This window comes from Stenotrophomonas sp. STEN087, assembly GCF_056759115.1.
The window spans coordinates 57,070-111,307 of sequence record NZ_JBRRCR010000001.1 but is presented as its reverse complement, the minus strand read 5'-3'; the positions used below and the strand labels follow the sequence as shown (position 1 = coordinate 111,307).

Annotated in this window: 58 protein-coding genes (2 of these 58 running past the window's edge); 28 read left to right on the top strand and 30 right to left on the bottom strand. The window is 67.2% G+C overall.

Annotated features, from left to right (window positions below; all coding sequences use genetic code 11):
- The 13 genes from ACVOK1_RS00530 to ACVOK1_RS00470 all read right to left on the bottom strand — a co-directional run.
- Positions 1-706, bottom strand: the 5' end (the start) of a protein-coding gene (locus ACVOK1_RS00530) for a PAS domain-containing hybrid sensor histidine kinase/response regulator (protein WP_481560703.1). It extends 2,090 nt beyond the left edge of the window; the window shows 706 of its 2,796 coding nt (coding positions 1-706); the start codon lies at positions 704-706; the stop codon falls past the left edge of the window.
- A 102-nt stretch (positions 707-808) separates the two neighbouring features.
- Entirely contained in the window at positions 809-1,069 is a 261-nt protein-coding gene (locus tag ACVOK1_RS00525; protein WP_481560702.1) for a hypothetical protein, read from the bottom strand.
- Positions 1,066-2,418 (bottom strand): TFIIB-type zinc ribbon-containing protein, encoded by a 1,353-nt coding sequence (locus ACVOK1_RS00520; RefSeq protein ID WP_481560701.1) that lies wholly within the window; start codon positions 2,416-2,418, stop codon positions 1,066-1,068. Before ACVOK1_RS00520 ends, ACVOK1_RS00525 begins: the two co-directional genes overlap by 4 nt.
- A 20-nt stretch (positions 2,419-2,438) precedes the next feature.
- Complete coding sequence (locus ACVOK1_RS00515) at positions 2,439-3,578, bottom strand: SPFH domain-containing protein (RefSeq protein WP_481560700.1); 1,140 nt, start codon at positions 3,576-3,578, stop codon at positions 2,439-2,441.
- Positions 3,579-3,693: 115 nt separating this feature from the next.
- Positions 3,694-4,203, bottom strand: coding sequence for a lipocalin family protein (locus ACVOK1_RS00510; RefSeq protein ID WP_481560742.1), 510 nt, complete (start codon positions 4,201-4,203; stop codon positions 3,694-3,696).
- A 37-nt stretch (positions 4,204-4,240) separates the two neighbouring features.
- Entirely contained in the window at positions 4,241-5,314 is a 1,074-nt protein-coding gene (locus ACVOK1_RS00505; RefSeq protein ID WP_481560699.1) for an SAM-dependent methyltransferase, read from the bottom strand.
- The gene (locus ACVOK1_RS00500) at positions 5,311-6,102 is read right to left on the bottom strand and encodes a DUF1295 domain-containing protein (protein ID WP_108768963.1); all 792 of its coding nucleotides are present in this window, start codon (positions 6,100-6,102) and stop codon (positions 5,311-5,313) included. The genes ACVOK1_RS00505 and ACVOK1_RS00500 overlap by 4 nt, the downstream gene beginning before the upstream one ends.
- A complete protein-coding gene (locus ACVOK1_RS00495; protein WP_481560698.1) occupies positions 6,099-6,647 on the bottom strand; it encodes a DUF2878 domain-containing protein in 549 nt (182 codons plus the stop codon). Before ACVOK1_RS00495 ends, ACVOK1_RS00500 begins: the two co-directional genes overlap by 4 nt.
- 15 nt (positions 6,648-6,662) lie before the next feature.
- Positions 6,663-7,922, bottom strand: a complete 1,260-nt coding sequence (locus tag ACVOK1_RS00490) for a class I SAM-dependent methyltransferase (RefSeq protein ID WP_481560697.1) — start codon at positions 7,920-7,922, stop codon at positions 6,663-6,665.
- Complete coding sequence (locus ACVOK1_RS00485) at positions 7,919-8,686, bottom strand: DUF1365 domain-containing protein (RefSeq protein WP_108768960.1); 768 nt, start codon at positions 8,684-8,686, stop codon at positions 7,919-7,921. The genes ACVOK1_RS00490 and ACVOK1_RS00485 overlap by 4 nt, the downstream gene beginning before the upstream one ends.
- Positions 8,683-9,960, bottom strand: a complete 1,278-nt coding sequence (locus tag ACVOK1_RS00480; RefSeq protein ID WP_481560696.1) for an NAD(P)/FAD-dependent oxidoreductase — start codon at positions 9,958-9,960, stop codon at positions 8,683-8,685. Before ACVOK1_RS00480 ends, ACVOK1_RS00485 begins: the two co-directional genes overlap by 4 nt.
- A 2-nt stretch (positions 9,961-9,962) precedes the next feature.
- Positions 9,963-10,916, bottom strand: coding sequence for an acyl-CoA desaturase (locus ACVOK1_RS00475; protein ID WP_406236244.1), 954 nt, complete (start codon positions 10,914-10,916; stop codon positions 9,963-9,965).
- Positions 10,917-11,000: 84 nt separating this feature from the next.
- Positions 11,001-11,768, bottom strand: a complete 768-nt coding sequence (locus ACVOK1_RS00470; protein ID WP_481560694.1) for a hypothetical protein — start codon at positions 11,766-11,768, stop codon at positions 11,001-11,003.
- A 135-nt stretch (positions 11,769-11,903) separates the two neighbouring features.
- On the opposite strand from ACVOK1_RS00470, the gene ACVOK1_RS00465 reads away from it, so the two are divergent.
- The 3 genes from ACVOK1_RS00465 to ACVOK1_RS00455 are packed head-to-tail and all read left to right on the top strand — an operon-like array spanning position 11,904 to position 13,913.
- Complete coding sequence (locus ACVOK1_RS00465; protein WP_481560693.1) at positions 11,904-12,527, top strand: sigma-70 family RNA polymerase sigma factor; 624 nt, start codon at positions 11,904-11,906, stop codon at positions 12,525-12,527.
- A complete protein-coding gene (locus ACVOK1_RS00460) occupies positions 12,524-13,207 on the top strand; it encodes a ChrR family anti-sigma-E factor (protein ID WP_481560692.1) in 684 nt (227 codons plus the stop codon). Before ACVOK1_RS00465 ends, ACVOK1_RS00460 begins: the two co-directional genes overlap by 4 nt.
- 19 nt (positions 13,208-13,226) lie before the next feature.
- Entirely contained in the window at positions 13,227-13,913 is a 687-nt protein-coding gene (locus ACVOK1_RS00455; protein WP_481560691.1) for an NAD(P)H-binding protein, read from the top strand.
- Here the strand turns inward: ACVOK1_RS00455 and ACVOK1_RS00450 are convergent.
- From ACVOK1_RS00450 to ACVOK1_RS00440, 3 genes are read right to left on the bottom strand one after another with little or no spacing between them, the layout of a single operon-like run.
- The gene (locus tag ACVOK1_RS00450) at positions 13,879-16,284 is read right to left on the bottom strand and encodes a response regulator (RefSeq protein ID WP_481560690.1); all 2,406 of its coding nucleotides are present in this window, start codon (positions 16,282-16,284) and stop codon (positions 13,879-13,881) included. The genes ACVOK1_RS00455 and ACVOK1_RS00450 overlap by 35 nt on opposite strands.
- Positions 16,277-16,744, bottom strand: coding sequence for a response regulator (locus tag ACVOK1_RS00445; protein WP_481560689.1), 468 nt, complete (start codon positions 16,742-16,744; stop codon positions 16,277-16,279). Before ACVOK1_RS00445 ends, ACVOK1_RS00450 begins: the two co-directional genes overlap by 8 nt.
- On the bottom strand, positions 16,741-18,978 hold the full coding sequence (locus tag ACVOK1_RS00440; protein WP_481560688.1) for an ATP-binding protein: 2,238 nt from the start codon (positions 18,976-18,978) through the stop codon (positions 16,741-16,743). The genes ACVOK1_RS00445 and ACVOK1_RS00440 overlap by 4 nt, the downstream gene beginning before the upstream one ends.
- Before the next feature lie 338 nt (positions 18,979-19,316).
- Between ACVOK1_RS00440 and ACVOK1_RS00435 the strand changes: the two genes are divergently transcribed.
- A complete protein-coding gene (locus ACVOK1_RS00435; RefSeq protein WP_481560687.1) occupies positions 19,317-19,571 on the top strand; it encodes a hypothetical protein in 255 nt (84 codons plus the stop codon).
- Positions 19,572-19,578: 7 nt separating this feature from the next.
- Here ACVOK1_RS00435 and ACVOK1_RS00430 read toward each other — a convergent pair whose 3' ends face one another.
- Together ACVOK1_RS00430 and ACVOK1_RS00425 are read right to left on the bottom strand one after the other, a co-directional pair.
- Positions 19,579-20,064 carry a TspO/MBR family protein gene (locus ACVOK1_RS00430; RefSeq protein ID WP_481560686.1) on the bottom strand — a complete coding sequence of 162 codons (486 nt, stop codon included), beginning with the start codon at positions 20,062-20,064 and terminating at the stop codon, positions 19,579-19,581.
- A 77-nt stretch (positions 20,065-20,141) separates the two neighbouring features.
- Entirely contained in the window at positions 20,142-22,328 is a 2,187-nt protein-coding gene (locus tag ACVOK1_RS00425; RefSeq protein ID WP_481560685.1) for a translocation/assembly module TamB domain-containing protein, read from the bottom strand.
- 117 nt (positions 22,329-22,445) lie between these two features.
- On the opposite strand from ACVOK1_RS00425, the gene ACVOK1_RS00420 reads away from it, so the two are divergent.
- The 7 genes from ACVOK1_RS00420 to ACVOK1_RS00390 all read left to right on the top strand — a co-directional run bounded on the left by ACVOK1_RS00420 (position 22,446) and on the right by ACVOK1_RS00390 (position 29,822).
- A complete protein-coding gene (locus ACVOK1_RS00420; protein ID WP_481560684.1) occupies positions 22,446-24,275 on the top strand; it encodes an XVIPCD domain-containing protein in 1,830 nt (609 codons plus the stop codon).
- A 135-nt stretch (positions 24,276-24,410) separates the two neighbouring features.
- Positions 24,411-25,271: an STAS domain-containing protein gene (locus tag ACVOK1_RS00415; protein WP_481560683.1), complete on the top strand. Its 861-nt coding sequence runs from the start codon at positions 24,411-24,413 to the stop codon at positions 25,269-25,271.
- Entirely contained in the window at positions 25,271-25,633 is a 363-nt protein-coding gene (locus tag ACVOK1_RS00410; RefSeq protein WP_481560682.1) for an STAS domain-containing protein, read from the top strand. Before ACVOK1_RS00415 ends, ACVOK1_RS00410 begins: the two co-directional genes overlap by 1 nt.
- The gene (locus ACVOK1_RS00405; protein WP_108768945.1) at positions 25,630-26,031 is read left to right on the top strand and encodes an anti-sigma regulatory factor; all 402 of its coding nucleotides are present in this window, start codon (positions 25,630-25,632) and stop codon (positions 26,029-26,031) included. The genes ACVOK1_RS00410 and ACVOK1_RS00405 overlap by 4 nt, the downstream gene beginning before the upstream one ends.
- Positions 26,022-27,035, top strand: a complete 1,014-nt coding sequence (locus tag ACVOK1_RS00400; RefSeq protein WP_481560681.1) for an ATP-binding protein — start codon at positions 26,022-26,024, stop codon at positions 27,033-27,035. The genes ACVOK1_RS00405 and ACVOK1_RS00400 overlap by 10 nt, the downstream gene beginning before the upstream one ends.
- Complete coding sequence (locus ACVOK1_RS00395) at positions 27,035-27,904, top strand: sensor histidine kinase (RefSeq protein ID WP_481560679.1); 870 nt, start codon at positions 27,035-27,037, stop codon at positions 27,902-27,904. Before ACVOK1_RS00400 ends, ACVOK1_RS00395 begins: the two co-directional genes overlap by 1 nt.
- Positions 27,891-29,822, top strand: coding sequence for a response regulator (locus tag ACVOK1_RS00390; protein WP_481560678.1), 1,932 nt, complete (start codon positions 27,891-27,893; stop codon positions 29,820-29,822). The genes ACVOK1_RS00395 and ACVOK1_RS00390 overlap by 14 nt, the downstream gene beginning before the upstream one ends.
- Before the next feature lie 447 nt (positions 29,823-30,269).
- Here ACVOK1_RS00390 and ACVOK1_RS00385 read toward each other — a convergent pair whose 3' ends face one another.
- Positions 30,270-30,548 carry a hypothetical protein gene (locus tag ACVOK1_RS00385; protein ID WP_313049776.1) on the bottom strand — a complete coding sequence of 93 codons (279 nt, stop codon included), beginning with the start codon at positions 30,546-30,548 and terminating at the stop codon, positions 30,270-30,272.
- 227 nt (positions 30,549-30,775) lie between these two features.
- On the opposite strand from ACVOK1_RS00385, the gene ACVOK1_RS00380 reads away from it, so the two are divergent.
- Positions 30,776-33,010 carry a TonB-dependent siderophore receptor gene (locus tag ACVOK1_RS00380; RefSeq protein WP_481560677.1) on the top strand — a complete coding sequence of 745 codons (2,235 nt, stop codon included), beginning with the start codon at positions 30,776-30,778 and terminating at the stop codon, positions 33,008-33,010.
- Positions 33,011-33,068: 58 nt separating this feature from the next.
- On the opposite strand, the gene ACVOK1_RS00375 is transcribed toward ACVOK1_RS00380, so the two are convergent.
- Both ACVOK1_RS00375 and ACVOK1_RS00370 read right to left on the bottom strand, forming a co-directional pair.
- Positions 33,069-33,764: an HAD family hydrolase gene (locus tag ACVOK1_RS00375; protein ID WP_481560676.1), complete on the bottom strand. Its 696-nt coding sequence runs from the start codon at positions 33,762-33,764 to the stop codon at positions 33,069-33,071.
- 39 nt (positions 33,765-33,803) lie between these two features.
- Positions 33,804-34,646 (bottom strand): helix-turn-helix transcriptional regulator, encoded by an 843-nt coding sequence (locus ACVOK1_RS00370; RefSeq protein ID WP_481560675.1) that lies wholly within the window; start codon positions 34,644-34,646, stop codon positions 33,804-33,806.
- Positions 34,647-34,752: 106 nt separating this feature from the next.
- Between ACVOK1_RS00370 and ACVOK1_RS00365 the strand changes: the two genes are divergently transcribed.
- From ACVOK1_RS00365 to ACVOK1_RS00340, 6 genes are all read left to right on the top strand, one after another.
- On the top strand, positions 34,753-35,634 hold the full coding sequence (locus tag ACVOK1_RS00365) for an SDR family oxidoreductase (protein ID WP_481560674.1): 882 nt from the start codon (positions 34,753-34,755) through the stop codon (positions 35,632-35,634).
- Between the two features lie 108 nt (positions 35,635-35,742).
- Entirely contained in the window at positions 35,743-36,534 is a 792-nt protein-coding gene (gene xth / locus ACVOK1_RS00360; RefSeq protein WP_481560673.1) for an exodeoxyribonuclease III, read from the top strand.
- A 135-nt stretch (positions 36,535-36,669) separates the two neighbouring features.
- Positions 36,670-37,608: an acyl-CoA dehydrogenase gene (locus tag ACVOK1_RS00355; protein WP_481560672.1), complete on the top strand. Its 939-nt coding sequence runs from the start codon at positions 36,670-36,672 to the stop codon at positions 37,606-37,608.
- A complete protein-coding gene (locus tag ACVOK1_RS00350; protein WP_481560671.1) occupies positions 37,596-38,348 on the top strand; it encodes a PIG-L deacetylase family protein in 753 nt (250 codons plus the stop codon). Before ACVOK1_RS00355 ends, ACVOK1_RS00350 begins: the two co-directional genes overlap by 13 nt.
- Positions 38,345-38,932, top strand: a complete 588-nt coding sequence (locus tag ACVOK1_RS00345; protein ID WP_481560670.1) for an SAM-dependent methyltransferase — start codon at positions 38,345-38,347, stop codon at positions 38,930-38,932. The genes ACVOK1_RS00350 and ACVOK1_RS00345 overlap by 4 nt, the downstream gene beginning before the upstream one ends.
- A complete protein-coding gene (locus tag ACVOK1_RS00340) occupies positions 38,929-39,618 on the top strand; it encodes a glycosyltransferase family 2 protein (protein WP_481560669.1) in 690 nt (229 codons plus the stop codon). Before ACVOK1_RS00345 ends, ACVOK1_RS00340 begins: the two co-directional genes overlap by 4 nt.
- A 19-nt stretch (positions 39,619-39,637) precedes the next feature.
- Here ACVOK1_RS00340 and ACVOK1_RS00335 read toward each other — a convergent pair whose 3' ends face one another.
- The 4 genes from ACVOK1_RS00335 to ACVOK1_RS00320 form a co-directional block, all read right to left on the bottom strand.
- Entirely contained in the window at positions 39,638-41,455 is a 1,818-nt protein-coding gene (locus ACVOK1_RS00335; protein WP_481560668.1) for a glycoside hydrolase family 15 protein, read from the bottom strand.
- Positions 41,452-42,348 (bottom strand): SDR family oxidoreductase, encoded by an 897-nt coding sequence (locus ACVOK1_RS00330; protein ID WP_481560667.1) that lies wholly within the window; start codon positions 42,346-42,348, stop codon positions 41,452-41,454. The genes ACVOK1_RS00335 and ACVOK1_RS00330 overlap by 4 nt, the downstream gene beginning before the upstream one ends.
- A 30-nt stretch (positions 42,349-42,378) precedes the next feature.
- A complete protein-coding gene (locus tag ACVOK1_RS00325; protein WP_481560666.1) occupies positions 42,379-43,245 on the bottom strand; it encodes an SDR family oxidoreductase in 867 nt (288 codons plus the stop codon).
- Positions 43,246-43,341: 96 nt separating this feature from the next.
- Complete coding sequence (locus ACVOK1_RS00320; protein ID WP_481560665.1) at positions 43,342-43,728, bottom strand: sensory rhodopsin transducer; 387 nt, start codon at positions 43,726-43,728, stop codon at positions 43,342-43,344.
- Between the two features lie 181 nt (positions 43,729-43,909).
- Between ACVOK1_RS00320 and cho the strand changes: the two genes are divergently transcribed.
- The 4 genes from cho to ACVOK1_RS00300 all read left to right on the top strand — a co-directional run bounded on the left by cho (position 43,910) and on the right by ACVOK1_RS00300 (position 46,911).
- On the top strand, positions 43,910-44,767 hold the full coding sequence (gene cho / locus ACVOK1_RS00315) for an excinuclease Cho (protein WP_481560664.1): 858 nt from the start codon (positions 43,910-43,912) through the stop codon (positions 44,765-44,767).
- A gap of 102 nt (positions 44,768-44,869) precedes the next feature.
- Complete coding sequence (locus ACVOK1_RS00310; RefSeq protein ID WP_234455810.1) at positions 44,870-45,322, top strand: YetF domain-containing protein; 453 nt, start codon at positions 44,870-44,872, stop codon at positions 45,320-45,322.
- A gap of 99 nt (positions 45,323-45,421) precedes the next feature.
- Complete coding sequence (locus tag ACVOK1_RS00305) at positions 45,422-46,585, top strand: zinc-dependent alcohol dehydrogenase (protein ID WP_481560663.1); 1,164 nt, start codon at positions 45,422-45,424, stop codon at positions 46,583-46,585.
- Positions 46,582-46,911, top strand: a complete 330-nt coding sequence (locus ACVOK1_RS00300) for a hypothetical protein (RefSeq protein ID WP_481560662.1) — start codon at positions 46,582-46,584, stop codon at positions 46,909-46,911. The genes ACVOK1_RS00305 and ACVOK1_RS00300 overlap by 4 nt, the downstream gene beginning before the upstream one ends.
- Before the next feature lie 16 nt (positions 46,912-46,927).
- Here ACVOK1_RS00300 and ACVOK1_RS00295 read toward each other — a convergent pair whose 3' ends face one another.
- Both ACVOK1_RS00295 and ACVOK1_RS00290 read right to left on the bottom strand, forming a co-directional pair.
- Positions 46,928-47,122 (bottom strand): hypothetical protein, encoded by a 195-nt coding sequence (locus ACVOK1_RS00295; RefSeq protein WP_481560661.1) that lies wholly within the window; start codon positions 47,120-47,122, stop codon positions 46,928-46,930.
- 35 nt (positions 47,123-47,157) lie between these two features.
- Entirely contained in the window at positions 47,158-47,553 is a 396-nt protein-coding gene (locus ACVOK1_RS00290; protein WP_481560660.1) for a response regulator, read from the bottom strand.
- 170 nt (positions 47,554-47,723) lie between these two features.
- Between ACVOK1_RS00290 and ACVOK1_RS00285 the strand changes: the two genes are divergently transcribed.
- From ACVOK1_RS00285 to ACVOK1_RS00265, 5 genes are all read left to right on the top strand, one after another.
- On the top strand, positions 47,724-48,488 hold the full coding sequence (locus ACVOK1_RS00285) for a DUF72 domain-containing protein (protein WP_481560658.1): 765 nt from the start codon (positions 47,724-47,726) through the stop codon (positions 48,486-48,488).
- Positions 48,481-49,284 (top strand): DNA-formamidopyrimidine glycosylase family protein, encoded by an 804-nt coding sequence (locus tag ACVOK1_RS00280; protein WP_481560657.1) that lies wholly within the window; start codon positions 48,481-48,483, stop codon positions 49,282-49,284. The genes ACVOK1_RS00285 and ACVOK1_RS00280 overlap by 8 nt, the downstream gene beginning before the upstream one ends.
- Positions 49,285-49,586: 302 nt before the next feature.
- On the top strand, positions 49,587-50,246 hold the full coding sequence (locus ACVOK1_RS00275) for an NAD(P)H-binding protein (RefSeq protein ID WP_481560656.1): 660 nt from the start codon (positions 49,587-49,589) through the stop codon (positions 50,244-50,246).
- Positions 50,247-50,445: 199 nt separating this feature from the next.
- The gene (locus tag ACVOK1_RS00270; RefSeq protein ID WP_481560655.1) at positions 50,446-50,997 is read left to right on the top strand and encodes a cysteine hydrolase family protein; all 552 of its coding nucleotides are present in this window, start codon (positions 50,446-50,448) and stop codon (positions 50,995-50,997) included.
- 32 nt (positions 50,998-51,029) lie between these two features.
- Positions 51,030-51,467 (top strand): hypothetical protein, encoded by a 438-nt coding sequence (locus tag ACVOK1_RS00265; RefSeq protein ID WP_481560654.1) that lies wholly within the window; start codon positions 51,030-51,032, stop codon positions 51,465-51,467.
- Positions 51,468-51,489: 22 nt separating this feature from the next.
- On the opposite strand, the gene ACVOK1_RS00260 is transcribed toward ACVOK1_RS00265, so the two are convergent.
- Together ACVOK1_RS00260 and ACVOK1_RS00255 are read right to left on the bottom strand one after the other, a co-directional pair.
- Positions 51,490-52,416, bottom strand: coding sequence for a GAF domain-containing protein (locus ACVOK1_RS00260; RefSeq protein ID WP_481560653.1), 927 nt, complete (start codon positions 52,414-52,416; stop codon positions 51,490-51,492).
- Between the two features lie 117 nt (positions 52,417-52,533).
- Positions 52,534-53,274 carry a DNA/RNA non-specific endonuclease gene (locus ACVOK1_RS00255; RefSeq protein WP_481560652.1) on the bottom strand — a complete coding sequence of 247 codons (741 nt, stop codon included), beginning with the start codon at positions 53,272-53,274 and terminating at the stop codon, positions 52,534-52,536.
- Positions 53,275-53,690: 416 nt separating this feature from the next.
- Here ACVOK1_RS00255 and ACVOK1_RS00250 point away from each other — a divergent pair, with 416 nt between their 5' ends.
- Entirely contained in the window at positions 53,691-54,119 is a 429-nt protein-coding gene (locus ACVOK1_RS00250; protein WP_254051301.1) for a hypothetical protein, read from the top strand.
- Here the strand turns inward: ACVOK1_RS00250 and ACVOK1_RS00245 are convergent.
- A protein-coding gene (locus ACVOK1_RS00245; protein ID WP_481560651.1) for a TetR/AcrR family transcriptional regulator crosses the window boundary here: on the bottom strand, positions 54,116-54,238 show its 3' end. It continues 534 nt past the right edge of the window; only the last 123 of its 657 coding nucleotides appear in the window; the start codon falls outside the window, past its right edge — the gene reads right to left on this strand; it ends in the stop codon at positions 54,116-54,118. The two genes, ACVOK1_RS00250 and ACVOK1_RS00245, sit on opposite strands and share 4 nt — an antisense overlap.

Below are 54,238 nucleotides of genomic sequence, written 5' to 3'. Positions count from 1 at the left end.
GCCACCACGCGCGGCGGCCATCGGCAAAACTGATGTCCTCTTCGAGCTGCTCGCCCTGGCCGCTTGCCATGATCCGCTCGTCGGTCGCCATCACGGCCGCGGCCTGCGCGGGGTCGGCCAGCAGCTCGGCATCGGTCCGTCCGACATACTCCGCCGGGGGACGGCCAATCAGTTCCGTGGTGCCGCTGTTGCCGATCAGCAGGCGGCCCTGGCGATCCTTGGCATACATCACGCCCGGCGCGGCTTCGACGAAGGAGCGCAGCAGGGCCTGGGCCTGGTCGCGCTCGGCCTGCACCCGCAGGCGTTCGTCGATGTCGATGAGGACGCCGGGGAAGCTCAGTGCCCGACCGTTCTCGTCCAGATCGACGCGACCGATGCTTTCCAGCCAGTGGTAACCGCCGTCGACGCCGCGCGTGCGGTACTGGTGCGCGAAGCGGCCGCCGTGGCGAACCGCGTGTTCGATGGCTGCGGTCAGCCCGGCCAGGTCGTCCGGGTGCACCGCGCCCAGCACCTCGTGCAGCTGCAGCTTGCGCTGCGCCAGCGCCGGATCCAGCCCGAACGCGCGTGCGAGCGCTTCATCGACGGTCAGCTGGTCGTTCGGCACATCCCAGAACCAGGTGCCGACGATGGCACCGGCTGCCAGCGCCATGTTCACGCTGTCGGAGGCATGGGCGGCTTGCGGCTGGGGAACGGGAGGCTGGTTCACGGACGATCTCGAACGGCGGGGCGCTGCCCGCCCCGGGCAGGGCAGGCAGAACATGGGCCGCCAGTCTAGATCACCGCCGCGTCACGGCAGCGTGGTGCCGTGTCAATCGCCACCGGGCTTCACCCGCATCACCCGTTTGCGGTACTCGTACACGTTGTCACCGCGCACGCGGTGTTCCTGCGTACCGGTGATCGAATCGACGCGACGGTCCGAGCCGGTCACCGGCTTGGCGTCGATCGCGGTTTCGTGTTCGAACGAATGCGATTTGTCGGTGTTGCGGTAATAGCGGTACAGCGCCCAGTACAGCGCGGTAGCACCGGCCGGGCCGGCCGCCAGCAACCAGAGACCACTGTCGTCACTCATGTTGTCGCCACCAGGAAGGCAATTGCGAGGGCTTCGATGACGGTGCCGGTCGCCAGGGCGGCCAGCAGCATCTTCCACTGCTGCACCGGCACGCTGCCCATGGTTTCGCCGGTACGGCCGTTCACCGCGATGTAGTGCAGCATGCCGCCATTGGCGCCGGGCTGGTGGTAGGAGTACAGCCAGACCGGCAGGTACATCGACACCCAGCGGCTGCCGTGCACGTCCAGCTGTTCCTGCTCCCAGCGCACGCCGCGGTCGTAGCGGCGCACGCTGGCTTCGACCTGCGCGCGGGCGATCGACAGCAGCTGGTCTTCCAGCCGCGGGCGCAGCTTCTCCACATCCACGTTGCGCTTCTCGGAGGTGAAGCCAGCCAGGTAGGACGCGTTCCACTTCACCGCGTTCTTGGTATCGAACGGCAGGATGGTGTTGATGATGTTGTTGGTATTGGTGCGCGTGTCGAGGTTGCCGCGCTCGGCCGAGGATTCCAGCGGCAGGTCGTCGACGGTGAATTCGACCTGGCGCTCGACCTGGTAGATGTCCGCGTCGTAGTAGGTCTGCTTGTTCTTCTCGGTGCCCCTGGTGTACTCGCGGGTCTTGATCTCGCCCTTGCCGGCCACGGCCGCGCTGACATTGCTGTCCACGATCATGTAGGGCAGGTACACGCCCACCACGTTTTCCGGGGTGAACTGGTCCTTGAAGGCCTTCAGCGCGAACATCCGGCGCTTGTCGACGAACTGGCGGATGCGCGCAACCGCATCGTCCTTCCTGATGTGGAAGGGCAACACGGCATCGGGCACGGCGCCGTTGCTGATCTGTTCGTTGACGCCGAACACGTGGCGGCACCAGTGGCAGCGCGCGGTCATCGTGCTTTCGGTGTTGACCGTGACCTCGGCACCACAGCCGCCGCACTTGAAGGTCATCAGCGCCGAGGTGTCGGCGTCGATGTCACGTGCGCCGGAGGCGATGACCGTGCCCTGCACCTGGTCGAGCGCTTCGCCCAGCCCGAATTCCTCCTCCACCCGCGCGCCATGCCATTCGTGACGGCAGTACAGGCAGACCAGGACGTCGGTGCCGAGCCTGGGGCGGATGTCGGTGCTGCCACACTTCGGGCAGCGGTTCAGGCCGTCCTTGAGTTCGCTGGCCGAGGTATCGATGGCCAGCGGATCGGGCGCCTCGACCTCATCACGGATGGCCTGCGGCAGCGTGCTGGTATCCAGCGGGAAGCTGCCAGGCAGGGGCGGGACGTCCTGCGGCGAACCCGGACCGTCCAGCTTCGCCGCCGGCAAGGGCGGGGGCGAAGCGGGGGCGGCCTGGGGCAGCGGCGGAGGACCGTTTCTGGGGTCGGACATGGGTCTGCGCGTCCGCCGGCTTACAGGCCCAGCGCCTTGGCCTTCAGCGCGTCGTAGTCGCTCTGGGTGATCAGGCCCAGGTCGAGCATCTCCTTGGCCTTCTTCAGCTTGGCCACCGGATCATCGGCGGCCGGCGCAGTGGGTTGCTGCAGGCTGCCCGCACCGAACATGCCCGAGGCCATGCCGACGCCGACCAGGCCCGCCGCGCCGCCGTTCTCGCCGGCCGACTGGATGCCCTGGGCCACGCTGGCCTGCAGGTTGGAATTGCCGCGCGAGCCGGACAGCGCATCGGCGCGCTGCACGGTCTTCAGCAGTTCACGGGTGTTGGCGTCGTATTCGATCGAGACGATGGCGGTCTTGACGATGGCCAGGCCACGGTCGGACTTCCACTGGTAGGCCTGCTCGACGGCCGCCGACAGGCTCTGCGCGAAGCCGATCGAATCCTGCTGCAGCTTGGTGATGCGGTTGCCCTTGGACGGGTCGTTGCTGTACAGGCTGAAGGCCGGTGCCAGCGAACCCACCACTTCATTGAACAGCTGGGTGGCGGCGGCATTGTCCAAGTCGGTGAAGTCGAACACCTGGCCCGGGCGCAGGTAGCTGGCCGGCACGAAGTTCTTCACGAACAGGATCGGGTCGACGATCTTCAGCGTGTACGAACCACGGGTGACCGCGCCGACCTGGGTGTTGAGGAAGGCATCGTCCCAGTAGATTTCCGACTGGGTGCCGAAGCGGTTGTCCGGCAGTTCCTTCAGCGAGACAAAGAAGGCGGCCTGCTGCGAGCCCGGCTGGCCACCGAACTTGAAGCGTTCCCAGCTCTGCTTGATGAAGGTGCTGACCAGCCCGTCACCGGCGAAGATCGACTGCGAGTTGAGGTCGTCCGAGCGCCACTCGTAGCCACCCGGCTCGGCGACGAAAGCAGTGATCGCGCCGTCCTGGAACAGCAGCAGGCCGTAGCCTTCGGGCACGACGATCTTCGAGCCGTTGCTGATGACGTTGGACGAGCCGCTGGTGTTCGAGCCACGGCCGGCATTGGTGCCCTGCGGCACGGCCGCGAACAGGGCCGCGGTCGACGGCAGGCCCGTCGGCACGGTGTAGAAGTCTTTCCACTGGTCGGCCAGAACACCGCCCACTGCACCCTTGACCGCCTGTACCAGACCCATGACCTGCTCCCTGTGGTTACCTGACAGGCACCGCGCCTGTCGTGTCCGGCTGACTATAGAGGAGCGGGGCGGTGCCTCGCCACCGGTACCGGTGGTGCCCATTCATATGGCGGGATCAACGCACGGACTGCGGAACCTTCCGCAGCTTCGAGGTGTCATAGCCCATCGCTGCGATGCGTTCGACGGCGGCTTGGTAGTCCTGTTGCGACACCTGCGGCGTGCGCGCCATGTACCAGACGTAGTCGCGCTTGCTGCGGGCGACGATCGTCTGCTGATAGTCCTCGTCCAGCCAGGCGATGATGTACTCGGCCTGGATCGGCCAGATGAACTGCATGCCCCACACCGCGCCGGCGCCTTCCTTTTCGACCCGGCCGACCGGATGCATGCTCTTGTACGGCGCCTGGAAGCTGCCCTTGCGGTAGGTGAAGGTGGTCTGGATGCGCCCATCCGGCTGCAGGGAATAGCTTTCGACGGCGTCGAAGGCCTCGCGTTCGGGCCAGGAGGGGATGTGGGCGATCACATACCAGTCGCCCATGAAGCGCGGCACGTCCACCGACGCCGCGCGTGGCAGTGGGCGGGTGTCCTGGCTGCTGCAGCCGCTGCCAAACAGGGCCACGGCCAGCATCGAGATCAGGGGCAGGGTACGCATGGCCGTGGCTCCTTCAGCGGGGGCGGAACAGGTAGTGGGCGACCAGCCACTGCTGGCCATCGTCATAGCCGAACAGCTCGGCGCAGGCCATCCAGAACATGCGCCAGCGCTGCCACCAGATGCGCGCGGCGGCCTCGCCGTAGGTCGCCTGCAGGATCGGCATCAGCTGCGCACGGGCCGCGTCCTGGTTGTCCAGCCAGTGGTTGGCGGTGCGCTGGTAGTGCGTGCCGTCCAGCAGCCAGCGCTGGTCCAGCTGCAGGTGCTGCTGGAAATGCAGGAGGGTGTCGGCGGCCGGCATCAGGCCGCCGGTAAAGAAGTGCCGCCCCATCCAGTTGTCATCACCTTCGGTCTCGAACGGGTACATCAGTGTGCGGTGGGCGAAGATGTGCACGAACAGTGCGCCGTCCGGCCGCAGCCAGCCAGAAATGCGCTGCAGCAGCTGCTGGTAGTTGCGCACGTGTTCGAACATCTCCACCGACACGCAGCGGTCGAAACGCGCACTCGGCAGCTCCAGCTGGTTCACGTCGCGGGTGAGGACCTCGACGTTGCGCAGGCCGCGTGCCTGGCACTGGCCCAGGATGTGCTCGCGCTGGCTGTGCGAATTGGACACTGCGGTGATGCGTGCATTCGGGTAGCGCTCGGCCATCCACAGGGTCAGCGAACCCCAGCCGCAGCCGAGCTCGAGGATGTCCTGGCCGTCACGCAGCCCGGCGCGCTGCCCATACAGTTCCAGCATCGCCTCTTCGGCCTGGTCCAGGGTTTCGTGACCGGTGCGGTAGTAGCAGCTGCTGTACTTCAGGCGCTTGCCGAGGCAGGCCTGGAAGAACGCGGCCGGCACCTCGTAATGCTGGCGGTTGGCGGCATCGACGTGCAGGGCGAGCGGGCTGCCGGCCAGTTCGGCGATGCGACGCTGGAAGCGTACCGACTGTCCTTCCTGGCCGCCCTCGTCCTCCTCCTGCAGGCGCTGCGCGCACAGGCGACGGATGCCTGCACGCAGGGCAGCGTCCGGGATCCAGCCGCGCTCGGCCCAGCCGGTCAGGCCGCCTTCGATCTCGACGGGAGGGTGCAGCGTGCTGGTGGCATTCATGGCGTGCGGTCCTGGGAAGGGGAAGTGCGGGGGAACCACGGGAAGAACATCGAGGTGCTGCGCTGGTAGTCGCGGTAGTCATCGCCGCGGCTGCGCAGGGCCTGTTTCTCGGTGAAGGGGACGCCGCTGAGGTAGCGCAGGAACAGGTACATCACCACCGGTCCCGACCACGCCAGCCACCATAGCGGTGAGCCGACGGCCAGCAGCACATAGGTGAACCAGTGCAGCCACTCGAAGAAATAGTTGGGATGGCGCGAGTAGCGCCACAGCCCCTGCCGGCAGGTCCGGCCCTTGTTGGCGGGGTCGGCGCGGAAGCGTGCGAGCTGGCGGTCGGCCACGGCTTCGCCACCGACGCTGAGCAGCCATACCGCAATGGCCGCGGCGATCCAGCCGGCATGGCCGGTGGCCGGGTTGCGCGCCACGGCCAGGAACGGCAGGGCGAACAGTACCACCAGCAGCGCCTGGGCCATGAAGAAGCCGAAGATCTTTCCCTGGTGACCGTTCCAGTGTTCGCGCAGATAGCGGTAGCGACCGTCCTCGTCTTCACTGCGCACGCGGTGCCACAGATGCAGGGCCAGCCGGCTGCCCCACAGCCCGCCCAGCACCGCCAGCGCGATGCGCGGCTGCAGGCCGCCGTCACCCAGCCAGGCCAGCAGCAGTGCGCCCGCGGCCACGCCCTTGGCCCACAGCACGTCGACCACGCCGATGTTGCGGTGGCGGCGCTGCCAGACCCAGCCCCAGCACATCACCAGCACTGCGTAGAGCAGCACCCAGCCGAGCAGGTTCATGCGCGTACTCCTTTGTCTGTGTGTGCGGTTGCCTTGTCAGTGCCTCGGCGTGCCAGCGCGCACAGCAGCGGCAGGGCGATGCTCCAGCCCACCCCCAGCAGCAGGACGCCCTGCCACACGGGTGCGTAGAACTGCACGGCCTGGAAGCCACGCGCCGCCGACAGATAGGCCAGCGGTGCCAGCAGCAGGCCGAACAGCACCGGCAGCAGGCGGTGCCGCTGCAGGAAGGTCATCGAGCTTGTCAGCGTCATCGCGAACGCCGCCCACAGCGCCATGATCCACGGCGGCGGTGCCCAGCCCAGCGGCGCGGCGGCATAGCGCACGGTGCCGCTGGCGGCGGCGATGCCATCCACCAGCCAGGCGCAGGCGAGGGCGAGCAGCAGCAGGCGCAGGTCAATGCGCGGCACCGGGCTGGTCAGCAGCTGGCTGGCGACATACAGCGCTGCGGCCAGCAGTGCCGGCCATTGCCAGCCCCGGCCCGCGCCAGCCACCGCGCACAGCCAGACCAGCTGGTTGCCGAACAGGTTGGCCCAGGTCCGTTTCATATAAGGCCTCCCATCTCAGGCCTCGCGGCCGGTGGGGACGTCGGTGCAATGGCCCGGGCGCGCCAGCAGCAGGTGCGACACGCCGATGGAGCGCTCCAGGAAACCACCCTCGCAGTAGGCCAGGTAGAACTCCCACAGGCGGCAGAAGCGCTCGTCGAACCCCTGTGCCTGCACGGCGGCGCGCTGGGCCAGGAAGCGCTGGCGCCAGGCGCGCAGGGTCAGCGCGTAGGAATGGCCGAAGTCCTGCTGGGCGATCAGCTGCAGGTCGCTGGCGCGGGTCTTGGCCGCCATGATCGCGTTGATCGAAGGAATGAAGCTGCCCGGGAACACGAAGCGCTTGATGTAGTCGACGCTGCGCCGGGCCTGTTCGTAGCGGTGGTCTTCGATGGTGATCGCCTGCAGCAGGGCCACGCCATCGGGCTTCAGCAGGCGCTGCAGGGTGCCCATGTAGGTGTCGAGGAACTCGGCGCCGATGGCCTCGATCATCTCGATGGAGACCAGCTTGTCGAACTGGCCCTGCAGGTCGCGGTAGTCCTGCATCAGCACGGTCACGCGCTCCTGCAGGCCGGCGTCCTGCACGCGCTGCACGGCCAGTGCGTGCTGTTCGGCGGAAATGGTGGTGGTGGTGACGTGGCAGCCGTAATGGCGTGCCGCATGCACGGCAAAGCCGCCCCAGCCGGTGCCGATCTCGACCACGCGGTCGCCCGGCTGCAGCTGCAGCTGCTGGCAGATGCGGTCCAGCTTGCGGGTCGAGGCCATTTCCAGCGGCTCGTCCGCCTGCGCGTACAGGGCCGAGGAATACATCAGGTCCGGCGACAGGAACAGCGCGAAGAAATCATTGCCGAGGTCGTAGTGGGCGGCGATGTTGCGGCGGCTGCCCTCGCGGCTGTTGCGGCGCAGGCGGTTCCAGCCGCGCAGCAGCCAGCCGGCGGCGCGTGCCGGGCCGCGTTCCATGCCGTCCAGCAGATCGCGGTTGCGCACCAGCAGGCGCACCAGCGCCACCAGGTCATCGCAGCGCCAGTCGCCGTGGATGTAGCTTTCGCCGGCGCCGACGCTGCCCAGCGCGGCCACCTTGCGGTAGAAGGCCGGGTCGTCGATGGTCACCGTGGCCTGCAGCGGGCCCTGGCCATCGCCCAGAAGCACCTCGCCGAAGGCATCGCGTACGCGCAGCTGGCCGTCGTGCATCGGGGCAAGCTGGGCCAGCAGGCGACGGCGCAGGAAGGCGTCCAGTGCACCGGCACGGGGCAGGGCCACCGAAGGCGTCAGATTGTTCATCGCGGTTTCTCGGCAAGGGAAGGGTGGTCGTGCACGGGGTTGCGTTTCAGCCACAGGCGCAGCGCCTGCCAGTGGATGGCGGCGACCACCTGCACGGTCATCAGCGGGTAGCCCAGCAGCACCCGCGCCAGGCCGCGGCCGTCCAGCGGATGGCGCTGCATGGACTGGGTCGCATCGAACTGGCGCACGCCCTCGCGCCAGACCTGCATGTGCACGCGCAGCGCATCGCCGGGAGCGTTGAAGCGCCAGTCGTAGCGGCAGTCCATCGGCATGAAGGGCGACACGTGGAAGCACTTGTCGAACTGCCAGCGCAGGCTGCCACCTTCGTGCTGCGCCTGCTCGACCGGCAGTACGTAGGCGTGGCGTTCCTTCCACGGCGTATTGGTGATGTCGGCGACGATGCAGTCCAGGGTGCTGCCGTCGGCCTGGTAGCAGTAGTAAAAGCTGACCGGGTTGAACACGTGGCCGCCAAAACGCAGGTGGGTCAGCAGCCGCACGGGTCCTTCCGGGCGACGGCCCAGCACGGTGGCGGCATGGTCGCGCACGGCATCGGCCAGTGGCACCTTCGCATCGCCCAGGTAGTCGCTGCGGCGGAACTCGGCCAGGTTGCGTCGGTTGACCGACCACAGCCAGCGCCCGGCGAAGATCGTGTCCAGCTCGTCCAGGTCCAACAGCAGCTGCGCCACCGGATAGCGGAATGCGTGCGCATGCGGATGGTGCCGCCGGTGCTGCACCTGCCCGACATAGAGCGCACTGGCGGTCATGCCGTGATCTCGGTCGGCCGCAGCGGCGAGGCGATGCCGGTGCGGGCGCGCAGCGCATCAACCGTGCGCCGTGCGCTGGCAATGCCGTCCTCGTGGAAACCCCAGCCCCAGTAAGCACCGGCGAACCAGGTGTGGCGGTGGCCCTGGATCTCGCCCCAGCGCTGCTGTGCCCGCACGGCGGCATGGTCGTGCACGGGGTGCGCATAGTGCAGTCGACGCAGCACCTTGGACGGATCGATGGCATCAGTGCGGTTGAGGGTCACCACCAGCGGCGTCTCGCCGGGCAGGCCCTGCAGCAGGTTCATGCAGTAGCTCACCGTGCAGGGCGCCGAAGGATCTTCCGGCACGTGCGCGTTCCATGCAGCCCAGGCCTTGCGGTTGGCGGGCAGCAGCGAGGCGTCGGTATGCAGCACGGCCTCGTTGGCCTGGTAGCGGATCGCGCCCAGCACCGCGCTTTCGACCGGATCGGCGTCTGCAAGCAGGGCGAGGGCCTGGTCACTGTGGCAGGCCAGGATCACCTCGTCGAAGCCCTCGATGCCCGCTGCACTGTGCACGCGCGCGCCCCACGGCATGCGCTCGACCGCCTGCACCGGCGTTTCCAGCCGCTCATGCACGCGCCAGCGGCCGCGCAGCGCCTCGACATAGCGCGCCGAGCCGCCCTTGACCACCCGCCACGGCGGGCGACCGGTCATCTGCAGCATCTGGTGATTGGCCATGAACTGCACCAGGTAGCGCGCCGGGAAGTCCAGCACGGTGGCGGTCGGCGATGACCACAGCGCCGAGGCCATCGGCAACAGGTGTTCCTCCACGAAGGCATCGCCGAAGCGCTGCTGGCGCAGATACTGTCCCAGCGTCGGGCCTTCGGCCTCGGCCAGCAGCAGCGGCGCATCCCGGTAGAAGCGGCGCAGGTCGGCCAGCATGCCCCAGAAGCGCGGCGAGACCAGGTTGCGGCGCTGGCAGAACAGGCCGTCCAGCGAGGTGGCGTTGTACTCCACGCCACTGCGGTCGCTGTGCATCGAGAAGCTCATGGTGGTGGGCTGTGACGCCACGCCCAGCTCGTCGAACAGGGCGGTCAGCAGCGGATAGTGCTGCGGATTGAAGACGATGAAGCCGGTGTCGACCGACATCTGCTGGCCGTCGACCTGCACCCGATGGGTGTGGGTGTGCCCGCCCAGATAGTCGTTGGCTTCATACAGGGTGACTTCGTGCTCGCCGTCCAGCCAGTACGCACTGGCCAGCCCTGCAATGCCCGAACCGATGACCGCGATGCGCATGCTCAGTCCTTCGCCTTGGCCAGCACCCACTCGGGTATCGGCTTCAGTCCGCTGACCAGGCCGACGGCGGCCATCAGGCGCAGGCCGTACCAGGTCAGGTCCACTTCCCACCAGCGGAAGCCCTGGCGGGCGGTGCCGGGGAAGAAATGGTGGTTGTTGTGCCAGCCTTCGCCGAAGGTCAGCAGGGCCAGCCACAGGTTGTTGCGGCTGTCATCGCGCGTCTCGAAGCGGCGGCTGCCGAAGCGGTGGGCCAGCGAATTGATGGTGACCGTGGCATGGAACAGCACCACAGTGGAGATGAAGAAGCCCCAGACCAGCAGCTGCGGGCCCGTCGTGTGCAGGCCGGGTGCCACGCGCTCCAGCAGCGCGCCGAGGCCGTACAGGCCCGCGGCCAGTAATACTGGTACGGCGATGTCGAAGCGGTCCAGCCAGCGCAGCTCAGGGAAACGGGCCAGGTCGGGCACGCGCGCCAGATCCGTGGCAAAGGCTTCGCGGGTCAGGAACCAGCCCATGTGGCTGCGCCAGAAACCGCCCTCATTGGGCGAATGCGGGTCCTGCGGCTGGTCGGCATGGCGGTGGTGATGGCGGTGGTGGGCGGCCCACCACAAGGGGCCACGCTGCACACTGGACGCACCGATCACCGCGAAGATGAACTGCACCGGGCGCGAGGCCTGGAAGGTGCGGTGCGAAAAATAGCGATGGTAGAAGCCGGTGATCGCGAACATCCGCACCGCGTACAGCGCCAGCGCGACCGCTACCGCGGTCCAGGACACGCCGACCCACATCACCCCCAGGCACGCCACATGCAGCAGGACGAAGGGCACGGCCCGCAGCCAGTCGATGCGGCCGCGCTGCGCCGGATCGGCCTGCGCCGCGGCGGCCTCGGTATCGAACCAGCGTCGCAGGGTGCGCAGCAGTCGCTCACGTCGGCGTGGAAGGGGCGCAGCAGCGGACATGGGCGAAGTCTCGAGGGCGTGTCTGTCCCTATCTACGCAGCACGGCGTGGATTGGATGCACTCAATCGGCATTGCGTGACCGCTTCACCTGCTGCTCACGCCGCAGGACGCCACCAGCGGTTGTGCCCAGGCCTGCTGCCACTGCGCCTGTGGCTGCGTCGTCGCGGGTGAGGCGAAGCGGACAATGACGGCCGGATAGGCGCCATGGCCATCACGCAGGTTGCTGGTGCCGCGGAATTCCAGCAGGCGGCGGTCATCATCGCCGTAGACCAGGGACAGCCGCGGAGCGACCGCGCCGTACCAGGTGGCCAGGCGCACCTCAATGGCCTGTGCCGGGGCACCCTGCCAGGTGAGCGCACCGGTACGGCGCACGCTGACCGGGTAGAAGCGCTGCCGGCCCGGCACCAGGAAGGGCAGGCGGACCTCTTCTCCCTTCATCAGTGCAGGCCAGTGCGCGCGCACCGCCGCGTCGAACCCGGTGTCGATCACCGCGTCGGCAGGCAGTGGCAGCTGCGCACGCCGTTCCGCGTCGGGCGCGCTTTCCTTCCAGTCGATGTTCACCTTTCCGCCGGCCACCACCACTCTGGCGGCCTGGCCGCTGCGTCCGTCCTGCAGCAGGTAGCCCCGCGCCTGCGGCTGGGCGGTGCCCGGCAGCTCCTTGCGTGCGAACGGGCGACCGTCCGGGCACAGGTACTGCACCCAGCGCGCCGCACCTTCGGGCTCCCCGCGCCGCCAGTGCACCTCGCGGTAGGCGGGGGTGCCGTCGGCCAGGCTGGCAACGCCTTCGCTGCGCAGCAGGGGCGTGGCGCTGGCCACGGTGGACAGGTACAGCAGCAGCCCGGCGGTATGCATGGGGGTCCTGGCAGGTTGGCCTGCTGAACATACGCACGACAGACCCAGCTGGATGCAGGGCGGTGCGCTGCATCCAAACCGGCCTCTGGTGCGTACAGCACACAGACTCCCTTCACCTGCCTGATCGCCGCCCGGATGTACCCTGACGCCGCCAGCCCTTCCTTTGACTTCCACGCCGCGCGCATCGTGTCCAGTTCCCAGCAGCCAAGCAGCGAGCCGACGAACTGGACCGGTGACATGGACGGTGTGGCGCGCCTGCGCGACCGCAGCTGTTTCATGCGCATCTATGACCACTTCATGCCGCGCCTGTGTGTCTACCTGCGCGGGCTCGGCGCGCCCGAAGCGGTGGCCGAGGAGCTTGCGCAGGAATGCCTGCTGCGCCTGTGGCTGCGCGCGGCCGACTACGATGCGGCGCAGGGTGCGCTGAGCACCTGGCTGTACCGGATCGCGCGCAACCTGCAGATCGACCGGGTGCGCCATGAGCGCAGCTGGATGCAGGTACAGGCTGCGGTGGAGGAAGCTGCCAGCGGCGACGCGCAGTCTCACAGCAGCGCCGAGCACTATGCCGACCAGGCGCGCCTGCGCCAGCGCATCAACGAGCTGCCGGCAGTGCAGGCGCGGCTGGTGCGCATGTCCTATTTCGAGGCCAAGAGCCACGGCGAGATCTCCGAGGCGCTGGGCATGCCGCTGGGCACGGTGAAATCACACCTGCGGCGGGCCTTCCTGCAGCTGCAGTCGAAGGTGGGGGGCATGCCATGAACCCGCACCACCACCTGCATGAATCGACCCTGCTCAGCTATGCGGCCGGCGCGTTGCCGGCGCCGCTGAGCGTGGTCGCCGGCACCCACCTGGAGCAGTGCCCGCATTGCCGCCGGCGCCTGCGCGAGGCCGAGGCCATCGGCGCGGCGCTGATCGAACAGACCCAGCCGATGGTGGTTGGCGGCCGCAGCCAGGCGCTGCGTGCGGCCATGCTGGCCGAGCTGGAGCGTGACGAGCCAGCGGTGGCTGCCATTGCCGTCGCGCGTCCGGCCGCGCCGCCGGTGGAGCGGCCGGAGGTGAGTGCGGACCATCTGCCGGCGTCCCTGCACCCGTACTTCGGTCGCTCGCTGGCTGCGCTTCGCTGGCGCTGGATCGCACCGGGCGTGCATTGCATCCGCTCCGCGGAAATGCCCTCGCTGATCATGCTCAAGATCGCGCCGGGCAAGTGCCTGCCGATGCACAGCCACGGCCGCAGCGAGCTCACCCATATCCTGCGCGGCGCCTACAATGATGCGCTGGGTCTGTTCGCGCCAGGCGATGTGGCTGATCTGGATGAAGATGTGGAGCACCAGCCGGTCACCGCACCGGGCGTGCCCTGCATCTGCGTATCGGCGCTGGATGCACCGCTGGTGTTCAGCGGTTGGCTGGCGCGCAAGATCCAGCGGTTCGTCAAGCTCTAGAACGCTGGAGGAAAGCCCGATGGGCAATGGCAACGCAATGCGGGTATTGCTGGTGGGCGCCACCGGGCTGGTCGGGCAGGGCGTGCTGCAGGCGTGCCTGCAGTCTGCGGATGTCGGCCACGTCGCCACACTGGTGCGCCGCCCGGACAGCGTGCCGGGCAACGTCGATGAGATCGTGCTGGCGGACTTCCAGCGAGCCGCCATCCTGGGCGATGCGCTCGCTGGATTCGACGCCTGTTTCTATTGCGCGGGCGCACCACCGGTGGGCACGGCCGAGCCCGAATACCGCCAGGTGACGCTGCAGGTGACCCGCGCCGTCGCTGAGGTGTGGGCGGCAGCCAATCCCGGTGGATGCTTCCTGTATGTGTCGGGTGCACATGCCAACCCGCACAGCCGGTTCATGCCGCTGCGGGTCAAGGGCGAGACCGAGCAGGCGCTTGCCGACCTGCCGGTGTGCACGGTGATGCTGCGACCGGCCGGCGTGAGGCCGGTATCCGGCACCGGCACGCGACACACGCTGCTCAAGCCGTTCTATCTGCTGGCCCGCCCGCTGATGGCCGTGGCCGAGGGGCTGCTGCCGGCGCTGACCACCAGCAATCGGGCCATCGGCCAGGCGATGATCGCGCTGGCCCGGCTTCCGTCGCCGCCGGCGATTGTGGAATGCGCTCAGATCAACGCGCTGGCGCGTGATCCTTCAGCACGCTGATGATCGACTCAGCCAGATCGCTACGGGTGAACGGCTTCGACAGCAGTGGCGCCGAACGCCCCTTGCTGCCAGCGGCATCGTGGTCGCGCGGATAGCCCGAGGTAAACAGCACGGCGACCTCCGGCCAGCGCTCGCGCACTTCACGGCCCAGCTCCCAGCCTGACATCCCCGGCATCACCACATCGGAGAACAGCAGGTCGATCTTCGCATCCGGACGCTCGAGCAGGCGCAGCGCGGACGGGCCATCGTGCGCTTCCAGCACGCGGTAGCCCAGCTGGCGCAGCGCCTCGACGGTGTAGGCGCGCACATCGTCATTGTCCTCGGCGACGAGGATGGTTTCTTCGCGCGGCTCGTAACCGGCCAGGCCGCTGGCCGCCACGGCGGTCTCGCAGGGCAGGTCCAGCGTGGAACGCGGGAACATCATGGTGATGCTGGTGCCGCCGCCCTCCACCGAATCGATCAGCACGTGCCCACCGGACTGCTTGACGAAGCCGTGTACCATCGACAGGCCCAGCCCCGTGCCACGGCCGACCTGCTTGGTGGTGAAGAAGGGCTCGAACACCTTGGCCATCGTATCGGCGGACATGCCGTGGCCGTTGTCGCGCACGCGCAGCATCACGTATTCGCCCGGCGTCGCATCCGGGAACAGCGCGGCATAGTCATGGTCGAGGTGGCTGTTGTCGATCTCCACCACCAGGCGCCCGCCGCCGGGCATCGCGTCGCGCGCATTCACCGCCAGGTTCAGCACCGAAGCCTCGAGCTGGCTGACGTCGAGTTCGACACACCAGATGCCTTCACCGGTGCGGATGTCCAGCTGCACCAGTTCGCCCAGTGCCCGCTGCAGCATGTCATGCATGCCCAGCAGCGCGTCGTTGAGGTTGACTGCCTGGCTGCGCAACGGCTGCTTGCGCGCAAACGCCAGCAGGCGCTGGGTCAGGCTGGCGGCGCGGCCGACGCCCTTCAAGGCGTTGTCCAGCGCACGCGCACTCATGTTGCCGGGCTGGCCGTCACGCTGGTTCAGCAGCATCGCGTGCTCGACGTTGCCGGCGATCACGGTCAGGATGTTGTTGAAGTCATGGGCAATGCCACCGGTGAGCTGGCCCACGGCCTCGATTTTCTGTGCCTGCCGCAGCGCGTGCTCGGCCTGGATGCGGGCGGTGGTTTCCACGGCCTCGGAGACCACGGCGGTCACCGTGCCCTCGGGACCCTGCAGCGGCCGGAACGAGAAATCAAAGCTGCGGCGACCGGTGGGTAGTTCAAGATCCATCGCCTGCACGGCGCTGCGGCCGCGCGCGGCATCGGCCACGGCCTGGTCGACGACGCCGGCGAGCCCGGGCGTCGCGGCAAACCACGGCGATTCGCAGAAGGGCAGGCCGATGACATCGTCTTTCTCGGCCAATACCGCGGCGAGCGAGGCGACATTGGCATCGACGATGTGGCCGCTGCGGTCCAGCAGCACCTGGTGCTGGAAACTGGATTCAAAAATGGCCTGCAGGCGGCGCTTGCTGGCCTGCAGTTCGGCGGTACGCGCCTGCACCTGCCGTTCCAGCGATTCATTGTCCTCGCGCAGCGCCAGCTCGGCACGCTTCAGCGAGGACACATCGCTGCCCAGGCAGGTATAGCCGGTGACACTGCCATCGGCGGCACGCTCGGGGACGCAGTCCATCTGCAGGAAGCGTGACTCGCCACTGCGGTGAACGAGGGTGACCTGGAAGCTGGCCCGTTCGCCGGCCAATACCCGCTGCAGGCTGGGCAGGGCGTTGGCAAAGGCCTCCTCGCCGCCAACGTCCGCGGCGGTCTGGCCAAGGATGCTCTGCAGGTCGGTGCCGTGCCAGTCGAGGAACGCCTTGTTGGCGAAGCGGTAGCGGTGGTCGGTGCCGAGGTGGGCGATCAGCGCCGGCACAGCATCAGTGATCTGCTGCAGCTGCGCCTGGCTTTCGTCCAGCGCGGCGCGGGCCTGGGTCAGCTGGTTGCGCTCGCTGGCTTCCTGGCGCGCGCGACGGATCGCGTCGGGCAGGCGCTGCAGGCGCTGCTTGACCACATAGTCACGCGCGCCACGGGTCAGGGCCTGCACCGCCAGCTCTTCGGTCAGGGTGCCTGAGACGAAGATGAAAGGGATGTGCGGCGCGCGCTCGCGCGCGAGGTCGAGCGCGGCATCGCCGTCGAAGCCCGGCAGCACGTGGTCGGCCAGGATGACGTCGAAACGATCACTCTCGATCGCTTCGATGAAGGCGTCGCGGGTCCACAGGCGCTCGATCTCGAAATCCAGCCCGCCCCGCTGCAGTTGCGCCGTGATCAGCTCTGCATCGAGCGCGCTGTCCTCCAGCATGAGGATGCGCAGGCGCGAAGCACGGCGCGTGGCATCACGCATCGCGGGGACCTGTTCCGAGGGAGGGGGGCGGTGGCGGCTGGTTGGTGATGCCCCAGAACATGCCCAGCCCTTGGATGGCGTCGAAGAATTCCTTGAAGTCCACCGGCTTGACCACGAAGGCATTGACGCCCAGCTGGTAGCTGCGCACCAGGTCCTGCTCCTCGCGCGACGAGGTGAGCATGACGATCGGCGTGCTGCTCAGCGTCGCGTCGTTGCGCACCTGCTCCAGCACTTCCAGGCCGTTGATCTTGGGCAGCTTCAGGTCGAGCAGGACCACCACCGGGCCGCCATGCTGCGTCCCGGCATAGGCGCGTTCGCAGCGCAGGTAGTCCAGTGCCTCGGCACCGTCGCGCACATGGATGACGTCGTTCAGCAGCTGGCAGCGTGCCAGTGCTGCCATCGTCAGCTCGGCATCCTTGGGGCTGTCTTCAACCAGAAGGATAGGCCGCAGATCCCTCATGGGTGTTCTCCGTTTTGATGGGGCAGGGTGAAATACAGGGTGGCGCCCTTGCCAAGTGCGCCTTCGGCCCAGGTGCGGCCGCCATGGCGGCCGACGATGCGGCGGACATTGGCCAGGCCGATGCCGGTGCCTTCGAATTCCTCGACGTGGTGCAGGCGCTGGAACACGCCGAACAGCTTGTCCACGTAACGCATGTCGAAACCGCAGCCGTTGTCGCGGACGAAGAAGACGTTCTCCTCGTCGGTGCGTTCATAGCCGATCTCGATGACGGCATGCTCGCGTTCGCGGGTGAACTTGACGGCGTTGGACAGCAGGTTCTGCCAGACCAGGCGCATCATCGTCGGGTCGGCCTCGATGACCGGCAGCGTGCCGACCTTCCACTCGATCTCGCGCCCGGCATAGTCGAAGGCCAGGGTGCGGCGCACATCGCTGACCAGGGCGCCCATGTCCAGGCGCATGCGGCCCAGTGTCGAGCGGCCCATCTGCGAGAAGCTCAGCAGGTCATCAACCAGTGTGCCGGCCGACTTGGCCGATTCGACGATGGTGTCCAGGAAGCGGCGCTCGGTGGCGTTCAGGCGTTCGGCGGCGGAACTGCCAAGCAGCTCGGAATAGCCGACGATGTGCCGGAAGGGTGCACGCAGGTCATGGCTGACCGAGTACGAGAACGCCTCCAGCTCCTTGTTGCTGCGCAGGAGCTGCTCGTTGAGTTCGGCCATCTCCTCGGCCTTGCGCAGCACGATGTCGACGATGGCGGTGCGCATCTCGTGCGCGGCATCGCGGTCGGCATCGGTCCAGGGCAGGCTGCGCTGCTGCACGGTCTCCTTCCACGCTTCGAAGGAATTGCGTGGTGACAGCACCGTTCCCGGCGCCGCGGTCTTGCGCGGGTCGCCGCCCCAGCGCACGGTGCGCACCACTTCGGGGCGGAACCACATCAGGAAACTGTCGTGCAGCTGGGAGATCGACACCGCCAGCAGGCCGCTCGCGGTGTCGGTCAGGGCTTCGCCCGCGGGCCAGGTGCTGGCCAGGTGATCGGTGGCATAGACCTCGTCGCCGGCGTGCTCGCTGGCCAGCCAGTGGGCGATGTCCAGCACCTCGTTGCGGGCGGGGCAGTGCCCGACCAGCAGGCAGTCGCCCTTGTGCACGATCGCAGCGCCGGCGGCATTGGTCAGCGACATCAGGCTGGCCGGATCCTGGCGCAGCGCGGCCATGAACTCTTCGTCACCGGCCATGCGCCCCAGCAGCCGGACCAGTACCGAGCGGCGGTTGATGCGTTCTTCAACTGCACGGGCCCGTTCCTTCAGGGCAATCTGCAGCGAGACGATCTGGCCCATGAACTCACAGGCGGTGCGCACCGGGTAGGGCAGGCGCCGGGCATCCGCGCTGTGGCATGACACCAGGCCCCACAGCTGGCCTTCGTGGATCAGTGACACCGACATCGACGAGCCGGTGCCCATGTTGCGCATGTACTGCAGGTGCACCGGCGATACACTGCGCAGTACGGACAGGCTCAGGTCGGTCGGCGCCGCATCGGCATGCTGAGCGGCGCGCACCAGCGGCACCGCGCTGTAGTTGGCATCGGCGATCAGGCGCACGCGGTTGCGGCGGTAGAGTTCGCGCGCCTGCGCCGGGATGTCCGACTCGGGGAAGCGCAGGTCGAGATAGGAGGGCAGTACCCCGTTGCCATCCTCGGCGATGACGATGCCGTTCCAGCCGCTGTCGAACTGATAGACCAGGGTGCGGTCGAAGCCGGTCATCGCACGCATGTGTTCGGCGGCGATCTGGCACAGCGCCTCGACCGTGCTGGCGGTTTCGATGGCCGCCATCAACTGGCGGATGGCCGGATACAGCGCCTCCAGCGAGGTCGGCTGGCCCGCAACCGGTGATTCCAGCTCCAGCAGCAGCGCCTGCGGCGAGCGATGGGCCAGCACCTGGTGCCGCCCGTATTCCGGCAGTTCGATGGCGCCGAGGTGCACCGAACTGTCCACGGCCATCTGGCCGACCGGCTCGACGCAGTCCGCCAGAGTGCCGCCCAGTACGTCGGCCAGCGACTGTCCCAGCGGGTCGCCGAAGCGTTCAAGCAGAGCTGGCTCACTCACCGCGCGCTCGAGGACCTGCAGCGAGTGCGGATCGACCACCAGCAGCACGCCGTAAGGCTGGATGGCACCTGGCGTGTGGATGGGCTCACGCGCGCAGAGGTCCAGCGCTGTGTCCTGCGCAGTCTCAGCAGATGACATCAGCAGCAGCGCTCGCGGTTCGGGGCAGGTTGGCAGCGCCGGAATGCACGCCACGTCGCAGGTCTGAGTCGGTAGAAAAAGGCATCGCTACATGGTGAAGCAAAAATCGTGATTCGCATACCACTCTTTCATGTGAAGACGCAGGGCTACGATGCTGAACAATTCAGCCATCAGTCCGCATGGCAACGCCAGGCATTCGCGGTGCGTGCATCAGTGCTGCACGCGTGCTGCACGCGCGGCTGCATACAGTGAAGGCACCCCCCTGATGGTGACGCCGCGTGGACCTGCAGCCTTCCGTTCCTTCCTTCGATCGTCATCCTTCCTTCCCGCGTCGGCCGATGGCGGACAGTGCCCACTTCGAACTGCTCGACGTCAGTGCCCTGCAGGATCCCTGCAGCGGCCGCATCGTCCACCTCTATGCGCTGGTGGCGCGCTGCACGGCGTGCGAGACGGTGTTCAAGGCAGAGGAAGGCGCTGGCCTGGTCAGCACCTCGTCGGCCCGCGTGGTCCGCTGCCCATCCGGCTGTGGCCAGCAGTCGTTCACTGGCGCCGCACTTCGGCAGTGGCGAGCAGCGGACGCGCCGGCCGCCTGAGCCCCGCTCACAGCACCGAAGGGTTGAGCTGCCAGACCGCATGGTTGAGCGCGGTGGCGAAGCTGACCCAGGCCAGGTAAGGCAGCAGCAGCCACGCCGCCAGGGCCCTGCGACGGGCGAAGGCGAGCATCGTGGCCACGATCAGTACCAGCAGCACCAGAATGTCGGCGAAGGCCGCGCCACCGAGCTTCCAAGCAAAGAACAGCCAGCTCCACAGCACGTTGACCACCAGTTGCGCGACGTACAGCCCGAGCGCGGTCCGATTGCTGCGCCAACCGCCCTGGCGCCAGACCAGCCACGCGCTGAGCGCCATCACTATATATAAGAATGTCCAGACCGGTCCAAACACAGTGGCCGGCGGCGCCCAGCTGGGCTGGACCAGCTGCCCGTAAAACTGCGCAGCCGTGATCGAGGCGCGCGCGCCGAGCGCCGCTGCTGCGAGCGTGAGTGCCAGCCAACCCACCAGGCCGAACAGCTGTCTTCTGTGATTCATCACTGATCCTCTCGAACATTTGCCGTCGCACCCGGTCTACGCAGACCGGTGCGTGTTGGATGCAGGCGCCGCAACGCTCAGTCTGCGGTACCGGGTGCGCCGTCGGCAGGCAGCAGGGCCGGGCGCCCGTCGAACCATTCGCGTGCACCCGCCAGATGCCACTGGCGCTGCTTGCCTTTCATCTCGATGCCGGCACCGAGCAGTCCCCAGCGCAGGTACAGATCGCCGCGCTTGTTGTGCTCGAGCAGATCCAGCCGTGCGCGCAGGGACAGGCGCTCGTTCTCGGCTTCCAAGCCGTCGAGCACCAGATGGCCCGCCTGCCAGCGCAGCCGGGTGGTTGCATTCACCTGCCCGGAATCGAGCAGGGACAGCGCCCAGCGCGGGTAGTCGCCACGCTCGGCGAACACCGCCAGCAGGGGCGCGGCATCGCTCATGGTCAGCGCGGCGCTGGCATCGACCCGGAACGGTGCCTGCGCATCGATGCGGCCCTGCCTGAACTGCACGCGTCCCTGCCAGGGCGTCTTTCGCTGCTGCTGGCCGACCTGCACGTTGCGCAGCTGCACCGACGTGCCCGACAGGTCGAAGTAGCGCTGCTTGAAGTCGGCCCGGCGCAAAGTGGCGTCGACCTCTGCATTGCCAAGCAGGTCGAGGCCGGCCACCTGCAGGCGTGCGTCGTTGCCGAGCAGGGTGGCGGTGCCATGGCCGACCCGGCCGTCGGTATCCAGTTCCACATCGCCGGTGAGCGTGCCGGTGCCACCCAGCAGCCGGGCCTGGCCCTTGCCCAGATAGCGGTTGTACGCGGTCAGGTCGGGAATGGTGGCATTGCTGAAACGCAGGCGCGCGCGCATGTCCTTGCGGAACTCACGCAGGCGGCCATCACCACTGAGCAGCAGCGACAGGTCGCGACCGTCGAACAAGGTGTCTCCTTTCTCACCGCCAGCGCGTGCGTTGAAGCGCGGCACCCGTACATCCAGCGTGGCGCGGGTCGGCGTACCGGGCGCCAGCTCGCCGTGTGCGCTGGCCGTACCGGTCATGCGCACGCCCGCCACTTCGGCCGTTGCCGCTGCTTCGGGGATGTCCACCGTACTGCCCGCCGCAAGCTCTCCCGCTTTCAGCTGCAGATCGGCCCGCACGGTGCCGCCGCCGTCCAGCTGCACCCAGGGCTTGCGCAGGAACAGGGCGGGAATCCAGTTGAGCGAGGTGAAGGTCCATACGCCCTGCACGCGACCGGAGGTGCGCTCGATCAGCTGGCCGGGCTCGCGGAAGGGAATCTTCCGCCCCGAGATGTGCAGGTCGGCATCCAGCGCGGCGCCCGTGTCCTTGCGCGCCGGCAGCCGCGCCTGCAGGCGGATGTCCTGTGCCGCGTGCAGCTGCAGGGCCAGCGTGCCGCGATCGGGGGCGCCGGCGCCGGCCTGTAGCGGCACCCGCCACACCGCGCGACTGCCCGGCTGCAGGGTGCCGCGGTCGAGCGAGATGTCGGCCTGCAGCTGGCCCGTGCTGGGCGAGCTGGATACCGCCAGCGTCCGCGCATCCGTGTCCAGCCGGATGCCGTGACTGCGCGCATCTACCTTCAGCGCGCCGCGGAGGATGTCGAACTTGGCGATGCCGGGCGCCTGGTCACGGTAATGCCAGGGGTAGCCGAATGTTGCCTCGACCTTCATCGCGTCCAGCAGCTGCACGCCGTCATAGCTGGCGATGGCGTCGCTGAAGGCCACCTGCGAGTCATACAGTTCCGAGGGGCCGCCACGCAGCTGCTTGCGGAAGCCGACCGTGCCCTGGCCCTGGCCGATGATCAGCAGCTTGCCGAAGCGGGCGTGCTGGATGGAATCACTGTGGATGGCGTCGAAGCGCAGTGTCCAGCCCTGGCTCCCTCGAGGGGGCGGCGGCACGACATCGTCGACACGGGTGACTTCGGCCGACACGCCGCTGGCCAGCAGGTGCGGCACGCGCACTTCGCGGCGGAACAACGGCCACAGCGCCAGGCGGGCACTGGCGCGGTCGGCGTGCAGCACATACACCGTGTGGTTCACATGGCCGCGCATGTGCACGTTCCAGGCGATGACATGCCCCGGCAGCAGAGTGATGGCCGGACCCGTGCGCATCACGAACTTCTGCGGTTTGCGGTTGGTGGCCAGGTCGAACAGCGGCGTGTTGAGGAAGATGTTGCCCGCCAGCAGATAGAGCGCGTAAACGCCGGCAACGCTCCAGGCCAGCAGCCGCCAGCGGCGCGGCCATTGGGTGAAACGTGCGGAAAATGCGGGCATTCGGGCTCATCAACGGGTGGGACGTGCGTCACTATCCCGAACATCACTGCGTGATGATGTGAATGCCTGGCGATTTCGCCTGCTTATAATCGTGGGCTACGTAGAGGAGCCCATGGCATGACTGCACAGGCTGGCAAGGACAGCACCACCGCTTACGACGCCCCGGACAAGGCGGCCTTCGACCCCACTTACACCTCCAGCGTGCACGAAGCGCGGCGGGCGACGCGCGACGGCAGCGTGACGGTCTCCGAGACCGGGGTGAAATCCAGCGGCGAACGCAAGCTGGCTGGCACGAAGTTCGCGGGACAGTTCGTCGACGCCAGTGCCGCCGTCACTGAAACAGTCGTCGATGGGCGCAACGAATTCCAGCTGGAGGTGGCCAATGCCACCCGCAGTCAGCTGAAGGCCGGCATCGTCGAAGGTGCGGTGTCCGCCGGTGGCCGTGGCCGCTACAAGGTGGCCCTGCCGCAGAACGACACCACCGATCCGCGCGAGGTCAGTCCACTGGACCCGACCACCCTCCCGCGCGGTGGCAGCGTCATCCTCGATGGCCAGCAATTCACTGGCACGCAGATGGAAGCGCGTTTCCGCAACATGGCCGCCGAGAGCCAGCTGACCGAGGCGCAGGGCGCGAGTTATCGCGTCGATCGCCTCAGCGATGGCCGCGTGCGCGTCAGCACGGGCCCGAACGAGGCCGTGGAGGCCTTCAATGGCGTGGGCTTCTCGGCGGGCAAGTTCAGCGCCGTTGCCGGCCGCCAGGATGGACTGGGGCAGTCGTCGGTGCGCAGTGCGACCTTCGATCTGGAGCAGGCCGATGGCCGCGCGGCCTACGCGCAGTTTATCGAGACCGGGCGGATGCAGGCCGGCACGCCCGGCGTGCAGGACCTGGCCACCATCGAGCGGATCGGCATGAATTCGCAGACCCGTCTGAAGCTGGATTACAACGACAAGTTCGGTGTCGACCTGGCCGGCCAGCGCAATGCCGGCGATATCGTGCGCGTGCGCCGCGAGGATGGCAGCTACACCGAGCGGATGAACCTGGAGTACAGCGGCAACCTGCCGATGAGCCGCATCAGCGCCTACGGTGCCGACGGCAGGGAAGACCTCGCGCAGCGCCGCTACGAATTCACCTTCGACCTGAAGGACAACCCCAACGGGGAGCAGATCGCCAGCCTGGCCAACAGTGCGCTGGTCGGGCGCGCCGGCAACGATGTGCGCGGGCCTTTGAAGGCCGGCGAAGTGAACACGCTGGTGCTGGACGAGGGCCAGATGCGCGGGTTGATGCAGCGCACCCAGGCGATGGTGAAGGACAACCCGATGATGGGCCCGGCCTGGCATCTGCTGGCCGAGGACGGACAGGGCAGGCCGCAGCAGGATGTCGATGCCTTTGCCGTGGCGCTTGCGCGCAACCAGGGCCATTCGGCCTATGGCATGGCCGAGCGCCTGTTCCACGTCGCCGCCGCCGGCGGCCAGGATCTGCAGAAGATCGACGCTACCGTGCGCGGTGACCATCTGCAGGGCCTGCCGCCGCCTTCGCCGCTGCTGCCGCAGCAGGACCCGCGCCATGCCAGCAGCCCGGACCACGCGATGTGGTGCCAGAGCCAGGGCGCGGTCGGCAGCCTGGACCAGGCCATGGGCCGCACCCCGGATGAAATGAGCGAGCGCCTGAGCATGGCCCTGCTGGTGGCGGCGCGGCATAAGGGCATGGAGCGTATCGATGAAGCCGTGCTCAGCGACGATGGCCGCTACGCGTTCGCGGTGCAGGGTGAGGCGCATGCGGCTGACCGGCAGATCGCCCGCACCGACACCGCGCAGGCCGTCGCCACGCCGGTGAGCGAGCAGGTGCGCGAGCTGCCCCAGCCTGCCGAGCGCAGCACGGAGCACGCACGGGCTGTGCAGCAGGAGCAGCAGCTGCAGGAGCAGGCCAGTCGAGCGATGGCGCGCTGAGAGCACCATTACACCGGCACGTGACGAAATTTCACGCGCGGACAACATCTTCACAGTGCTTAATAGGCTTCCTGACGAGTAAGGGGCTTGTCCAGAAAGGGCGGTCCCGCGTTTTCACCAACCTGGACCGTACCCATGGCGGCTTTGCAGCAGCGCACCATCGACCTCATCCGCGAGCATCAGTCGACCTTGGTCGCACAGTGGCGTGGCAACCTCAACGCCGCCGGCCAGAACGATGACAGCCGCATCGGTGCTCGTGACCTGGATATCCAGGTCAATGAATTCTGGCAGCTGCTGCTGCCCGCGCTGTCGGCCGCCGATGCAGGCAACCTGCACGGCGCCGAATGGCAGGCCATCCGCCATTTCCTTGAAGACCTTTCGCGCGACCGCGCGATCAAGGGTTTCTCGTCCTCGGAGACGGCCACCTTCATCTTCTCGTTGAAGCGGCCGCTGTTCCAGCTGCTGCAGCAGCACCACAGTGGCGATCCGCAGGCGCTCGGCGAACAGCTCTGGTCGATCTCCGAGCTGCTGGACGTGCTCGGCCTGCACACGGTCAAGGCTTTCCAGCGCACCCGCGAGGATGTCATCCAGCGCCAGCAGGAAGAGATGCTGGAGCTGTCCACCCCGGTGGTGAAGCTGTGGGATGGCGTGCTGGCGCTGCCGATGATCGGCACGCTGGATTCGCAGCGCACCCAGGTGGTGATGGAATCGCTGCTGCAGCGGATCGTCGACACCGGCTCGGAAATCGCCATCATCGACATCACCGGCGTGCCCACCGTGGACACGCTGGTCGCCCAGCACCTCCTGAAGACCGTCACCGCCATCCGCCTGATGGGCGCCGACGCCATCATCAGCGGCGTGCGTCCGCAGATCGCGCAGACCATCGTGCACCTGGGCCTGGACCTGCAGGGCATCGTCACCAAGGCCAACCTGGCCGACGCGCTGGCCCTGGCGCTCAAGCGTACCGGCCTGACCGTCACCCAGGCCAACCGCTGATGGACCGCATCCCGATCCTGCAGATGGGCGACCTGCTGCTGGTCACCATCCAGGTGGACATGCACGACCAGCTGGCATTGAACCTGCAGGACGACCTCAGCGAGCGTGTCCGTCGCACCTCCGCACGCGGCGTGCTGATCGACATCTCGGCGCTGGACATCGTCGATTCCTTCATCGGCCGCATGATCGCCACCATCTCCGCGCTGTCGCGGGTGATGGACGCGACCACGGTGGTGGTGGGCATGCAGCCGGCCGTGGCCATCACCCTGGTCGAACTTGGCCTGGACCTGAGCGGCGTGCGCACGGCGTTGAACGTGGAGCGCGGCATGAAACTGCTGCGCCAGAGTGATGAACTGCCATGACCGCACGCCAGGGGACGTTACCCGTGCGGGTCGAACAGGACGTCGTGCTGGCCCGCCAGGCCGTGCGCCAGGCGGCGGTGGCCTGCGGGCTGCGGCTGGTCGACCAGACCAAGCTGGTGACCGCGGCGAGTGAACTGGCGCGCAACACCGTCATCTACGGCGGTGGCGGGCAGATGGACTGGGAACTGCTGGACGAAGGGCTGCGCCGTGGCGTGCGCCTGGTGTTCTCCGACCAGGGGCCCGGCATCGCCAACATCGAGCAGGCGCTGACGGACGGCTGGTCGTCGGGCAAGGGCATGGGCCTGGGCCTGTCCGGCTCACGGCGGCTGGTGGATGTCTTCGAACTGGACAGTGCACCCGGCCAGGGCACGCGCATCGCCATCACCAAATGGACGTGAATTTCTCCGGCCACGTGACCCGCGTCGTGGCCGTGGAGGAACCGACCCAGGTCGGGCAGGTGCGCCGCGAGGCGCTGGCCCTGGCCGCACGGATCGGTTTCGATGAAACGGACAGTGGACGGGTCGCGCTGGCCGCCAGCGAGCTGGCCAGCAACCTGCTGCGCCATGGTGGCGGCGGCAAGGTGTATCTCTCGGTCGTACAAGGGCGCGGCGCCCGCGGTGTCGAGCTGTATACCGTGGATGCCGGCCCTGGCTTCGTGCTGTCGCGGGCACTCGTGGAAGGCTATTCCACCGGCGGCAGCCAGGGCCTGGGACTGGGCGCGGTAAAGCGACAGGCGACGCTGCTCGACAGCTGGTCCGATGCGCGCGGCACGATCGTCGTGGCCCGCATCTACCCCGAGCGTGCCGGTCCGCGCGTTGATCTCGCCTACGGTGCCCTGCGCCTTGCGATGCGGGGCGAAGAGGCCTGCGGCGATGCCTGGCACTTGGCGGTGCGCGAAGGTCAGGCGACGCTGACCGTGATCGACGGACTGGGCCACGGCCTGCCGGCCACCGATGCCGCGCAGGCCGGCACGCGCAGGGCGGCGGAAGCAGGCGTGGACGCGCCGAGCCAGGTGATTGAAATGCTGCACCAGGCCATGTCCGGCACCCGCGGCGGTGCCGTTGCCGTGGCGACGGTGCCGCTGTCCGGGGGCGAGCTGCAGTTCGCCGGCATCGGCAACATCAACGCCGGCATTGCCGATGCCACGACCTATCGCGGCCTGGCCTCGATGCCGGGCATCGTCGGCGTGCAGTTCCGCAAGGCACAGGCATTCAACGTTCACGCCGCGCACGGCACTCTGCTGATCATGCACAGCGATGGCCTGCAGGGGCGCTGGCGGTTGCAGGACTATCCGGGCCTGGTCCATCGGCACCCGGCGCTGGTGGTGGCGGTGCTGCAACGGGATTTCGACCGTGGTCGTGACGATGCCAGCATCGTTGCCCTGCGCATGGGAGCGTGGTGATGGGGCAGGAACAGATGCAGGAAGAGAACACCCGCCTGGCGGCCGAGAACGCCGCCCTGCGCGCCGAGCTGGAAGAAACCAACCAGGGCGTGCTGGCGCTGTATGCCGAGCTGGACCAGCAGGCGGTGCAGCTGCGCGAGGTCTCCGACCTGAAGAGCCGGTTCCTGTCCTACATGAGCCACGAGTTCCGCACGCCGCTGGGTTCCATCCTGAGCATGACGCGGCTGCTGGAAGACGGTTTCGACGGCCCGCTCAACGATGAGCAGCTGCGCCAGGTCCGCTTCGTCAGCGCCTCGGCATCGGAGCTGCGCGAGATGGTGGACGACCTGCTGGACCTGGCCAAGATCGAGGCTGGGCGCATCACGATCTCCCCGGGCTGGTTCGATCTGATGGACCTGTTTGCGGCCCTGCGCGGCATGTTCAGGCCGCTGGTGGACAGCAACCAGCGCATCGAACTGGTCTTCGAGGACCCGCCGCCGCTGCCGATGCTCTACACCGACGACAAGAAGCTGGCGCAGATCCTGCGCAATTACATTTCCAACGCCATCAAGTTCACCCCGGAAGGGCAGGTGGTGGTGTCGGCGACGATGGAAAGCGATGCAGAGGTCCGCTTTACCGTGCGCGATACCGGCATCGGCATCGCCCCGGAGCTGTTGCCAGCGCTGTTCGAGGATTTCGTGCAGGTGGATTCGCCGCTGCAGAAGCGCCTGCGCGGCACCGGCCTCGGCCTGTCGCTGTGCAAGCGGTTTGCCGAACTGCTGGGCGGCCGGGTGGCGGTGGAAAGCCTGCCCGGCAGCGGCTCGGCCTTCCATGTAGTCTTGCCGGTAGCATTGAACGAGGCGACGGAGGACGCCCATGCCGCACTCTGATCGCGTATTGGTGGTCGATGACAATGCAGCCACGCGCTATTCCGTGCGGCGCGTGCTGGAGCATCATGGTTACAGCGTCAGCGAGGCGGCCACCGGGCAGGAGGGGTTGGACCGGCTCGCCGACGCGGAGTTCGGCGCGGTCGTGCTGGACGTCAACCTGCCGGACATGAGTGGCTTCGACGTGGTGCGCCAGCTGCGCACCCAGCCACGCATGCAGCTGCTGCCGGTCGTGCACGTCTCGGCCGCGTCCATCGCCACCGGTGACATGATCACCGGCCTGGACAATGGCGCCGATGGGTACCTGATCCACCCGGTGGACCCGGACGTGCTGCTGGCGACGCTGCGCAGCCTGCTGCGCGCGCGACGCGCCGAGGAAGCCCTGCGTGAAGCGGATGCGCGGTTCCAGGAGATTTTCAGCCAGGTCAACGCGCCCATTGCGGTGCTGGATGAGCAGCTGCAGATCCGCGAAAGCAATGCCGCCTTCGCGCGTCTGCTCAGCGACGCGGGTGCCAACGGTTCGCTGTTCGCCCTGCTGGGCGGCAACAAGGAGTTCGTGCTGGATCTGCAGGATGCGCTGGCGAGGCAGGAGCGCTGGCAGGGCGTGCTGTCCATCGGGACCCGGCAGGGCGTGCGCAGCACGCAGTGGCGGCTGACCCCTGACCGCCGCACCGGCCACGGTCTGGTGGTGGTGGAGGACGTGACCGAGCACCATGAGCGTGCCCGCGAACAGCGCGCCGAGCTGGAGACGGCCAATACCGAGCTGGCGCACCAGATCGCCGAGCGCGCCCGCACCGAGGGTGAACTGCTGCAGGCGCAGAAGATGGATTCGCTGGGCCAGTTGACCGGCGGCATCGCGCATGACTTCAACAACCTGCTGACCACCATCATCTCCGGCCTGGACATGATCGAACTGGCCGTGGCGTCGTCGCGGCTTGAGAAGGTCCCACAGTACAGCAGCATCGCCGCCGCATCGGCGCAGCGCGCCGCCGCCCTGACCCAGCGCATGCTGGCGTTCGCACGCAAACAACCGCTGGATTCTCGACCCTTCGACGTGGTGGCGCGTACGCGCTCGCTGGAAGATCTGCTGCGCCGCTCGATCGGCGAGAACATCGAGCTCGAGTTCGAGCTTGGTGAGGAACCGCTGGTTGCCGTCGCCGACGTCAATCAGTTCGAGAACGTCGTGCTGAACCTGGTCATCAACGCACGCGATGCCTTGGGCGGCCGTGGCCTGATCCGCCTGCGCGCCGAGGCCTGCGAGGTCCAGCGCGAGAATGCGTTGACCTCCGGCCGCTATGTCAGCCTGAAGGTGATCGATAACGGGCCCGGCATTCCCTTGGAGCTGGTGGAAAAGGTCTTCGAACCCTTCTTCACCACCAAGCCGCAGGGCGAGGGCACCGGCCTGGGCCTGTCGATGACCTATGGCTTCGCGCGGCAGTCGGGCGGGCTGGCCCGCATCGCCAGCGAGCCCGGTGAAGGGACCGAGGTCGAGCTGCTGCTGCCCGCCGGTGAAGTGCCACAGGCGGAGACGAGCGCCGAGCAGGTCGCGCCGCCGCGCGGCCAGTCCGAGCGCATCCTGCTGGTGGATGACACCGATTCGGTGCGGATGATGGTCGGTGAAATGCTGTCCGAAGCGGGTTACCAGGTGACGTTGGCGGCGGATGCGCGCCAGGCCCTGCGCCATCTGCGGCAGGACCCAGCCTTCGATCTGCTGCTGTCCGACGTCGGCCTGCCCGGCATGGACGGCCGCGAACTGGCCGATGCCGCGCGCGAGATCAATCCCGTGCTGCCGGTGCTGTTCATCACCGGCTACACCGAACGTGCTGCGGTGCGTGAGTCCTTCCTCGGTACCGGCATGAGTCTGCTGCCCAAGCCGTTCAGCCTGCTGGAGCTGATGGCCGCGGTGCGCGCCGCGCTGTAGGGCGGCAGGGTTACAGTGCCTCGGGACAACCCGGCAGGGTGATCGGCTACCATCGCCTCTTCAGGGAGGCGGCATGGATGTCATCACACCAGGGTTTCTGATCGTCGCGGTCATCGCCGTGATCGTTGTGGGCGCCGTGTTTGGCGGCCGTCGCTTGCGCGCCAAGCCGCCATCGCGGATCTACCGATGCCGGAGCTGTGGATCTGCCGCGCACCACAATGCGCGGACGTTGGAGGCATGGCGCCGCGGGAAAACCGCCTTTTTCTGCCAATCCTGCCATCGGCAGTGGCGGCGGTCGCAGCCGCCGGGACAGCGGGACAGGGAGTCCTCGGCGACGGGAGGCGGATCAGGGTGCCTAGGGGTCATCGCGCTGGTAGCGGCGTTGCCGCTGGGGTTGCTCTGGGCCTGGCTGCAGGCCTGACCTCACGGACAGGCCTGCGCGCTCAGTCAGCCCGGCAGGTCGCACTGCATCTTGCCGTCCACGTAATAAGGTTTTGGCACGTTCGGGTTCTCGCTGGTCTTTTCGAACACCACTTCGAACGAATCCGCCTTCGGCGTTCCCTTGCGCTCGGTGCAGGCGTCGTTGAGCTTCTTCTTCACCGCGGTGATGCCGGCATCGCGGTTGGCGCCGTCGGCGCTGTTGGTCAGGTTCACCGTTTCTGCCAGGGCGAGCGGGCTGATGGCCAGCAGGCCGGCGGTGACGATCAGGGTGTGCAGACGGGTCATGCATTCTCCTCGTGCGTTCCATTGCGGATGCGCCGCAGGCGTGCGGCGCGCACACAGGATAGGGAAGGCCGGTTAAGGCACCGTGCTCGGCCTGTGCTCGTGTCAGGCTGCGACCGATTGTCGCTCCAATGGTAGTGGGAACCATTCGCATCTGCTATGATTTAACGCGTCCTTAACCAGCGCCGCTGCCGCCGCCCCCAGGCGCGCCTCCCAGAAGCAGGTCCCCCATGTCCAACGCCCGTTCCCTTTCCCGCGAGCCAATGCGCTCGCTGCTGTCCGTGTCCGTTGCCACGCTGCTGGCATTGCCGCTGGCCGCGCAGGCCCAGTCGGCGATGCCCGATGGCGCCACGCCCACCGATCTGGACGCGGTGCACGTCAACGCCTACCGCACCATCACCCACACCTCCGGCGCGACAAAGACCGATACCCCGGTGGCCGAGATGGCCAAGTCGGTGTCGGTCATCGCACGTGAGGAACTGGACGCGCGCGGCGTGCAGAACCTCAACGAGGCCATGCGCTATGTGGCCGGCGTTTCGCTGGAAAGCACCGGCATCGACAACCGTGTCGACGACTTCCGCATCCGCGGCTTCGATGCCGGCAGCTGGAGCAACAACGTCACCGTCGATGGCATGCGCGCGCCGCAGGGCGGGCAGTGGAACCGCACGATGGTCGACAGCTGGAACCTGGACCGCGTGGAAGTGCTCAAGGGCCCCTCGGCGGTGATGTATGGCCAGGTGGCTCCGGGCGGCATGGTCAACCAGGTCAGCAAGACGCCCACCCCGGACCAGCAGCAGGTGCTGCAGCTGGGCGTGGATGGCAACGGCCAGTACAGCACCGCCTTCGATGTCTGCGCGGGCAGCGATGACAAGCGCCACCTGGCCCGCCTCGTCGGCCTGTACCGTGACGGCGACACCCAGATCAAGCACACCGACCAGGAGCACTGGTTCCTGGCGCCCAGCTACACCTTCCAGATGGCCGAGCGCACGCGCCTGACCCTGCTGGGCCTGTACCAGCGCGACGATGGTGGTTCGACCTACCAGTTCCTGCCAATGGCCGGCACCCTGGTGGCCACGCCTTACGGGCACATGAAGAACAGCACCTTCATCGGCGAGCCGACCTGGAACACCTACGACCGCACGATCTGGTCGGGCGGCTGGCTGTTCGAGCACGCCTTCAACGAGCACTGGACGCTGAGCCAGAGCGCGCGCCGGTTGAACGTGGAATCGACCTTCCGCAGCGTGGTGACCAATGGCGCGTTGAACGCCGATGGCCGCACGCAGAAGCGTCGTTCCACCTGGGGTGAGGGAGATTCGCGCGGCGATACCGCCGATACCCGCCTGACCGGCAAGTTCAGCACCGGCGCCGCCGAACACACCCTGCTGCTGGGCGTGGACTGGCAGAAGGCCGACTGGACCGCGGCGCGCGGCGCGATGGGCACGACCACCGATACGCCCACCGCGATCGACATCTTCAACCCGGTCTACAGCGGCTACATCCCGGCCACCACCTCGATCAGCTATTCCGGCGGCATCAACCGACAGACCGGTGCCTACCTGCAGGACCAGATCGCGCTGGACAAGTGGCGCTTCACCGTCGGTGGCCGCTACGACTGGACCAAGGATGACACCTGGACCCAGGCCTACACCGTGGCTACCAACCGCTATGGCGCACGCACGCCCAGCCACATCAAGAACGATGCCTTCAGCGGCAATGCCGGCCTCCTGTACGTGGCCGACAACGGCCTGACCCCGTACCTGAGCTATGCCGAATCGTTCCAGCCGGCCGGCAGCACGGCCACGCAGTCCTTCGAGCGCACGGCGTTCGATCCGATCACCGGCAAGCAGTGGGAAGTGGGCCTGAAGTACCAGCCGGCCAGCTTCGATGGCCTGATCACCGTATCGGCGTACGACCTGCGGCAGCAGAACGTGCTGACCGACGACCCGGACAGCAGCCACAACACCTGCGGCACCACCGGCACCAGCCAGTGCCAGGTGCAGGATGGCGAGGGCCGCGTGCGCGGTGTCGAACTGGAAGGCCGCGTCACCCCGCTGCCGGGCTTCAGCGTGATCGGTGCCGCGTCGTGGATGGAATCGGAAGTAACCCGCAGCAACAACGGGTACGCCGGCAAGGATCTGGCGATGGTGCCGGACTGGACCACCTCGCTGTGGGGCGACTACACCTTCCAGGGCGGTGCACTGGAAGGCCTGAGCCTGGCGGCGGGCATGCGCTACAACGGCAAGAGCTACGGCGACAGCGCCAACCTGTACCGCATTCCTTCCTACACCCTGTGGGATGCCGCCATCCGCTATGACATCGGCCTGTACGGCGCGGTGGGGACACAGCTGTCGTTGAACCTGAGCAACCTGGCCAACAAGCGTTTCGTGTCGACCTGCACCGGCGTGTCGTCGTGCTACTACGGCACTGGCCGCACGGTGACGGCGACGGCGCGCTTCACCTGGTGAAGCAGACCGGGTGATGCAGGACTGCCGCCGCACCCGGACGGGGCGGCGGCAGCGCCGATCACGCCGCAGCGTTGGCGGCGTAGGCGGCCAGCACGGCCGGCAGCTCGTGCATCGATTCGAAGATCACGTGCGCACCGGCCGCACGCAGGGCCTCGGGCGTGCTGTGGTACTGGCCGCCTGGGCTGTAGCCGAACACCGTGGCACCCGCGGCCACGCCTGCGGTGGCACCGGTCACGGTGTCTTCGATGACCGCGCAGCGGGTCGGGGCCACGCCCAGTGCCGCGGCGGCTGCCAGGCACACATCCGGGTGCGGCTTGGTGCGCGGCTGGTCCTGGCCGCTGAAAATCTGCCCGGCGAAGGCATCGAGGATGCCGATCTTGCCCAGCTGCAGGCGCACTTTCAGCAGGTCGGCGCCCGAGGCGCAGGCAATCCTGCCACCGGTCGCGACCTGGATTGCACGCACGGCAGCCGGGGCGCCGGGAACTTCAGTGAGGTCACGCTCAAGTGCCGCGTTGCGCTGACGGCGGAATTCATCCAGCCATTCATCGGTGAACGGCTTGCCGGTGCGTTCCTCGATCAGGCCGGCCAGGCCGGCCACGGATTTGCCGAGGAAGATCTCGCCGGCCTGCTGCTGGGTCAGCGGCCAGCCGCGCTCGCTCAGCATGTCCGACAGCACGCGGGCCACCAGCGGCTCGGAATCGACGAGGACGCCGTCGCAGTCGAACAGCACGGCATCGAAGGGGAAGGGGGACATCAGGAACTCCTTGCAACAACCAACGGGGGAAGCTGCGCGCTATTTTCCCACAGGGCGGGGGTGGGCACCCCGCGCCTCGATGAACGCCGCGATCCGCTGCAGCGTCTCCGGGGGGCCGGCGTTGTAGACGATCATCGACAGGTCCGGGCGCGCTTCCACGGCGAAGGTCGAGAAGTCCAGCTCCAGCAGGCCCAGCTCCGGGTGCTTGAGCCGCTTGCTGCCATCCCCTTCGCTGGCCACGTCGTTGCTGCGCCAGAGCGCGGCGAACTCGGGGCTGCTGGCCGAGAGCTCGGCGGCCAGCTCGGCCACTTCGGTCTCGGCACCGGCACGGATGGCGTCGGCACGCAGCGACGCCACCACGAAGCGGGCGACGCTGCTCCAGTCGTCCTGCGCCGCGCGCACCCGGCTGTTGCTGAAGATGAAGCGCAGGATGTTGCGCTCGCGGGCCGGCACCTGCGCGTAGTCGGTCAGCAGCACCGTGGCGGCGTGGTTCCAGGCGACCACGTCCCAGGTCGGGGTGCGGATCAACGCCGGGCTGTAGGCCAGGGCGTCCAGCACCCGCTGCAGGCGCGGCGAGATGCTGTCGCCGCTGCGGTACTTCACTTCCGGCGGGCGGCCCAGCCCCAGCATGTAAACGTGTTCGCGCTCGGCGTCGGTCAGCCGCAGTGCGGCGGCGATGCGGTCCAGGACCTCGGCGGACGGCGCGCCGCCACGGCCCTGTTCCAGCCAGGTGTACCAGGTCGGGCTGATGCTGGCGCGCTGCGCGACTTCTTCGCGACGTAGGCCGGGGGTGCGCCGGCGACCGGTTTGGAAGCCGAAACTGGCTGGATCCAGCCGCGCGCGACGGCTCTTGAGGAATTCGCCAAGCGAATGCTGGTTCATGCCGGTGACCGCCTGCCTGTCAGTGGCTATACCTGTATAACGTCACTACTTTAACAGGATGCGGCGAACGGGATACTGGGCCTACTTTCCAGTGGAGGCAGACCTCATGCGTGTATTCCTGACCGGTGCCACCGGCTTCATCGGCAGCCGCGTACTCCAACAGCTGCAGGCTTTCGGCCACCAGGTCATCGGCCTGACCCGATCGGAGGCGGGTGCGGAGGCACTGCGTGCAGCGGGCGCCGACGTGCAGCACGGCGAACTGGGCGACCTCGCCAGCCTGCGCGCCGGAGCCGAGGCGGCCGATGCGGTGATCCACACCGCCTTCGACCACGATTTCAGCCGCTTTGCGGCCAACTGCGAGCAGGATGCCGCGGTGATCGGCGCAATGGGCGAGGTGCTGAAGGGTTCGGCGCGCCCGTTGCTGATCACCTCCGGCGTCGGCATGGGTGAAGCGGAGCCCGGCCAGCCGGCGGTGGAGACCGTGTTCAACCCGGGCCACGGCAACCCGCGCGTCGCCTCCGAGCGCGCAGGCAACACGCTGCTAGAGGCTGGCGTGGACGTGCGGGTGATGCGCCTGCCGCAGGTGCACGATACCGCCCGCCAAGGGCTGATCAGCTATTTCATCGATATTTCCCGGCAGCAGGGCGTGGCCGCCTATGTGGGCGAAGGTGCAAACCGCTGGTCGGCGGCGCATGTGGAAGACGTCGCCCGTGCGTACTGCCTGGCGCTGGAGCGCGGTCACACCGGCGAGCGTTACCACGCGGTGGCCGAGGAGGGCATCAGTGCGCGCCGCATCGCCGAGGTGGTGGGTGCTGGGCTGGACGTGCCGATGCGCAGCATCACGCAGGAAGAAGCGGCTGCGATGTTTGGCTGGTTCGCGCTGTTCGCCGGGATGGACCTGCCCGCATCGAGTGCGCTGACGCGGCAGCGCCTTGGCTGGCAGCCGGGTGGCCCGACGCTGCTGCAGGATCTGCAGGCGATGGACTAACGCGCGGGGCGCTGACGGCGGGTGAATGGGCCTGTACCGCGCGTGCATCTGCCCGCGCGGATACTGGCCACCCTTGAATCGTGCATTGGGCCAGCCGGGGCCTCCGCCATGCCACGTCGGAAAACGCTGCGCATCGCCACCTTCAACGTCAATGGGATCGGCCCGCGGCTGCCGCAGCTGCTGGCATGGCTGGACCGTGAAGCACCAGACGTGGTCGCCCTGCAGGAGCTGAAGGCCACGGATGCAGCGTTTCCGGCAGCGGAGCTGGAGCAGGCGGGCTATGGCGCGATCTGGTGCGGCGAAGCGCGTTGGAACGGTGTCGCAGTGCTCGCGCGCGACGCGATGCCGATCGAAAGCCGTCGCCGGTTGCCGGGCGATCCCGAAGACAACCAGAGCCGCTATCTGGAAGCGGCTGTGCATGGCATCGTCGTGGGCGCACTGTACCTGCCCAACGGCAACCCGCAGCCCGGCCCGAAATTTGATTACAAGCTGCGCTGGATGCAGCGCCTGCTGGACCATGCCCGTTCGCTGGTCGACCTTCCACACCCGGCGGTGCTGATGGGCGACTTCAATGTCATCCCCACTGATCTGGATGTGTATGACCCCAAGGCGTGGAAGCGTGACGCGCTGTTCCAGCCCGATGTCCGTAATGCGTTCGAGCGATTGCTGGCGCAGGGCTGGACCGATGCGCTGCGAAAGGTGCACGGCGAGAAGATCATCTACACGTTCTGGGACTACTTCCGCCAGCATGCCGAGCGCGACCGCGGGCTGCGCATCGATCACCTGCTGCTCAATCCGGTGCTTGTGTCGCGGCTGAAGGATGCCGGGGTCGATCGCTGGGTGCGCCTGCAGGACAAGGCCAGCGATCACGCCCCGACCTGGATCACCGTCAGCGTCTGAATGCTTCACGGTGACGTTGGGTAGTGGTTGTGATGATGCGCAGCGACAGCATTCATGTGCCGGACACATCGGCAAGACAGCAGCGTGACCAGGCAAGGCCTACGTTTCAGTCCTGTCCCCCCCGAATGCCACGACATGCTTGCTCCGGTCCTGCCCCCCCCGCTATCCAACCTGGCCCGGCAACGCCTGTTGCAGCATCCTGATCTCCCACTGCCCGGCCACGGCCACACGCTGGAGCGCTGGCGCGCACTCGCAGCGCTGGGTCATGAAGACCTGTGCCTGGCCAAAGTGCTCGAAGCCCATCACGATGCGATTGCGATCCTGCACGAACTGCGCGTGCCCGTGCCCTCGGACCAACTGATGGCGGTATGGGCGGCAGAGGGTCCGGCCTGCACATTGCGCGCGGAGCACGACGGCCGGCTTCGCGGCGACAAGCCGTGGTGCTCGGGAAGCAATCTGGTCGATACCGCGCTGGTGAGCGTGCGCGGCGAGGCGGGCGTGCAGCTCTACAAGGTGGACGCATCGCAGTGGCACTGCATGGATGGCGAGCCGTGGCCGGCCGCTGGCATGGCCGGTGTGCCGTCCACCACCGTGCGCTTTGATGGTGCGGAGGCTGAAGCGGTGGGTCCGACCAATGGCTACCTGGAGCGGCCAGGCTTCTGGCACGGTGGCGCCGGCATCGCGGCGGTCTGGTTCGGTGCGGCGACAGCGCTGGCCGAACGCATGCAGCACGGCTGCAGCGAAGGCCTGCGCGCGCGGCTGCTGGGCAAGGTCGATCTGGCACTGGCACCGGCAGCGGCACTGCTGCGTGAACTGGCCATGGCCATCGACGCGGCTCCGCAGCTGACCCACCGCGTGCAGGTGGTACGCGTGCGCAGCGTCGTCGAACGCGCCGCCACGCAGGTCCTTGATCTGGCCGGCCGCGCGCTTGGGCCAGCACCGATGTGCATGGAAGATGCCCATGCACGGCGCTGGGCGGATCTGACGGTCTTCATGCGCCAGAGTCACGCCGACAAGGATTGGCAATGGCTGGGTGAGCAGTGCGCCAGACAGGTGATGCCATGGTCGCTGTAGCCACCATCCACGGCCACGGCTCGGACGAACGCGCGTGGGAGCACTGCGACTGGCTTTGGCAGCAGCCTGAAACTGCGCTTGCGGAACTGTGTGCAGGTGTGCGCCGGCTCGTGGTGGTCGCGCCGCATCCGGATGACGAAGTGCTGGCGTGTGGCGGGCTGCTGTGTGCGGCTGCAGGCATCGGCCTGGGAGTGCAGGTCGTTGCGGTGACCGACGGCGAGGCCTGCTACCCGGGCGAGCGCTGGTGGACGCCGCAGCGCCTGCGCCAGGCACGCCGTGAGGAGCTGCGCGATGCGCTTGGCGCGCTGTCCATTGATGCCGGCGCCATTGTCCATCTTGGCATTGCCGATGGGGGCGTCACCGACCACGAAGCCGGCCTCGAAGACTGGCTGTGGCAGACCCTGCGCGAAGACGACCTGGTGCTGGCGCCGTGGCGCTTCGATGGTCACCCCGATCACGAAGCGGCCGGCCGCGCCGCCTGGCGGGCCGCCCGGGCGGCCGGTTGCAAGCGGCTGGAGTACCCCGTCTGGGGCTGGCACTGGCTGGACCCCGGCTGCGCCCACATGGCGTGGGAACAGCCGAAGCTGCTCGACATTTCCGCTGTCGCCGCGCACAAGCGCGAAGCGATCGCACAGTTCCGCACCCAGACCGGCGACGTGTCCCGGCTGCACGCCGAGCCCATCCTGCCGGCCCACGTACTTACCCGCTTCTACCGCAACCACGAGGTTTACTTCGCATGAGCGCCCAGCCGTACTTCGATGACCTGCATGCCAACGATGACCCGTTCGGCTACCGCACCCGCTGGTACGAAGAGCGCAAGCGCGACCTGCTGATGGCCAGCCTGACCCAGTCCACCTTCCAGCGCGGCTGGGAGCTGGGCTGCTCCAACGGGGTGCTTACCGAGCGCCTGGCCGGCCGCTGCGAGCGCCTGCTGGCTACCGACATCAGTCCGCGCGCCGCCTTCCAGGCGCGTCGTGGGCTGGCCCATCTGCCGCATGTGCAGGTGCATTGCGCGCAGCACCCGCAGCAGTGGCCGGCCGGTCGCTTCGATCTGATCGTGTGTGGCGAGATGGGCTACTACCTGGGCCCGGAAGCGCTGGTCGAACTGCGCGATGGGTTGCATGCCGCGATGAAGGACGACGGACTACTGGTCGCCTGCCATTGGCTGCCGTCATTCCCGGGCCGGGCCAGTCGCAGCGCGCTGGTCCACGAGCGGCTCGGGCATGGCCTGCAGGAGGCGTTCTGCTACCGCGACAGCGATTTCATCCTGCAGGGCTGGACGCGCAGGCCGCTCTCCCTGGCCAGCAACGAGGGCCTGAGATGATCGGCGTGCTGGTGCCGGCGCACAACGAGGCTGAGCACCTGGCCGCATGCCTGCGCTCGCTGGCCATCGCTGCAGCGCATCCGGGGCTGGCTGGCGAGCCGGTGCAGATCATCGTTGCGCTGGATGCCTGCACGGATGGCAGCGCCGAGGTGTGTGCGCGGATGGCGACGGAGACTCTAAGCCTGCAGGCGCGGTGCGTCGGCGCTGCACGCGCGGCCGCGGCGGGCGTGCTGCTCGAGCGCGGCGCCGCATGGCTGGCCAGCACCGATGCTGACAGCGAGGTTCCAGCCGATTGGCTGGTGGCCCAGCGCACCGCAGGCACCGACGTATTCTGTGGCGTCGTCGATCTCGGCGAGCTGGCGCCGCAGCAGGCGTGGCTGCGCAGCTGCTTCCAGCGCGGTGAGCGCTGGGGTGAAGGGCATGGTCGCGTGCACGGGGCCAACCTTGGGGTCTCCGCCGCCGCCTACCGGCGGGCAGGCGGATTTGCGGCGCAGCGATGCTCCGAAGATGTGGACCTGGTGCGCCGATTGGAGGTGGCGGGTGCGTCGATCCGTTGGGCCAGCGCGCCTGTGGTGACCACCAGTGGCCGGTTGTCAGGCCGCGCCGTCGGTGGCTTTGCCGATCATCTGGCAAGCCTGGCTGCGTTTGAGGCGTTGCCGACTCCCCAGCTGGCCCTGGCCAGCTGAGGAACCCTCCCGCGCAGATCTAATGGCCGTCCACCGCAAACCCGGCATGGATCAGCGCCAGATGACTCAAGCCCTGCGGTGTGTTGCCCAGACCCTGTCCAGTAGACGGGTCCCACATTTCCGGCATCAGCCCGACATCGTTGCGTACCCGCCCCAGCAGAGCATGGAACAGGCGCTCGGCCTCGACCCGATCACCGAGCAAGCCATACGCCTCCACCATCCAGAACGCGCAGCTGATGAAGGTGCCTTCGCAGTCCTGCATGCCGCTGTAGCGCCACAGCAGATCGCCGCTGGCATCGCACAGCTCGCGGCGCATGGCGCCACGGGTAGCGATGAAGCGCTCACGGCGGACCTCGGCGAAGCCGAACCGCGAGGCCAGCATCAGGCTCGCGTCCAGCCGCTCACTGCCGGCATGCATCACGTACGCCTGTTTGCCCTCATCCCAGCAGTACGCATCGATCCAGTCCAGGATGCGCTCTTTCTCGCGCTGCCAACGTGGCAGACGTGCACGGGTGATGTGGCCCTTTTCAGCGAGTTCGCAGGCGCGTCGGAGGGCCATCCAGCACTCCACCTTGGACATGGTGTAGTGCTGCAGGTCCTCCAGCTCCCAGAATCCGCAGTCCTTGCGCATCCACTGGTCGGCGCATTCGTCAGCCAGCTCGAACAGCAGGCGCGCGGTAGCGGGATCCAGTATGTGTCCGGCCTCGATCATGCGGCTGGCCATCTCCAGCACATCGCCGTAGACACAGGTCTGCAGCTGGTCGGTGGCGGTGTTGCCGACCCGCACCGGCTGGCTGCCCTTATAGCCCGGGATGTCGATGTAACGCTCCTGCTCCACGCGCTCTCCGCGCAGGGTGTAGCACGGTGGAAGGCCTGGACGGTGGCGGCCGATGGTGGTCATCAGCCAGCTGAAACCCGCCTTCGCATCGGGCAAGGCGCCTACGCGCAGGAATGCCTTGATGACATAGGCGGCATCGCGCACCCAGCCGTACCGATAGTCCCAGTTCTTGTCACCCCCCAGGCGCTCCGGCAGCGAGGCGGTCACGGCGGCGGCGATCGCCCCGGTGGGTGCAAACCAGAGGAACTTGAGCGCCAGCGCCGAACACATGACTTCGCTGCGCTGGCGGCTCTCGCAGTGCAGGTCGGCCACCCATTGCTGCCATTCACGATCGGAACGGTCGATGCGGGTATCGATGTCCTGCAAGGGCGGTACCGGCAGCACTTCGTCCTGCGAGGCCAGCAGGGCGATGATCGCCCGCTCGCCGGATGCAACCTGGATGCTGCCCTTGACCTCGCGATCATCACACCGCTCGATGCGGGTCTGCTCGGGATAGCGCAGCATGGTCATCACCGGGCCGACGTGGTGCACGCAGCCGTTGGGTGTGTCGCTCATCCACGGCGTGCAGCTGCCGGCGCGGGTACCCGGCAGATAGTGCAGATCAAAGGTCACCTCGCCGTCGAGTCCCTCGATGCGGCGCGCCAGTTCTGACCACGGCAGGCGTCCGGCCGGCCCGCTGTTCATCGATTCGGTTACCCGGGCTCGGCCCGAAGCAGTGCGCACCTGGGTTTCCAGTACGTTGCTGTCCGGCCGGTAGCGGCGGGAGACGTTCTCGATGTTGCGCGCCTGCAGCGCGAAACGGCCGCCGTCAGCCGCATCCAGCAAGCGGTCGAACAGGGGGGGGGCATCCAGGCAGGGTGCGCACCACCAGTCGATGCTGCCATCGGGCGCGATCAGTGCGGCAGACCGCCCGTCACCGATGGCGGCGTATGCGTTGATCGGCGCGTGACCCTCAGGGTCACGCGCGATGCTCACGCCTTCCACTGCGTCTTCGGTCACGGCAGCAGCATGCCGCCAGTGGCACCGATCGCCTCGCCGGTGATGTAGCTCGATTCCTGGGTGGCGAGCAGCACATAGGCCGACGCCATCTCCACCGGCTGGCCCGCGCGCTTCAACGGTGTCTGTGAGCCGAAATCGGGGATCGCCTCCGGCGGCTGGCCACCTGCGGGCTGCAGCGGCGTCCAGATCGGGCCTGGCGCAACCGCATTGACGCGGATGCCGCGCTCGGCCACCTGCTGCGCCAGCGACTTGGTGAAGTTGACGATGGCTGCCTTGGTGGGCGCGTAGTCGAGGAGGTTCGGCGAAGGCTGGTAGGCCTGGATGGAAGCGGTGTTGATGATCGTCGCGCCGGCCGGCAGATGGGGCAGGGCGGCCTTGCATACCCAGAACAGCGCGTGGACGTTGGTGCGGAAGGTCGCCTCGAACTGCTCGGTGTCCAGATCCTCGATCTTCTCCACCGCCAGCTGCGTGCCAGCAATGTTCGCCAGCACATCCAGCCCGCCCAGCCCGTCCACGGCCTGCTTCGCCAGGTCCCGGCAGAACGCCTCGTCCTGCAGATCGCCGGGCAGGGCAATGGCCTTGCGGCCTTCCGCTTCGATCAGGGCGACGACTTCCGCCGCGTCTTTCTCTTCCTCAGGCAGATAGTTCAGCGCCACATCCGCGCCTTCCCGAGCGAAGGCGATGGCCACCGCGCGGCCAATACCGGAGTCAGCGCCGGTGACCAGCGCTTTGCGGCCCTTCATGCGGCCCAGACCGACGTAGCTCTTCTCGCCGTGATCGGCCTTGGGATTCAATTCGTGCACCGTACCCGGTGGCGTCTGCACCTGGGCCGGGTAGGTCGGTTGCGGGAACTGGGTGAGGGGGTTCTGCATGTCGTACTGGTTGCGGCTCATGGGGTTTCCTTGGGGGAGGTGAGTAGCGGATTACAGGGTGACGGCGCCACCGGAGATGGTGAGCAGCGCGCCCGACGTATAGCTGGCACTGTCAGCGGCCAGCATCACGTAGGCGGACGCAAGCTCGGCGGGCTGTCCGGGGCGACCGAATGGGGTCTGGCTGCCGAAATTTTCGACCTTGTCCGCGGCCATGCCGGCAGGAATGAACGGCGTCCAGATCGGGCCCGGCAGGACCGCGTTGACCCGGATGCCTTTCTCGGCCAGCAGGCCCGCCAGGCCGATGGTGAGATTGGCGACCGCACCCTTGGTGGTGGAGTACGGCAGGATGTTCGGCGTCGGCTTCTTCGAGTTCACCGATGCGGTGTTGATGACCGAACCGCCGTCCTCCAGGTGCGGAACGCTGAGGCGGGTCAGGTTGAACAGCGCATGGACATTGGTATCGAATGTCTTGCGCCAGTCGTCCATCGTGATCTCGTCAAACGACTCGTAGTAGCGCTGGTAGGCGGCGTTGTTGACCAGGATGTCCAGGCCGCCCAGCTCATGCACGACGCGCTGGATCAACTGCTCGGCCTGCGCCTCGTCACTGATATCGCAGGGAACCAGAACAGCCTTCTGGCCGGCCTCCTGGATGAGCTTGCCGATGGCGGCAGCATCGTCCTTTTCGCTTTCCAGGAAGGCGATCGCCACATCCGCACCTTCGCGTGCATAGGCGATGGCCACGGCTGCGCCGATGCCGCTGTCGCCACCGGTGATGAGTGCTTTCTTGCCCTCAAGCTGGCGGTGACCCTTGTAGCTCTGTTCACCGTGGTCCGGTTTCGGGTCAAGTTTGCTGGTCTTGCCAGGGAAGGACTGCTGCTGCGCCTTGAATGGCGGCTTCGGGTAGTTGGGGACTGGCATGCGTGCGTCCTGTGTGGGGGAAGAGAGCTGCCAGTGTGGGCACCCCGCAGTAAACGCCGTGGCCCAGCAATGTCGGCACGGCGTGCACGGCGTGGGTCACAGCGGGTGCGCGATGGTGGTCATGATGCTGTTCGCCGCCTGGCGCGAGTCCAGGCGCGTGTGCTGCACCACCACGGGCACGTCGGACTCGATGACGCAGGAGAAGCCAACGCCCAGCGGCACAGGGGCCGGTTCCTGCAGGTCGTTGAACCGTTTGTGGCAGGTGCGCTGGGCAGGAACGGTGAAGGTGTAGGGACCCTGCGGCGCTCGATCCTCGAAGTACAGCATCAGGCTGATCCGGGCATCGGTGCTGCCGGTATTGAGGATGCAGCACGTCTCGTGACTCTGCAGCTCGGGTTCAGGCCCGTTGCTCCAACCGGGAATGTAGCCCTCGGCAATGGCCCAGCGCGTGCGCCCGAGGGCGCCGGGGTTGTCCTGCGTCATGGTCTCTCTCCCTACGGGGGGCCACCAGAGTGGTCGAGGCGACCGCGTCGAGGGCGTGCATGGCAGGTGTCCACGGCATCAACGTGAAGCGTTCAGTGGCGCGTGCCGCTACGCGTTGGCCGTCCTGCGGCGCTTGCCTATCATGCACCGCTGGTTCCACTGCACCTGACTTCTGCCCTTCATGCCTTCCAATGCGCAGGCCGCGCGACGTTCCGCCCGCGCCGCCGGGTATGTGTTTCCCGAGCATCTCCGCGAGCAGGCACAGGCGCTGCCTGCACAACCGGGCGTCTACACGTTCCATGGCCGCGAGGGCGGCCTGCCGCTCTACATCGGCAAGAGCATCAACCTGCGCACGCGGGTGATGGACCATCTGCGGACGGCCGAGGAGGCTGCGATGCTGCGCCAGTCCGAGCGCATCAGTCATCTGCCGATGGCGGGCGATCTGGGCGCGCAGCTGCTGGAGGCCGCGATGGTGAAAGAACAGCACCCGCTGTACAACCGCCTGCTGCGGCGGTTGCCGCGTCAGTTCAGCCTGCGCTTGTACCGGGGCGAGATCAGCGTGGTGAACTCGTCGGAGGTGGATCTGACGTCCACGCCGATGTTGTACGGCATCTATTCGAGTGCCCGCGCCGCGCGCGAATCGCTGCGCCGCGTGGCCGATGAGAATCGGCTTTGCTACTCGCTGCTGGGCCTGGAACGGCTTCCCTCTGGACGCCCGTGCTTCCGCTCGATGCTGCGCCAGTGTGCCGGCGCCTGCTGCGGTGGCGAGACCCTTGCCGAGCATCAGCAGCGACTGGCCGATGCGCTCATGCTGCTGGAGATTACCGAATGGCCCTACGCTGGGCCGGTGGCCATCGAGGAGCGCGGCGACGCAATGCGGCAGTTTCACGTCGTTGATGGATGGTTCTATCACGGCACCGCGAAGACCCTGGCCGCTGCCCGGCGCGTGCGTCGGAGTGATCCGGTGTTCGACCGCGACGCGTACCGCATTCTTCGCAAGGGGATGTCGTTGGGCCACTGGGCCCTGCATCCGCTGTAACAGGCCGCACAGGCGGAGTCACGCAGCGTGGACGACCTGTTCTGTATCCCTCCGGGCAGGCCATGCAGGGAGAATACCGTGACCGATCTGTTCGAGCTGGGCATGCCGTGGTTCGAGTTCGTATTACGGGCCACCGCCGTCTACGTGGTGGTGCTGCTGTTGACGCGCCTCAGTGGCAAGCGATCGATCGGGCAGTCCGCACCGTTCGACATGCTGGTGATCGTCCTGCTGGGCACGGCAGTGCAGAACTCGCTGATCGGTGAGGACACCTCACTGCTTGGCGGACTCATCCTTGCCGCCACGTTGCTGGGTCTGAACTGGCTGGTGGGTTTCGTGACCGCGCGCAATCGTCGGCTGCACCGTTGGGTGGAGGGCGCGCCGGTGGTGCTGGTGCGCAACGGCAAGGTGTTCTGGGAGCAATTGCGCCGTTGCAATGTGGCGCCGGAGGACCTGGACGTGGCCATGCGCAAGGCAGGCTGCGATGGCCATCACCAGATCGAACTGGCCATGCTGGAAACCTCGGGAGAGATCACCGTGGATGCCGAAGGCCGCTGAAGCTGCAACAGTGGAATTTACACGCCGCACACGACAAGGTCACCGTGGGCACAGCCGTGCCCATGCAACCCTGCAGTCCCCAACGGCAGGAGAACGACGATGCAGGCGCTGACCTATCACGGCCGCAAGGACGTCCGCGTTGAGACCGTACCCGATCCGGCACTCGCCGCCGAGGACGACCTCATTCTTCGCGTCACCGCCACTGCCATCTGTGGCTCGGACCTGCATCTGTACCGGGGCAAGATACCCGACCTGCAAACCGGCGATGTACTTGGCCATGAATTCATGGGCATCGTGGAAGAGGTCGGCAGGGGCGTGACTCAAGTGCGTCCTGGTGACCGTGTGGTCATCCCCTTCGTGATTGCCTGTGGTGAATGTTTCCACTGCCAGCTGGCGGAGTATGCCGCGTGTGAAACCACCAATCCCGGCAAAGGCGCGGCGCTCAATGCGAAGGGACTGATGCCGCCTGCCGCATTGTTTGGCTACAGCCACCTCTACGGTGGGGTCGCTGGCGGCCAGGCGGAATTCGTGCGGGTGCCCAAGGCCAACGTCGGTCCACTGCGCATTCCTGAAGGCGTGGCAGATGAACAGGTGCTGTTCCTGTCCGATATCCTGCCGACCGGCTATCAAGCCGCACTCAACGCCGGGGTGAAGGCGGGCTCGACGGTAGCCATCTTCGGTGCAGGCCCGGTGGGGCTGATGAGCGCTGCCTGCTGCCGCCTGCTGGGTGCGGAAACCATCTTCATGGTGGATCATCTGCCGTATCGGCTGGACTTCGCGCAACGCACCTATGGCATCACGCCCATCGATTTCGGCAAGGTGGACGATCCGGCCGACTACATCGTCAGCCAGACCAGTGGGCGAGGCGTGGATGCCTGCATCGAGGCGGTCGGGTTCGAGGCGGAGGGCAGTTCGCTTGAAACTGCATTGACCGCAGTGAAGCTTGAAGGCAGCAGCGGCGTGGCGATCCGCCAGTGCATTGCTGCCGCGCGCCGCGGTGGGGTGGTCAGCATTCCTGGTGTGTATGCCGGCTTCATCCACGGCTTTCTGCTGGGGGATGCATTCGACAAGGGCCTGACCTTCAAGATGGGGCAGACCCATGTGCAGGGCCTCATGCCCGAGCTGTTGACCGCCATCCTGGAGGGCAAGCTGGACCCCGGCAACATCATTTCGCACCGGATGAGCTTGGCCGAAGCCGCGCAGGGCTATGCCATGTTCGATGCGAAGGACGATGACTGCCGGAAGATCGTGCTGACCCCGTGAGAAGCGATCGAGCGAGCGATCCCCCACTCACCCCTGACAAGCGGTACATCGTGGTGCGCGGCCGGCTCTGGCGCGCGACCAACCCGAATCTCACCGCCACCGAGCGTGCGCGGTGGGTGGCGGCGCTCATGGACGCGCGGCGCGCGGTGCAGGCCGCACTGAGGAGTGGGGAGGCGACGGCGCTGCGGAATGCACGCCGTGCGGTGGATGCGGCTAAACGAGGTCTCGGCGAGCGTGGCCCGGTGTGGTGGACAGATGGTGGCAAGGACTACAACCGCTACCTGGTAAAGAATACGCCGTACGCGAGCTGGTTCGACGCACTTTGAAGGGGAGGGATGCAGCTCAGTCCTTCGACCCCCGACGACCGTTCGTCGGATCGACCTCGGGTTGCTCGTAATCGTCCGGATGTGCCGTTTCATCCTGTTCCGGCATGTCCTTGCCTTTCTTCCAGCTCTGGTCGGTACGGACCTTGTCCGGCGTATGCGCCTTGTCCTGGTCGCTGGCGTCGCCCGTGGGGTTGAACGGTAGCTTACTCATCAGAGGAGTTCCTTGGTGTGGATGAAATCTCAGCGCTATGACGGGCGCGCGGCACGGCCCTGCGCGAGCGTCTGGTTGACCGCTTCCTGCAGCTGCGGAATGTGGAAGGGCTTGGCCACGAAACGGGCCTTCTGGTGGCGAGCGGGGACCACCTGGTCATAGACCGCCGACGCGAACAGGAATGGCACCCCCAGCTCCGCCAGCCTGTCGGCGACCGGGAACACCACGCCGTCGCCGAGCTCGATATCGAGAATCGCCGCGTCAAACTGGCCGTTGCGGAGCAGGCTCAGTGCCTCGAACACGCTCTCAGCATGTGTGATGGTACTGCCGTCGATGGACAGCGCATCTTCGACCAGTTCGGCCAGGTCCAGCTGATCCTCCACCAGCAACAGGCACTGTTCCTGGACCCGTTCACTTCCGTACTTCTGCATGCCGAACCTTGTTCATTACCTCTTATAGGAAGGTACTGTCCGCTTCCGCGCATCAAGGCAATGCCTGCCCCCTGTGTGCGGCATGCGAAGGCGCTGTACCCCTGAAGCACTTCACGCCGAAAGGGGCCCGGTTCACCACCGCAGCACGGTTGATGGGCGAGGCTTGATGGATGCAGACCGCGTCCGACACTTCAGCTTTCGAATCCATTCACGTGGGCTGTGCGGGGTGGTCCTTGCCTTCCGCCCATGCAAGCGAATTCGGCGAGGGGCAGAGTGCACTGCAGCGCTATGCCACGCGGTTTTCCCGGGTGGAGATCAACTCCTCGTTCTATCGTCCGCACAAGCCGGAGACCTATGCGCGATGGGCGCTGGCTGTCCCCGCGCATTTCCGCTTCTCGGTGAAGATGCCGCAGACCATCAGTCATGACTTCGGCCTGCGCGGGGCGGCACCGCTTCTTGATCCATTCCTGTATGCGGTGAACCATCTGGGCGACCGGTTGGGCGCATTGCTGCTGCAGTTGCCGCCGCGGCTGGACTTCGATGCCCGCGTGGTATCCGCCTTCTTCCGCGCCGTCCGGCGTCGCACGGGGGTCGCCATCGCCTGCGAGCCCCGTCACGAAAGCTGGTTTTCGGCGGCGGCGGACTCGATGCTGGAGCGTCATGGCATCGCGCGCGTCGCTGCAGATCCCGCGCGCGTTGCCCAGGCCGCTGAGCCTGGCGGCGCGCGCCACTGGAGTTACTGGCGATGGCATGGCAGGCCGCGGATGTACTACAGCAGTTACGGGGACAATGATCTGCGGGCCCTGGCGCAGGCGGCAGGTGCGGCCGCAGGAGACGGTCCGGCCTGGATCATCCTCGACAACACTGCGCATGGGAACGCCATACCCAATGCACTGCGTCTGCAGACGCTGCTGCAGGAGAACACGCATGCCTGAAGGTCCTTCGATCGTACTGCTGCGCGAGGAAACGGCCCGGTTCAGGGGCAGAACAGTGCGCGAGGTCGGTGGCAACAGCCGCGTCGACCTGACGCCTCTGGTTGGACGCCGGATCAAGGCGGTACGCAGCTGGGGCAAGCATTTCCTCCTGGAATTCAGCCATGTCACTCTGCGGATCCACCTCATGATGTTTGGCAGCTACCGTATCAACGAGCGCAAGGATGCCGCGCCGAGGGTCTCGCTCCAGTTCGACAGGGAAGAGCTGAACTTCTATGCGTGCTCGGTGAAGCTCATCGAGCAGTCGCTGGACGATGTCTACGATTGGCGGGCAGACGTCATGAGCGACCTCTGGGATGCGCGCCTGGCGCGTCGTAAGCTCAAGGCCATGCCCGATGTCCAGGTCTGCGATGCCCTGCTGGATCAGTCCGTGTTCTCCGGGGTCGGCAACATCATCAAGAACGAGGTCCTGTTCCGCATCGGCGTGCACCCAGGGAGTCGGGTAGGATCCCTGCCTCCCCGTGTGCTGAGCCGCCTGATCCAGGAGGCGCGCGACTACAGTTTCGACTTCCTCCACTGGAAGCGTGGGCACGAACTCAAAAAGCATTGGCAGGTTCACACTCGAAAGAAGTGCCCGGATTGTGGTGGGCCAGTCAGCAAGCTGTACATGGGAACCACGCAGCGGCGAACGTTTTTCTGCCCGGATTGCCAGCGCCTGTACGGACCAGCGGAAGCTCCATCGCCGTCGCCAGGGCAGGCGGCATCTTCCCGGCGATCACGCCCAAAGGTTCCGCGTTGACGGCTGACAGGCCTGGCGCATCTCACGGCACTGAGCAGCAACAGCGATTGGTGACCACGAACACCGCGGCGCCCAGGACGGCGCTGTAAACGGTGAACTCTGCCTGATCAGTGTCGCCATCGATACCTCCGTAGCGTGCCAGTCGGGAATATCGGGATGCATGCGGGGCCCCTGGGTGACAGAATCCGCAGGAACGCCGCCATTGCTGACGGCGTCAGCGAACAAATCCGCGCTTCTGCCAATCACGCTGCGTTCGATCGTGTCCGTCCACACTCACGTCCAGCTATCCCAGAGGAGTTTGAATGAGCCAGGTTTTCATCGTCGGCGCGGCCGGCAAGGTCGGCCGTTCATTGACCCAGCAAGCCAGCGCACGCGGCCACCGCGTACTGGCACTGCACCGTGCGCAGGATCAGGCCGCCGAACTCACCGCCCTCGGCGCACGCCCGGTGCAGGGCGACCTGCTGCAGCTGGATGTCGACGCGCTGGCGGTACTGATGAAAGGCTGCGAAGTGGTGGTGTTCTCGGCCGGTGCCGGTGGCAAGGGTGGCGCATCGATGACCGACGCAATCGATGGGCGTGGACTGGAACTGGCCGTGGCCGCCGCACAGGCTGCCGCCGTGCCGCGCTTCCTGCTGGTGTCGGCCTTCCCGGAGGCCGGGCGCGGCAAGCACCTGTCGGATACGTTCGAGAACTACATGGTGGTAAAGAAGCGTGCCGATGTGCACCTGGCCGAAAGCCCGCTGGACTGGGTGATCCTGCGCCCGGGCACGCTCACCGACGAACCTGGCACGGGCCGGGTGCGTGCCGGGCTGGCCATTCCCTACGGAAACATCGCCCGCGCCGACGTCGCCGCCACGCTGCTGGCATTGATCGAACATCCGCAGCTGCGCCGCTGCATCATCGAACTCACCGAGGGCGAAACCCCGGTGTTCGATGCGCTGCAGGCGCTGTCGCCGGCATGAGGGCTTGACCACGACAACGCGCTGACGCAGCATCGGGCGCATGGTCCTCCGCGCCGCCACCGTCACTACCACCACGGCTGCCTTTGGCGGGTCGTGAGGTCGTTACGTGACGTGAAGTAGCGCACCCTCGCAGGACCCCGCCAGTCATGGACGGGGTCTTCTGTTTCTCCGTCCGTGCCCACCCCACAGGAGAAACACCATGAGCGCCTCCAGAAACCCCCGTCGCGGCCTGCTGGTCATCGACATGCAGCACGGCCTGTTCAACGGTGCACACCGCCCGTACCGCGCTGACGACGTGCTGGCCAACATCAATGCGCTGATCGACCGCGCACATGCCGCCGATGCCCCGGTGTTTGCCGCACGCCACGTCGGCCCCGCAGGCTCGCCGCTGGCCAGCGACGGCCCGCTGTCGCAGCTGCTGGCCGACCTCGCCATCGATCCGGCGCGCGACACCGTGTTCGAAAAGACGCGGCCCAGCTGTTTCTTCGAGACCGGCCTGGCCGAGCGGCTGGCGGCGGCCGGCGTCGAGGAACTGGTCATCGTCGGCATGAAGACGGACTACTGCGTGGATACCACCTGCCGCGCTGCGAGCGATCTCGGCATTTCTGCCGTGCTGGTAGCCGACGCGCACACCACCACTGATTCGCCCGTGCTTGAGGCGCAGACCATCGTCGAGCACCACAACGCCACACTGCACGGGGCGTTCGTCAGCCTCGTCGCCAGCGCAGACTGCACGTTCGCGGCAGGGTAAGCTCCGGTCAACGAAGTCAGCCAGGAGGGCAGATGGGATCGATGACCCAGACACGGACACGCCGCAACAGCCTTGTGCTGATGCTGCTGTCCGCGGTGGCAGGCTGCAGCACGGCGGGGGGCGGTGATCGCCACCCTTCGTCGCAGCTGCGGTTGGTGAAGCTGACCCCGGCGGAGTCTTCCATTCTGTTGACGGCTGCAGCGACAGGTGCGATCGCGCCGCGCGGCGAGTGCGTGTACTTCGTCGGTGCGCGCGATCAGCGAACACTGGCGCTGTGGCCTGCGTACTTCGAACTGGACACGCTGCGTGGCGCGCCTGTGGGGGTGCGCAATACCCTCACTGGCACGCGCGTGGCCTTCGGCGAGCCGCATACCTTTGGCGGCGGCAACATGGAGGCTTTGCCCGGCATGGTGCTGGAGCCGGTACCCGCTGGATGCAGCGGGCCGGCCATGATGCTTTACTTCGATTGAATCGAGCCTGCCTGACGCAGGCTCAGCGCTGCTCGTCCTTCCGCGCGCTCAGCTCACGGTCGGCACGCAGGAACACCGCACTGGTGCTCTCCTCGCCGGTGCCGCCGGCGGCACCCAGCAGCAGCGGCCGCGGCAATCGCGAGGAAGCATCGTCGGCCACGGCCTGCAGGGCGGCCAGGGTCGCGGTGGCCTGGTCGCTGCCCAGCAACGCGATGAACTCGCCGCTGCCGGTGACCCGGTTGATGCTGTCGCCGCGCCCGGCATCCAGGCACTGCTCCAGAGCAACGTCCAGCTGCTGCAGCTGGCGCTCCAGGCTGCGCTCGCCCATCTGTTCCACCAATGCGGCCAGGTCCTGCAGCTCCAGGATGACCACGGTGCAGGCGGTGCCGGTGGTGGCATGTGCGGCTTCCACCAGCGGGCTCTGCTCGAGGATGGTCGCCACTTCCTGCTCGCGCTCGCGGCTGCGCGCTTCCATCAGGGTCATGGTCAGCCGGGCCAGGGCCTGCAGGGCGTCGCGTTGCTCCGGGCTGAGCGAGCGCGGGGTCAGATCGACCACGCAGACGCTGCCGACCGCCGCGCCCTCGCGGGTGACCAGCGGCATGCCTGCGTAGAAGCGCGCACCCATTTCATTCAACACCGGGTTGTCGACGAAGCGGCTGTCCTGCTTCAGGTCGCCCACTTCCAGCAGCTGCTCGGGCTGGCGGATCGCGTGGTCACACACCGCCACGTCGCGGTCGGTTTCGCTGCCATCCACGCCGATGCGGGCCTTGAACCACTGGCGATCACGATCGATCAGGGTCACCAGAGCCATCGGCGTACCGCAGACGGCGGCCGCCACCTTCACGATATCGTCGTAGGCCGGCTCGGGCAGGCTGCCGACCACGTGCAGCGCATCCAGCGCGTGCTGGCGTTCGGTTTCAGTGAATGCGGCAGAGGAATGATCCGTCATGGCGTTCCCGGGCAGTCAAAGGACATGGCCCATGCTAGAGCAGGCCCGCGTGCAATGGATGAACCACCGCCGCACCCAGCCCGCACCCCGGCGCATGGCCGGGGCAGGCTGCAGGGCTCAGCCGAGGTCGCAACCGGCCGGCTGCGGCCAGGTGGTCGCCGGCAGCATGTTCTTCAGCGACGCCGGTGCGTTGATCGCCACGTAGCTGGCGCCGAGCAGTTCTTCCAGATCGGCGATGGTCACCAGGTAGTTGTCCAGGCTGCCCAGGTTGGCCTCGTTGGGAATGATCCAGCTGATCGCCTTGGCGGTATCGGTCTGCGGGTCGCGGGTGATGATCGTCTTCCAGAAGAACTCCGGCGTCGGAATGCCGTGGCTGGCCAGGAAGTAATCGTTGGCGGCATCGCCGTAGACCACGCCGCCATAGACGTCCACCGGCGCGATGTCGCGGTAGCACTCGGCCACGTTCTCGGCCTTCACCCAGATGCCCTGGTTGAAGCTGGACACCTGCGGCACGATGTTGGTCATGAAGTTGGCGCGGCGGATGTAGGTGGTGTCGTAGTCCATGTGGTTGGAGGTGACCAGATGCCCGCGGTCATAGCCGGCATGGATGCTGGCGTACGAGGCGGTGCTGTTCTGGCCCAGGCAGCCGGTGGGCAGGTCCGTGTCCTTGTAGAAGCTGGACGGGCGCTTGGCCGTGCCGGTATCGGCCAGCAGGGTGTATTCGTAACGGGTGGCGCTGTGGATGCTGCAGTCGTAGGTCAGCACGAAGCCGCCCTTGTTGAGGGTGACCGTTTCCGCGTGGGCGGCGCCGGCAAAGGCGCCGAGGACCAGGGCGAACAGGAACGTGGCAAGGCGCATTGCAGTGTCTCCGTCAGGTTTTTCCAGGACGCAGGACGCCCTCACGGCGAAAGCGTTCGCCATGCGGAGGCACTGCGCGTGTGAGTGGGTGAGGACTGCGGTTGGAACCCGGCGGGTGCCGGTCATGCAGGAGGAACTCGACCGCGCTCCCTGGCCACCGAGGTGGCGCGCGGTGTCGTAAGCGTCAGTGCGTGTCGCTTTCAGGTCAACGCTGGATGTCCGGAGTTGTGACCCGGCGCAAACGTCCTGCGTGTGTCAGATCGCAGACCGCAGGATGAAACGTGCGCATGGCAGGCGCGCGGGCCGGTATCGGCAGGCGGGGGGTTGCGGCAGAATCAGCGCGTTGATCCATGGGAAGCGTGACGCGTCACACGCTCGCGCCACCGCAGTGCAGACTCAAGGAACGAGGACAGGTCATGGAAGTTCGCCCCCTGGTGCTGGCGTGGCTGCTGGTCGCCGCACTGCCGGCCGCCGCGCAGCAGATCCGCTCCGCGACCGGCCCCGCGCGCAAACCGCTGCCGGCCGCGCCACGGCCGGCCCACAATTCGATGGCGAAGAGCACCACGCCCTTCAACTGCGCGCAGTACGCGTGGCCGAATCATCCGCATCCGGCGGCCAAGGCGTACTGCGATGGGGTCGAGGCCAATACCCTGCAGTACGAAGCCCGCCAGGCCGGACGTCCCGGCCCCTCCACCGAGGTGAGCGCGCTGCCTGCGCTGGGTTCGGCCGAAGCCAAGCGGACCGGCACCGCCTGCATTGGTGGCCAGGCCTTCCGGCGGCTGGCCAATGGCTGGGAACAGGTGGCCTCGCCGTCGGGCGGGTGGCTGCGCTGCCGGGAACGCTAGGCCAGCGTTGCCGCAGGCGGCGGCAGCGAGAGGGACTGCAGATCCACTTCGCCACGTACGACCTGCAGCGCGCCCAATACCAGAGCATGCATGCCCTGGGCGAATTCGCGGCCCACTTC

Coding starts and splice junctions, on each gene's coding strand:
- ACVOK1_RS00355 (WP_481560672.1), top strand. CDS start 36,670: ATGCTTGCTCCGGTCCTGCCCCCCCCGCTATCCAACCTGGCCCGGCAA.
- ACVOK1_RS00385 (WP_313049776.1), bottom strand. CDS start 30,548: ATGACCCGTCTGCACACCCTGATCGTCACCGCCGGCCTGCTGGCCATC.
- ACVOK1_RS00375 (WP_481560676.1), bottom strand. CDS start 33,764: ATGTCCCCCTTCCCCTTCGATGCCGTGCTGTTCGACTGCGACGGCGTC.
- ACVOK1_RS00345 (WP_481560670.1), top strand. CDS start 38,345: ATGAGCGCCCAGCCGTACTTCGATGACCTGCATGCCAACGATGACCCG.
- ACVOK1_RS00290 (WP_481560660.1), bottom strand. CDS start 47,553: ATGCAGAAGTACGGAAGTGAACGGGTCCAGGAACAGTGCCTGTTGCTG.
- ACVOK1_RS00330 (WP_481560667.1), bottom strand. CDS start 42,348: ATGAGCCGCAACCAGTACGACATGCAGAACCCCCTCACCCAGTTCCCG.
- ACVOK1_RS00395 (WP_481560679.1), top strand. CDS start 27,035: ATGGGGCAGGAACAGATGCAGGAAGAGAACACCCGCCTGGCGGCCGAG.
- ACVOK1_RS00445 (WP_481560689.1), bottom strand. CDS start 16,744: ATGAGGGATCTGCGGCCTATCCTTCTGGTTGAAGACAGCCCCAAGGAT.
- ACVOK1_RS00250 (WP_254051301.1), top strand. CDS start 53,691: ATGGAAGTTCGCCCCCTGGTGCTGGCGTGGCTGCTGGTCGCCGCACTG.
- ACVOK1_RS00500 (WP_108768963.1), bottom strand. CDS start 6,102: ATGAACCTGCTCGGCTGGGTGCTGCTCTACGCAGTGCTGGTGATGTGC.
- ACVOK1_RS00455 (WP_481560691.1), top strand. CDS start 13,227: ATGGGCAATGGCAACGCAATGCGGGTATTGCTGGTGGGCGCCACCGGG.
- ACVOK1_RS00350 (WP_481560671.1), top strand. CDS start 37,596: ATGGTCGCTGTAGCCACCATCCACGGCCACGGCTCGGACGAACGCGCG.
- ACVOK1_RS00310 (WP_234455810.1), top strand. CDS start 44,870: ATGCCGTGGTTCGAGTTCGTATTACGGGCCACCGCCGTCTACGTGGTG.
- ACVOK1_RS00285 (WP_481560658.1), top strand. CDS start 47,724: ATGCAGACCGCGTCCGACACTTCAGCTTTCGAATCCATTCACGTGGGC.
- ACVOK1_RS00260 (WP_481560653.1), bottom strand. CDS start 52,416: ATGACGGATCATTCCTCTGCCGCATTCACTGAAACCGAACGCCAGCAC.
- ACVOK1_RS00460 (WP_481560692.1), top strand. CDS start 12,524: ATGAACCCGCACCACCACCTGCATGAATCGACCCTGCTCAGCTATGCG.
- ACVOK1_RS00265 (WP_481560654.1), top strand. CDS start 51,030: ATGGGATCGATGACCCAGACACGGACACGCCGCAACAGCCTTGTGCTG.
- ACVOK1_RS00515 (WP_481560700.1), bottom strand. CDS start 3,578: ATGGGTCTGGTACAGGCGGTCAAGGGTGCAGTGGGCGGTGTTCTGGCC.
- ACVOK1_RS00435 (WP_481560687.1), top strand. CDS start 19,317: ATGGCGGACAGTGCCCACTTCGAACTGCTCGACGTCAGTGCCCTGCAG.
- ACVOK1_RS00450 (WP_481560690.1), bottom strand. CDS start 16,284: ATGCGTGATGCCACGCGCCGTGCTTCGCGCCTGCGCATCCTCATGCTG.
- ACVOK1_RS00505 (WP_481560699.1), bottom strand. CDS start 5,314: ATGAATGCCACCAGCACGCTGCACCCTCCCGTCGAGATCGAAGGCGGC.
- ACVOK1_RS00400 (WP_481560681.1), top strand. CDS start 26,022: ATGGACGTGAATTTCTCCGGCCACGTGACCCGCGTCGTGGCCGTGGAG.
- ACVOK1_RS00495 (WP_481560698.1), bottom strand. CDS start 6,647: ATGAAACGGACCTGGGCCAACCTGTTCGGCAACCAGCTGGTCTGGCTG.
- ACVOK1_RS00415 (WP_481560683.1), top strand. CDS start 24,411: ATGGCGGCTTTGCAGCAGCGCACCATCGACCTCATCCGCGAGCATCAG.
- ACVOK1_RS00475 (WP_406236244.1), bottom strand. CDS start 10,916: ATGTCCGCTGCTGCGCCCCTTCCACGCCGACGTGAGCGACTGCTGCGC.
- ACVOK1_RS00390 (WP_481560678.1), top strand. CDS start 27,891: ATGCCGCACTCTGATCGCGTATTGGTGGTCGATGACAATGCAGCCACG.
- ACVOK1_RS00280 (WP_481560657.1), top strand. CDS start 48,481: ATGCCTGAAGGTCCTTCGATCGTACTGCTGCGCGAGGAAACGGCCCGG.
- ACVOK1_RS00470 (WP_481560694.1), bottom strand. CDS start 11,768: ATGCATACCGCCGGGCTGCTGCTGTACCTGTCCACCGTGGCCAGCGCC.
- ACVOK1_RS00365 (WP_481560674.1), top strand. CDS start 34,753: ATGCGTGTATTCCTGACCGGTGCCACCGGCTTCATCGGCAGCCGCGTA.
- ACVOK1_RS00410 (WP_481560682.1), top strand. CDS start 25,271: ATGGACCGCATCCCGATCCTGCAGATGGGCGACCTGCTGCTGGTCACC.
- ACVOK1_RS00425 (WP_481560685.1), bottom strand. CDS start 22,328: ATGCCCGCATTTTCCGCACGTTTCACCCAATGGCCGCGCCGCTGGCGG.
- ACVOK1_RS00380 (WP_481560677.1), top strand. CDS start 30,776: ATGTCCAACGCCCGTTCCCTTTCCCGCGAGCCAATGCGCTCGCTGCTG.
- ACVOK1_RS00480 (WP_481560696.1), bottom strand. CDS start 9,960: ATGCGCATCGCGGTCATCGGTTCGGGCATTGCAGGGCTGGCCAGTGCG.
- ACVOK1_RS00305 (WP_481560663.1), top strand. CDS start 45,422: ATGCAGGCGCTGACCTATCACGGCCGCAAGGACGTCCGCGTTGAGACC.
- ACVOK1_RS00420 (WP_481560684.1), top strand. CDS start 22,446: ATGACTGCACAGGCTGGCAAGGACAGCACCACCGCTTACGACGCCCCG.
- ACVOK1_RS00520 (WP_481560701.1), bottom strand. CDS start 2,418: ATGTCCGACCCCAGAAACGGTCCTCCGCCGCTGCCCCAGGCCGCCCCC.
- ACVOK1_RS00510 (WP_481560742.1), bottom strand. CDS start 4,203: ATGCTGGCCGTGGCCCTGTTTGGCAGCGGCTGCAGCAGCCAGGACACC.
- xth (WP_481560673.1), top strand. CDS start 35,743: ATGCCACGTCGGAAAACGCTGCGCATCGCCACCTTCAACGTCAATGGG.
- ACVOK1_RS00370 (WP_481560675.1), bottom strand. CDS start 34,646: ATGAACCAGCATTCGCTTGGCGAATTCCTCAAGAGCCGTCGCGCGCGG.
- cho (WP_481560664.1), top strand. CDS start 43,910: ATGCCTTCCAATGCGCAGGCCGCGCGACGTTCCGCCCGCGCCGCCGGG.
- ACVOK1_RS00430 (WP_481560686.1), bottom strand. CDS start 20,064: ATGAATCACAGAAGACAGCTGTTCGGCCTGGTGGGTTGGCTGGCACTC.
- ACVOK1_RS00320 (WP_481560665.1), bottom strand. CDS start 43,728: ATGACGCAGGACAACCCCGGCGCCCTCGGGCGCACGCGCTGGGCCATT.
- ACVOK1_RS00405 (WP_108768945.1), top strand. CDS start 25,630: ATGACCGCACGCCAGGGGACGTTACCCGTGCGGGTCGAACAGGACGTC.
- ACVOK1_RS00485 (WP_108768960.1), bottom strand. CDS start 8,686: ATGACCGCCAGTGCGCTCTATGTCGGGCAGGTGCAGCACCGGCGGCAC.
- ACVOK1_RS00325 (WP_481560666.1), bottom strand. CDS start 43,245: ATGCCAGTCCCCAACTACCCGAAGCCGCCATTCAAGGCGCAGCAGCAG.
- ACVOK1_RS00275 (WP_481560656.1), top strand. CDS start 49,587: ATGAGCCAGGTTTTCATCGTCGGCGCGGCCGGCAAGGTCGGCCGTTCA.
- ACVOK1_RS00525 (WP_481560702.1), bottom strand. CDS start 1,069: ATGAGTGACGACAGTGGTCTCTGGTTGCTGGCGGCCGGCCCGGCCGGT.
- ACVOK1_RS00440 (WP_481560688.1), bottom strand. CDS start 18,978: ATGTCATCTGCTGAGACTGCGCAGGACACAGCGCTGGACCTCTGCGCG.
- ACVOK1_RS00340 (WP_481560669.1), top strand. CDS start 38,929: ATGATCGGCGTGCTGGTGCCGGCGCACAACGAGGCTGAGCACCTGGCC.
- ACVOK1_RS00465 (WP_481560693.1), top strand. CDS start 11,904: ATGTACCCTGACGCCGCCAGCCCTTCCTTTGACTTCCACGCCGCGCGC.
- ACVOK1_RS00295 (WP_481560661.1), bottom strand. CDS start 47,122: ATGAGTAAGCTACCGTTCAACCCCACGGGCGACGCCAGCGACCAGGAC.
- ACVOK1_RS00490 (WP_481560697.1), bottom strand. CDS start 7,922: ATGAACAATCTGACGCCTTCGGTGGCCCTGCCCCGTGCCGGTGCACTG.
- ACVOK1_RS00270 (WP_481560655.1), top strand. CDS start 50,446: ATGAGCGCCTCCAGAAACCCCCGTCGCGGCCTGCTGGTCATCGACATG.
- ACVOK1_RS00255 (WP_481560652.1), bottom strand. CDS start 53,274: ATGCGCCTTGCCACGTTCCTGTTCGCCCTGGTCCTCGGCGCCTTTGCC.